Origin of the sequence: Mesorhizobium intechi (assembly GCF_002879535.1) — a bacterium.
Classification (GTDB): Bacteria; Pseudomonadota; Alphaproteobacteria; order Rhizobiales; family Rhizobiaceae; genus Mesorhizobium; species Mesorhizobium intechi.
Window position 1 is genome coordinate 1 of the sequence record NZ_PNOT02000302.1, and the last position, 49,196, is coordinate 49,196.

The following is a 49,196-nucleotide window of genomic DNA, read 5'->3' on the forward strand; positions in this document are numbered from 1 at the left end:
GCCCTGAATGCACTTCGGTCCGCATCTCCTCCTTGCCGCCCTTGAAGGCCTCGTCACATCAGCCGTTCTGGCGCTGACGGCGCTCGGGTTGTCGCTGGTGTTTGGCGTCATGCGCGTCGTCAATGTCGCGCATGGCGAGTTCTTCATGCTGGGCGCCGTGCTCGCCTGGGCGATCTCGACGGCGATATCGGGCCATCCGGCGCTCGGCTTCCTGGCGGCACTGGTGATTGCGCCGCTGATCGTCGGTGCTATTGCGCTGGTGGCCGAGCGACTGGTGCTGCGCCGGCTCAACTACAATCCGGAAGCCACCATCGTCGCCACGATCGGCATGCTCTACATCATCCAGCAGCTGGCGCTGAGTTTCTACGGTCCGGAAGCGCGGCCCGTCGAGCCGCCCTTCAGCTACCGCATTCTTTTGCCGTGGTTCGGCTATTCCGGCTACAAACTGTCGATCATTGCCGCCTCGGCGCTCCTGCTGATCGCCACATGGCTGGTGCTGACGCGCACCAGGATCGGCCTGATCATGCGTGCCACGCAGTATGACAGCGAGACGGCGCAGGCCTTCGGCATTCCGGTCGACCGCGTCTATGGCGGCGTCTTCGCGCTCGGCGCCATGCTGGCGGCCATCGCCGCGGTGCTGATCGTGCCTATCAGCCAGGCGCATTACCTGATGGGACAGGATCCGCTGCTCTTGTCCTTCATCGTCGTCATCATCGGCGGCCTCGGCTCGCTGCGCGGTACCGTCGTCGCCGCCGTGCTGATCGGCCTGTCCGACGGCATCATCTCGATGTTCTTCTCGCCGACCTTGGCCAAGATCATCGCTACGCTCTTGGTCGCCATGGTGCTGGTGTTCCGGCCGCAAGGCCTGTTCGGGACGGCATCGCGATGAGCGAAGCTTCGCCGGCAAAAGCCTATTCCTTGCATCTCGGCGTCATCGCCCTGCTCTTCGTCCTGAGCTTCGTGCTGCCGGACTATTATCACGGCCTGCTCGCGCGCATCATGGTGCTGGCGGTGTTCGCCATGGGGTACAATATGCTGTTCGGCTATGTCGGCCTGCTCAGCCTCGGCCATGCCATGTTCTTCGGCGCCGGGCTTTACGGCGCCGGCCTTGCCATCATCCAGCTCGGCTGGAGCGTGCCACTGGCCTTCCTTGGCGGGATTGCCTGCGGCGCGGTGCTGGCGCTGGTGATCGGCCTGCTGGCGCTGCGCACCACGGGTGTCGCCTTCATGATCGTCACCATGATGTTCGCCCAGGTGTGTTATCTCCTGATCCTCTACTTCGCCGCATGGACCGGCGGCGATCAGGGCCAGGTCGTGCCGCAGCCGGCGCGCGTGCTCAATCTCGGCGCGACCTCGCTGGACCTCACCAACCCGACCGTGCGCTACATGAGCGCTCTTGTGCTGTTCTCGCTGGTCCTCCTGGTCACGCTGGCTGTCGTGCGCTCCCGGTATGGCCGCGTGCTGGTCGCCATCCGCGAGAACGAGGAGCGCACGAAGATGCTGGGCTACGACACATTCTCCAACAAGCTCATTGCCGTCGTCGTCTCGGGAACCGTTTGTGCCGCGTCGGGTGCCGCCTATGCGCTGCTGTTCGGCTATGTCGGCTCGAGCTTCGCCTCGGTGCAGTATTCGATCCTGCCGCTGCTCTGGGTTCTGCTCGGCGGCGCCGCCACGACGCTCGGGCCGCTGATCGGCACGGTCTTCATGTACTATGTCATCGACGTCACCAGCGGCTACACCTCGGCCTACCTGCTGATCGTCGGTATCGCGCTCATCGTTCTGGTGTTGTTTTTCCCGAAGGGCATTCTCGGCTCCATCCGCCAGCGCTGGCTCGGGTGGCTGCCATGACGCCGCTTTTGACCACCAAGGGCCTGTCGCGCCATTTCGGTGGCCTGCGCGCCGTCGACAGTGTCGACTTCACCTTGATGCCTGGAGAGATCCGCGCCGTGATCGGCCCCAACGGGGCGGGGAAGACCACCTTCGTCGGCCTGGTCAGCGGCCGCATCCAGCCCTCTTCGGGAGCGATCGTCTTCGACGGCGCCGACATCACCGGCCAGCCGGCTTATGTCAGGGTGCGCCAGGGCATTGCCTACACGTTCCAGATCACCAGCGTCTTTGCCAATCTCAGCGCTTACGACAATGTCGCCCTGCCGGTGCAGCGCACGCTGAGCGATGGCCGCTCCAAGGGTGCGGTGAAGGCCGGCGTCATGATGGCGCTCGAACGCACGGGCCTCGCCGACCGCGCCCATATGCCGGCCGGGCAATTATCCTATGGCCATCAACGCCTGCTGGAGGTGGCGATGGGCCTGGCGCTGAAGCCACGCCTGCTGATCCTCGACGAGCCGACGCAGGGGCTCGCCGACAGCGAGATCGACAATTTCATCGTGCTGGTGCGCGACATCGCCAGGAGCGCCACGGTGCTTCTGATTGAACACAACATGCCCGTCGTCATGCAACTGGCCGACCGCATCAGCGTCTTCAACGCCGGCAAGATCCTCGCCGAAGGCACGCCCGAGGCCATCCGCGAAAACGCGGCGGTGCAGGAAGCCTATCTGGGGACCGCCCCATGATTGAAACGAGCAAAGCCGAGGCGAGCAAGACGGAAGCGCTGCGGATTTCGGGACTGGACTGCTTCTATGGCGAAGTCCAGGTGCTCTACGGCCTCGACCTCGTGCTCAACAAGGGCGAAGTGCTGTGCCTGTTCGGCCGCAACGGCGCCGGCAAGACGACGACGCTGAAGGCGATCATGGGCCTGGTTCCTTCAAGCGCCGGCTCGATCAAGCTCGCCGGCCGGGAATTGACCGGCCTGCCCGCGCATGAGGTGCCGAAGGCCGGCGTCGCCTATGTGCCGCAGGGCAGGCGGCTGTTCGCCGAGATGACGGTGGCGGAAAACATAGAGATCGGGCTGATGGCGCGCGGCAAGGGCAAGGCCGTGCGGGAAAACGTCCTCGATCTCTTTCCATTGCTGCGCCAGCGGCTGCGGCAGCGCTCGGGCACCCTGTCGGGTGGCGAGCAGCAGATGCTGGCGATGGCGCGAGCGCTCTGCCTCGAGCCGCAGGTGCTGTTGCTCGACGAGCCGACCGAAGGGCTGATGCCGTCGATGATCGCCAAGATCCGCGAGACGGTATCGAAGCTGCGCGAGATGCACGTCTCCACCATTTTGGTGGAGCAGCGGGTCGATGCGGTGCTGTCGGTCGCCGACCGCGTCTCGTTCATCGAGAACGGCCGCAACCGCGAGACGGTGGATGTAGAGGAATTGCGCGCCGACCCGTCGGCGGTCAGGCGCTATGTCGGCGTTGGTTGATCAGCCGAAAAACAGAAAGCCGGCGATCAAGAAGGTCGGGATCAGCACCAGCCCGGACCACAGCATGTAGCCGAAGAAGCCGGGCATCTCGACGCCGCGCTGCCTGGCGATGGCGTAGACCATGAAGTTGGGCGCATTGCCGATATAGGTGTTGGCGCCCATGAACACCGCACCCGCCGAGATCGCGGCGAGCGTCGGGGCGAATTCGGTCATCAGGTGGTGTGGATCGCCGCCGGCAAGCTCGAAGAACACCAGATAGGTCGGCGCATTGTCGAGGAAGGACGACAGCGCTCCGGTCAGCCAGAAATAGGCGAGATCGTTGGGCGTGCCTTGCGCCGAGGTGACGAGCGCGACCAGCGGCGCCAGCGCGCCTTCGTGACCGGCCCTCAGGATGGCGATGACCGGCACGATGCAGATGAAGATGCTGGCAAACAATTTTGCCACTTCGGCGATCGGACCCCAGTTGAAGCCATTTGCCTCGCGGTATTCCTTGCGAGAAACCGCCAGTGACACGAAGGCGAGCACGAGGATGACGGCGTCGCGCACGAGGTTCTGCAGTTCCAGCGTCACGCCTTGAACGGAGAAGGTCACATCAGGCTGCCACCTGGCCGACAGCAGGATGGCGCCGATGACTGCGGCCAGCAGCGGAATGTTGGGCAGGCCGCGAATGCGAACCTTCGAATCCGGCGTCGGGTCCTTGATCTTCGGCGCGCCGGCCTCGCGCCGGTGCAGGATGATGTCGATCGCCAGGAACACGGCCAGCACCAAACCGCCGACGGACAGCGTCTCGCGCCAAAGGTTGGCGGTCGTCCAGAAGAAATCGACCCCGCGCAGGAAGCCGACGAACAGCGGGGGATCACCGAGCGGCGTCAGCGAGCCACCGATGTTGGACACCAGGAAGATGAAGAAGACGACGACATGGGCGTTGAACGGCCTGGCGTCGTTGGCGCGGATGATCGGCCGGATCAGGATCATCGAGGCGCCCGTCGTGCCGATGACCGAGGCGAGCAGCGCGCCGACCAGCAGGAGCCCGGCATTGACCAGCGGCGTGCCATGGATGTTGCCGGCGACCAGGATGCCGCCCGAAATGGTGAACAGCGCGAACAGCAGGATGATGAAGGACATGTATTCGGTGAGCAGCGCGTGCAGCACGGCCCCGGTCGCCGACGGCACCCCGAAGGCGAGCGCCAGAGGCACGACAACCAGCGCCGCCCACAAGGCCGCGATCTTGCCGTAGTGATGCTCCCAGACATGGTGGAACAGCAGGGGACCGGTGGCGATCGACAGCAGCAGGCCGGCGAAGGGCAGCGCCCACCACAATGACATCGAAGCACCGGGCAGCGCGTGTTCCTCGGCCGCGACGGCTGCGTCCGGCAACAGCATGGCCACGGCAAGGGCCGCGCCCGACATCACGCCTGCACCGATCCGCGAAAAGTCCCCCTGCTGCGCCACCGTCCGTTCAGTCCGACAAATGGTCTTCGAGCGTCACGCCGGCATCGCGCAAGCGCCGCAGCATGGCATCGAGCGAGCCGTTGAGATCGATGCCGCGGCAGGCGTCGAGCCGCACGGTGGTCTTGAAACCCTGGCTGACGGCATCGAGCGCCGAAAAGCCGACGCAGAAATCGGTCGCCAGCCCGACCAGGGTGACGGTGTCGATGCCGCGCTCCCTGAGGTAGCCGCCGAGGCCTGTCGGCGTCGTGTGGTCGTTCTCGAAAAACGCCGAATAGCTGTCTATCGCCGGGCGAAACCCCTTGCGGATGACGAGTTCGGCCTTGGTCCAGGCAAGGCCGGAATGGAAGTCCGAGCCGAGGCTGCCCTGGATGCAATGGTCCGGCCACAAGGTCTGCTGGCCGTAGGGCATGTCGATCATGGTGAAGGGCTGCGCGCCCGGATGACTGGAGGCGAAGCTCGAATGCCCTGCCGGATGCCAGTCCTGCGTCAGCACGACATGGTCGGCGTGCCGGATCATGTCGTTGACCAGCGGCACGATCTCGTCGCCGCCGGTCACGGCCAATGCGCCGCCCGGGCAAAAGTCGTTCTGCAGGTCGATCACAACAAGCGCTTGGTCGGCCATTGGGCCTCCTTCTTCTCCGCGTTGGGCTCAGGCTCAGTAGAAAGATGCCGCTGACGCGACCGGAGGCAGAAACTTGACCAGATGGCCGGCCGCGTCAACCTCCGAAGGCGTAACAATCTCGTTGCAATGCAACCCTGGCAAGGACGGCGGTCGAAACTCTGGCTTTGACAATTTCCGCCGGCTTGATATCATTTGCATACGAATGAATTTCCGGTTTGCGGACCGGCAAGATCATGCCTGGGGTAAACGCCCTGGGAGGGCCATTTCGGGGAAGGCCCACTCTCTGGGAAGGCAAAGCGTGATCCGTTACGCGAAACCCACCACGGTAGACGAAGCGCTCGCGCTGCTTGGCGAGGGCGCCTGGCGCATTCTTGCCGGTGGTACGGATTTCTATCCGGCGCAGGGCGCGAAGCCGTTGCGCGACAATGTCCTCGACGTCAACGGCCTTGCTGCGTTGCGCGGCATAGCCGAGACGGATGACCACTTTGTCATCGGCGCGCGCACGACCTGGACCGACCTCATCCGCCACCCCTTGCCGCCGGCTTTCGATGCGCTGAAACAGGCCGCGCGCGAGGTCGGTTCTCCGCAGATCCAGAACGTCGCCTCGGTCGCGGGCAATTTTTGCAATGCCTCGCCGGCCGCCGATGGCGTGCCGGGCCTGCTCGCGCTCGATGCCGAGGTCGAACTGCGTTCGGCGAGATCGACGCGGCATCTGCCGTTGCCGGATTTCATTCTCGACAATCGGCGCACGGCCCTGCAGCCCGGCGAAATGGTGACCGCCATCCGCGTACCGAAGCTGGCCGCCGCCGGCGCATCGGCTTTCGTGAAACTCGGCGCGCGGCGCTACCTCGTCATCTCCATCGCCATGGTGGCGGCGCGCCTTGTCATCGCCAACGGCAGGGTTGCCGAAGCGGCCATTGCCGTCGGGTCGTGCTCGGCTGTCGCCAAGCGGCTTGTCGGCGTCGAGGCGGCATTGCTCGGATTGCCCACGGATGGCGGGCTCGCCGGCGCCATCCAGTCCGCGCCCATAACGGAACTGTCGCCGATCGCCGATGTGCGCGGCAGCGCCGAATACCGGCTCGACGCGGTACGCGAGATTGTTGCCCGGGCCGTGCTGACGGCCGCCGGGCCGATGAACGATCATATGGTGGCGGCATGAGCCAGGTCCTGCCTGAAGTCGGTGAAACTCGGCCGGATTTGGGCGGCGTTCCGGCTGGGCTCGGCCTCAAACGCGCCGACATTGCCTTCGCGGTCAACGGCACCGCCGTCTCGGTCAACGTGCCGCCGCTGCGCCGGCTGTCCCAGGTGCTGCGTGACGAGTTGCGGCTCACCGGCACCAAGGTCGGCTGCGATGCCGGCGATTGCGGCGCCTGCACGGTGCTGGTCGACGGCGATCCCGTCTGCGCCTGCCTGATGCCGGCGGCCTCGGTGGCGGGCGCATCGGTGACGACGGTCGAGGGGCTGGCCAACGGCCGATTGTCGGCGCTGCAGGCTTCTTTCCTCGCGCATGGCGCGGCACAGTGCGGCATCTGCACGCCGGCGCTGCTGGTGGCGGCGACGGCACTGCTGGACGCGACACCGAGACCGACCGAGACCGAGGTGCAGGATGCGCTGGGCGGCATTCTGTGCCGCTGCACCGGCTACCGGAAGATCATCGCGGCGGTGATGGAGGCCTCCTCGCAAGTGACAAGCCTCGATTTCCGCCTGCCGGAGTCCGGCCATGCGATCGGCGCGTCGCCCGTCAGGCTGGACGGCGTGCCAAAGGTGACGGGGGCCGAGAAATTCGGTGGCGATTCCTTCCCTGCCGATGCGCTCGCCGTGCTGGTGGTCCGCTCGCCGCATTATCACGCCGGCTTCGCCTTCGGCGATCTCGACGGCTGGGCAAGGAAGCACCCCGGCATCGTTGGCGTCTTCACCGCGGCCGACATTCCGGGCAAAAACTGTTTTGGCGTCATCGGCCCGTTCGCCGACCAGCCGGCACTGGCCGAAGGGTTTGCGCGGCTTCGCGGCGAGGCGGTGGCGTTGGTCGCCGGCGAGCGCGAGGCGATGTCCGATCTGGACCTCGCCGATTTTCCGATCCGCTGGACTGAGTTGCCGCATGTCTTGCAGCCTTGCGAGGCGCAGGCCGGGGATGCCGGGCTGATCCATCAGGACCGCCCTTCGAACCTGCTGACCTCCGGCTTCGTCGAACGCGGCAACCCCGAGACAGCGCTTGCCGGCGCCGCCGTTACGGTTTCCGGCGCGATCGACACCTCCTATGTCGAGCACGCCTATATCGAGCCGGAGGCCGGCCATGCCTATATGGACGGCGACACGCTGGTCGTGGTCGCCTGCACCCAGGCGCCCTACATGGACCGCGACGAGACGGCGAAGGTGCTTGGTCTGCCCGTCGACAAGGTACGCATCGTGCCGACCGCCACCGGCGGCGGCTTCGGCTCGAAACTCGACGTTTCGCTGCAGCCGCTGATCGGCCTCGTGGCGCTGAAGACCGCCCGGCCAGCCGCCTTGGCCTACAGCCGCAACGAATCGATGATGTCGACCACCAAGCGCCACCCCGCTGAGATGAAGGCGACCATCGGCGCCGATGCCGCCGGCCGTGTCACCGGCATGATCTTTTCAGGTGATTTCAACACCGGTGCCTATGCCAGTTGGGGGCCCACCGTCGCCAACCGCGTGCCGGTACACGCTTCCGGTCCCTATGCAACGCCGAACTACCGCGCCGAGGGCCGCGCCATCCACACCCATGGCCCGATCGCCGGCGCCTTCCGTGGCTTCGGCGTGCCGCAGGCGACGATCATGCAGGAGACGCTTTATGATGAGCTGGCCGGCAAGCTCGGCATCGACCGCCTCGACTTTCGCCTGAGAAACTGCCTTCGGAACGGATCCGAAACGGTTACCGGCCAGAGGTTGGAGTCCGGCGTCGGCATTGCCGAATGCCTCGAGGCCTTGCGGCCACATTGGGCGCGGGCGCAAGCCGACGCGGATGCTTTCAACAATGCCCGCGGCGATCAAAGGCGCGGCGTCGGCGTGGCATCCTGCTGGTACGGCTGCGGCAACACCTCGCTGCCCAATCCGTCCACCATCCGGGTCGGCATCGCGGTTGACGGCTCCGTCATCCTGCACCAGGGCGCCGTCGACATCGGCCAGGGTTCCAACACCGTCATCACGCAGATCTGTGCCGACGCGCTTGGCCTTCCGCTGGAAAGATTCCGGCTGAAGAGCGCCGATACGGCGATCAGCCCCGACGCCGGAAAGACCTCGGCCTCGCGCCAGACTTTCGTGACCGGCAAGGCCGCCGAGAAGGCGGGGCGGGCCCTGCGGGAAGAGATCCTGCGCTTTGCCAATGTCTCCGAGAAAGCAACCCTGCGACTGGACGGTGCGGCGATCGTCATCCGCGAAGGCGAAGCCGCGCGCCGCATCGATCTCGCCTCGCTCGACGCGGATGCCGACGGCTTCGTCTTCCGCGCCGAGGAGACCTACGACCCGCCGACGCTGCCGCTCGACGCCAAGGGCCAAGGCAAACCCTACGCCGTCTATGGCTATGGCGCGCAGATCGCCGAACTCGAGGTCGATCTCAAGCTCGGCACGGTGAAGCTGATCAAGATCACCGCCGCGCATGATGTCGGCAAGGCGATCAACCCGCTGCTGGTCGAGGGCCAGATCGAGGGCGGCATCGCGCAAGGCATCGGCATGGCGCTGATGGAAGAGTACATTCCCGGCCGCACCGAGAACCTGCACGACTATCTCATCCCGACCATCGGCGACGTGCCCCCGATCGAAACCATCCTGGTCGAGGTTCCCGATCCTGAAGGGCCGTTCGGCGCCAAGGGCCTGGGTGAGCATGTGCTGATCCCGACCGCACCCGCGATCCTCAACGCCATCCGCCATGCCACCGGCGTGCTGGTCACCAAGGTTCCGGCGACGCCGACGCGCATCCGCGCCGCCATTCGCGAAAAGGAGGCACGCGCATGAGTGAGCTTGCCGAGCGTTTCGAGACGCACGATCCCGGCGAGAAGCTGGTGGCGGAGAAGATCCGCTGCGATGCGTGCCCGGTCATGTGCTACATAGCCGATGGCCGCACCGGCGCCTGCGACCGCTATGGCAATGCCGGCGGCCGGATCGTGCGCGTCGACCCGCTGACTATCCTCGACCATGCGGCCGAGACCGGCGGGACAGTCGTGCCCTTCGTCGCCGATGGCGAGGCATGGGTCGGCGAACTGGTCAACACCGGCCGCCGCTTCGTCACGGCAATCGGCGCGGGCACGACCTATCCCGACTACAAGCCGGCGCCGTTCATCGTCAGCCAGCAGGTCGAAGGCGTCGATCTCGTTACCGTCGTCACCGAAGGCATTTTTTCGTATTGCGGCGTCAAGGTGAAGATCGACACCGACCGTCATATCGGACCGGAAACGGCGATCGTGCGAGCCCAGGGCGAAGCGATCGGCCATGTCACGACGGGCGAATATGGCTCGCAGATGCTGTCGCTGGGCGGCGTGCACCATCTGACCGGCGGCTCCAAGGCGGAAGGCCGGGCAACCTGCGACGCGCTGCTCAACCTGTGCAACCGCAAGCCGGTGGAACTGACCATCGACGGCGGCGCCACCATCATCGTGGAAGCCGGCAAACCGCCTGTCATCGACGGCAAGCAGGAACACCGCATGCGTGTCGGCTGCGGTTCGGCCACCATCGGCATGTTCGCCACGCAATGGCGCGGGCTGGTCGACGAAGTGGTGGTGGTCGACGACCACATCACCGGCGTCGTCTCCGAGCACCAGGCCGGCAAGGTGCTGGGCTGGCAGGATACGGGCATCAAGATCATCGGCCGCCGCTCGACGCCGGGCCGCTATTTCAAGGTCTCCGAGCCCGGCCTCGGCTGGGGCGGCACCTCGATTTCCGACCCGCTGTCGATCCTCGGTGAGTGGAACGCCAAGAAGGGCGCGCGGCCGGGCCTATCGCTGCTGATGGTTTCGACCACCGGCGAGCAGTTCGCCTACTACGAACTCGACGACGAATTGAAGCCGGTCGAGAAGCCGTTTCCGGAGCGGTTGCAGAAGTCGGTCAATCTGATCGAGGACAATTGCGAGCCGGCGTTGTGCACCGTGCTGTTCATCGGCGGTGCCGGCGGCTCGCTGCGCGCCGGCGTCACCGAAAACCCCGTCAATCTCACCCGTTCGGTGCAAGGCCTGAAGACCTATGTGACGGTCGGCGGCGCACCGGTCTATGTCTGGCCGGGGGGCGGCATCACGCTGATGGTCGATGTCACCAGGGTGCCGGAAGGCGGCTTCGGCTATGTGCCGACGCCGGCGCTGGTGGCGCCGATCGAGTTCACCTTGCGCCGCGACGATTATGTCAGGCTTGGCGGGTACGAGGCCGAGATCCGCAGCGTCGAGGACATCGTCGCCAAGGGCGGCGAATACCTCAACCCGCGCCAAGGCACCGGTGCGCCGTCCTACAATCCATGGCCGCCGCTGGCGCAGTTGCGGCGCGCCGCATCGAACGGAACCGAATGATGGACGGCCCGCAAGCGCATTGGCTGCAGGACGGCAAGCGGCTGCATCTCAACCATGGGCCGATCGACCTGATCATCGAGGCCTTCGGCGAGGCGCAGGAATGCCGCCTGGCGTATGAGCAAGCCGTCGCGCGATTCCAGACGATGCTGATCGAGCTGGTCAGGGAGCTTCCCGAATTGCGGCTCCCGGCATTTTTCCTGGCGCCGCGCGCTTTTGACGGTCCGACGGCGCGCCGGATGGAAGCGGCCGTCATGCCGTTGGCAGAAAGCTTCATAACACCGATGGCGGCCGTTGCAGGATCGGTAGCCGACGAAATGCTCGCTGCATTGCTTGCCGGCCGCAGGCTCGAGCGCGCCTATGTCAACAATGGCGGTGACAGCGCACTTCACATCGGCAAGGGCCGGTCGATCGGCCTGGCGGTCGCCGGGACCGGCAACGGCATGGCCGACCGGATCACGATCCGCGCGGAGGATGGCGTCGGCGGTGTCGCCACCAGCGGCTGGCGCGGCCGTTCCTTCTCGCTTGGCATTGCCGACGCCGTCACCGTGCTGGCGCGGACCGGCGCCGAGGCCGATGCGGCGGCAACGCTCATTGCCAATGCGGTGAACCTGCCCGGCAATCCGGCCATCAAGCGCATTCCCGCATGTGAATTGTCGCCCGACAGCGACCTTGGCGCGCGACTGGTGACGCAAGGCGTCGGCATGCTTGCGCCTGGCGAGGTGGCGCGGGCGCTGGACAATGGCCTTGCCGTCGCCGAAGATTTTCGCCGGCGCGGCCTGGTTGCCGGATCGGCGCTGTTTCTTGGCGGCGAGGCCCGCATCAGTGGTTCGGTGGCGCTTGCCGCACCCAGCAAAAATCCGAGGGAGGAAGTTGCCCATGCCTGAGTTTCCGATCCGCAAGATCGCGGTGCTGAGCGAAGAGATCTTTCACGAAGGCGGTCCGGTCGCGGACGTGCCGCGCCGGCGTGCGGCGGCCATGGCCGTGGTCAGGAACCCGTTCGCCGGGCGCTATGTCGAGGATCTGCAAAGCGCCATGGACGATCTGAAGCCGCTCGGCCTGCTGCTTTCCGACAGGCTGATCGCCGCACTGGGCGGCGACGTCAAACAGATCGACGGCTACGGCAAGGGCGCCATTGTCGGAACGGCGGGCGAACTGGAGCACGGCGCGCTCTGGCACGTGCCGGGCGGCTACGCCATGCGCGAGCGGCTTGGCGACGCCAAGGCGATCGTGCCGTCGGCCAAGAAGGTCGGCGCCTTCGGCTCGAAGCTCGACGTGCCGCTCGGCCATATCAACGCCGCCTATGTGCGCAGCCATTTCGACGCCATGGAAGTCGGCATCAGCGACGGGCCGCGCCCCGACGAGATTCTTTTTTGTCTGGCCATGACCTGCGGACCGCGCATCCACAACCGCATGGGCGGCCTCGCGGCCGACGGCATCAAGGCCTGGGACGGGCTTCGGTGAGCGGCGAGGACAATCTGCTCAAGCTGGTCGAGGTCGAAGAGCCCGAGGAACAGGATTACCTGCTGCAGGAGCAGGTCGGCTTCATCCTGCGCAAGGCGCACCAGCGCCATGTCTCGATCTTCGCCGCGCATATCGGCGACCTGACGCCGCCGCAATTCGCGGCGCTCGCCAAGCTGCGCGACGTCGGCGAGACCTCGCAGAACCAGCTCGGCACGCTGATCGCCATGGATGCGGCGACGGTGAAGGGCGTGATCGACCGGCTGAAGGCGCGCGGCCTGGTCGAGCTCTCCAAGCATGAGGTCGACAAAAGGCGGCTGCTGGTCAATCTGACCGCGGAAGGCCGCGACGCGATCGAACGCCTGATCCCGCTGGCGCGCGAGATCACCAGGGAAACGCTGGCGCCGCTCTCGGCCAAGGAGATCGCCACCTTCATGAAGCTGCTGGCCAAGCTGGCGTAGGTGCCGCCGCGATCCATCGCATCAAATGGCGATCAGAGCGTGAACGCTCCCCTGCACAGTTCCTGCAGCTTCGAGAAGACGCCCTTGCCGCCGGTGATGACCTGCGTGCCACTCTGCAGCACCGTCTTGGGATCCGCCTTCAGGACCGTGCCGCCGGCCTCCTCGATCAGCAGCATGCCGGCCAGGCAGTCCCAGGCGTTCATGTGTTCCTCGACATAGCCAAGCAGCCGGCCCGAGGCCACATAGGCCAGCATCAGGGCGCCGGACGCGTTGCGGAAGAAGACACCGCCTTCGGCGAGGATCTTCTTGATCAGCACCGCGATGTTCTCGGCCTCGGCCCGATTCGAGAATCCAGTCCCCACAGAGCCTTCTTCCAGGCTGGTCGCGGCACTTGCCTTGATCGGCCTGCCGTTGATGAAGGCGCCGCCACCGCGCCTGCCATGGAACGTCTCGCCGGTCGACGGTTCGTGGATGACGCCGACGACCGTCTCCCCGTCCCTTGCGCAAGCGATGACCACGCACCAGGCCGGAATGCCGCGCACGAAATTGGCGGTGCCGTCGATGGGATCGATGACCCAGGCATAGCCGCTCGAGCCAGCGACCGAGGCGTGTTCCTCGCCGACGATGCCGTCCTGCGGATAGGCCTTGGCGATCGCCGCACGGATGAACAGCTCGACCTCGCGGTCGGCTTGCGAAACCAGGTCCTGATGGCCCTTGCTCTCGATGGTCAGGCTTTCCAGATCGCGGAAATATTCGAGGCCGCGTTCGCCGGCCCGGCGCGCCAGATCGATGGCAAACTGCGTGCGGGCGTCAAGATCATGGGTCACGGGAAGGCTCGCTCTCGCTGGAGATGCGCCGCACTTAGCAGAGCATTGCCGCCGGCAAAAGCACCTGGCGGATAAATGTCAGGCCGCTTGCGACAGCGATTTGTGAGCGTCTGCCAGGATCTCGAACGACCGCACCCGCGCCGCGTGATCGAAGATCTGCGCCGTCACCATCAGTTCATCGGCGCCGGTGCGGCGCACGAAAGCGTCGATGCCCTGGCGGACCGTTTCGGGAGAACCGACGACGGCGCAGGACAGCGCCTGGCCGAGCATGGTCTTGGCCATCGGATCGAGATCGCGGTCGTAGTTCTCGACCGGCGGCGGCAACCGACCGGGACGCCCGGTGCGCAGATTGACGAAGGCCTGCTGCAGCGAGGTGAACAGCAGCCGCGCCTCGGCATCGGTGGGCGCGGCAAAGACGTTGAGGCCGAGCATCACATGCGGCCTGTCGAGCTGTTCGGACGGCTGGAAGCGCGAGCGATAGATGTCCAACGCATGATCAAGCTCGGCCGGCGCGAAATGCGAGGCGAAGGCGTAGGGCAGACCGAGCATGGCGGCGAGCTGCGCGCCGTAGAGACTGGAGCCGAGAATCCAGATCGGCACGGCCTGGCCCTCGCCCGGCACGGCCCTGAGCCGCTGGCCTTCCTCGGCCGGCATGAAATAGCCCATCAGTTCGACGACATCCTGCGGGAAATTGTCGGCGCCGGCCTCGAGGTTGCGGCGCAAGGCGCGCGCGGTGTTCATGTCGGTGCCGGGGGCCCGGCCGAGGCCGAGATCGATGCGGCCCGGGAACAGGGCGGCCAACGTGCCGAATTGCTCGGCGATGACCAGCGGCGCATGGTTGGGCAGCATGATGCCGCCGGCGCCGACGCGTATGGTTCTGGTGCCGCCGGCCACATGGGCTATCACCACGGATGTGGCGGCGCTCGCAATGCCCGGCATGTTGTGGTGCTCGGCCAGCCAGTAGCGCTTGTAGCCCAGCCGCTCGGCATGGCGGGCAAGATCGAGCGAGTTGGCCAGCGACTGCGACGCATCACTGCCTTCGACGATCGGCGACAGGTCGAGAACGGACAAATCGGTCATGCGGCGGTCTCCACGATCCTCTTCTCACGCACTCTGGCCTCAAAAGCCGTGCGGTCGGGAATGATGATGCCGAACAGGCCTTGCAGCGTGTCGGCGAGTTCGGCAGCGGTGGCTATCTCCGTCTGCTCGGTGCGGCCGCCAAGGTGATGGATCGACAGCCGGTTCCCGCGCAGCGCGTAACGCCGGTCCGGCGCGGCGCGCGCGGCAATGACGGAGGCGAGGAAATGCGATGTCGGGCTGGTCGAGAGGAAGTAATTGGTGACGGAATAGTCGACCTCGTATTGCGGCTGCAGGTCGAAGCGGTAGAGCGAGCGCCAGTCGCCGCCGATGGCGGCCTGCAAGCGCAAATGATCGCCGGCCTCGACGAGGCGGAACGGCTCGTGCGGGGTTTTCTGTTCCGGACCGGGATCCAGCAGCAGCGGCGCGGTCAGGGTCAGCCCGCCGAAGCCGACATCGGCGATGTAGGTGCGGCCATCGAGCTCGACGCGCAAAAGCATATGGCTGCGCGCGGTGATGGCGTCCTCGCTCTGGCCCCAGAGCACGCGCGCCGCCAGGCCGACGACCTCGAAGCCGAGCGCCTGCAGCGCATGCATGAAGAGGAGGTTGTGCTCGAAGCAGTAGCCGCCGCGCCCGCCACGGACGATCTTGTCCTGCAGCGCGGCAAGGTCGAGCCGGACCGGGCGGCCCAGAAACGGATCGATGTTCTCGAAGGGGACCGCCTGCGGATGCGCGAAATGCAGCGTCTTCAGCGTATCCAGCGACGCGTCGCGCGGACCGGCGTAACCGATGCGCGCGAGATAAGCGTCGAGGTCGAAGGCAGGGGCATCGCTCATAAGGAAGGCACCGGGGGTTGGTCGGCCGGATATAGGCATTCGATCCGGCCGCTGCAAACACGTGCGCCTTCTATGCTGCCGCCTTGCCGTTCTCCTCGACCGGTTCGTCTTCAACCACGGCGGTTTGCTGCGCGGCGAGGAAATTGCCGACATGGCCAAGACCTTCGAAATGGTCGCAGAACACCTTGATGACGACCAGCAGCGGCACTGCCATCAGCGCGCCGACGAAACCCCACAGCCACGACCAGAAGGCAATGGCGATGAAGATCGCCACGGCGTTGATTTCCAGGCGCCTGCCGACCACCATCGGTGTCACGAACTGGCCTTCGACGACATCGCACAAAAGCACGAAGGCCGGAGCCAGGAGCGCGTAGGACATGGCGTCGAAGCTGATCAGCGCCATCACCGCGACCAGCACGATGGTCATCAGCGCGCCGACATAGGGCAGGAAGTTGAACAATGCAGCGGCAACACCCCAGACCAGCGGGTTGGGCATGCCGAGCGCCCACAAGCCAAGGCCGATGACGGTGCCGAGACCCGCATTGATGATGGTGACGGTGAGCAGATAGTGCGAGATTTCGCGCTCGACGTCATAGACGACGCGCAGCGCCCGCTTCTTCTCGGTGAGGCTGGCGAAGGACTGGATGATCTTCTCGTAGAACATCGTGCCCGAGGCGAGCAGGAACAGCGACAGCACGAAGATGATGGTGAGGCTCGTACCGGCCGCCAGGATGTTGCTGGCGGCCGACGACAGGATGCCGGACTGGGCGACGGCCACCTTCTGGACGCCAGGCTCCTGCGATGTCTCGGTCATCTGCTCGATCTGATGCGAGACCTGCATGATCCTTTCCAGCGGACGCCGCAATTGCGCCAGCCGTTCGGTGAGCTGCTGGCCGATCGACGAGGTGTTGTTGAGGAGATCGATGACAGGACCCGAGAGCAAATAGCCGGCACTGGCGAACACGCAGATGGACAAAAGCACCAGGAGCGTCGCCGAAACAACTTCGGGAATGCCGCGCTTGCGCAGCAGCCGCACGATCGGCGTCAATGTCAGCGCCAACAGGAAAGCCAGCATGACCGGCATGAAGAAGGCACGGCCGAAATAGAGCGCATAGACGGTCATGAAGATGAAGATGCCGACCAGCAGCGAGCGCATCAGACGGGTGTCCGCGCGGGCCTCGACGCGCGGATCCGGGCTTTCGGCAACGCCTGCGCCCGTAGCGGCGGGTTCGGCTTTCATCATGGACCCTCAGCGGTACACCGCAACTGGTGCAGTCCGTTGACGAAAACGTCGGCGCGCCAGCAAGGTTCCTTTAGCCGGCAAGGCCGTGGGTTGGCTTATGCGACGGACGCTGCCACCGCGGGCGCGGACTTCGCCGTTTCCTTGCGCACGATCGGCGCCACTTTGGTGCCGTAGAGTTCGATCGCCTTCATGATCTTAGCATGCGGCATGGTGCCGATCGCCATCTGCAGCAGGAAGCGGTCATTGTTGAAGATCCTGTGCTGGGCGACGATCTTCTCGGCCACCTGCTCTGGGCTGCCGACGAACAGGGCGCCGTTGGGACCACGCGACTGGTCGAAATGCGCCCGCGATGTCGGCCCCCAGCCGCGCTCGCGGCCGATGCGGTTCATCACCTCGGCCTGCGGGCCGTAGAAATCGTCGGCCGCCTGTTCGGTGGTGTCGGCGATGAAGCCGTGCACGTTGATGCTGGTGGCGAGACCCGCCGGATCGCTGCCGGCGCGCCGGGCGGCCTCGCGGTATAGGTCGAACAGTGGCGCGAAACGTGCCGGCTCGCCGCCGATGATGGCAAGCGCCAGCGGCAGGCCGAGCGCACCCGCGCGGGCGGCGGACTGCGGCGTCCCACCAATCGCGATCCAGACCGGCAGCCTGTCCTGGAAGGGCCGGGGATAGACGCCGCGATCGTTGATCGGCGCACGCAGATTGCCGGACCAGGTGACCTTGACGCTGTCACGGATGGCGAGCAGCAGATCCAGTTTTTCTGCAAAGAGCTCGTCATAGTCTTCCAGATTGTAGCCGAACAACGGGAAGGATTCGATGAACGAACCGCGCCCGGCCATGATCTCGGCGCGGCCGCCCGAGAGAAGATCAAGCGTGGCGAACTGCTGGAACACGCGCACCGGGTCGTCGGAGGACAATACCGTGACCGCGCTGGTCAGCTTGATGCGCTTCGAGCGCTCGGCGGCGGCGGCGAGCGCCACGACCGGCGCGGAGGCGGCATAATCGGGACGGTGATGCTCGCCGAGACCGAAGACGTCGAGACCGACCTGGTCGGCGAGTTCGACCTCCTCGATCAGGTTGCGCAAGCGCTCATGCGGACCGATGGCGCCCGGGCCGGGCTGCGGGCTGACGTCGGCGAAAGTGTAGAGACCGAGTTCCATTTGATGTCATCCTGGTGTTGGGTTTTGCAGCTAGACGTAGCGAGCGAACTGCCTTGCCGCCAGAGGCGTGGACGGTGAACAGTGCATGTCGGTTTAGGCCGGAAAAGGCGTCTCCCGGTTGCAACATCGCGGAATTTCATGGCTGGCATACCGATTTGGCGCTTGAACTCTCGGCATTCGCGCGTATGTAAGCCTCGCGAATTGACTTCAGGGAAGTGGACTTGGCTATCTACAGGGAAAAAGACATTTTCGAGCGGCGCAATGCCGCGAACGAGGCAAAGAAGGCGCTTCTGGAGCGCTTCAAGTCAAAGCCGGCGGCAGATGATCCTGCGGTGCTGGCGCGACAGGCCGAGCGCAAGGCGATCCTAGAGGCTCGCGCGATCCGCGAGGCTGAAAAGGCCAGGCTGAAGCAGGAAAAGTTGGCACGCGAGGCGGTCGAGAAGGCCGAGCGCGAGGCAGCGGCTGAAGCTGCGCGCATTGCGGCCGAAGAAGCGGCATTGGCTGAAGCGAAGATCAAGGAAGCCGAAGAGAACGAGCGCATCGCCCGTTTGCTGGCCGACGAAGCCGAACGCAAGGCGAAGCGCGACGCACGCTATGCGGCGCGCAAGCAGCGTACCGGCAGAACGCCTCCAGGCTTCTCAGCCCGCTAACGCCTGACGGCCAAGCTTCGAAATTTGCAATCAGGGTCGCCTTGCCGCGGCCCTGAAGGTGTTTGTGCGGCGCTTTTGCTTTTTTGGACGTCCGTCGTCCCCAACCGCTTCTAGGCCGCGAATTTCAGCCCCATAATGCCGCAGACGATCAGCGCGATACAGGCAAGGCGGATCGCGGTGGCGGGCTCGCCGAGCAGCCAGATGCCGAGCAGGGCCGTGCCGACCGTGCCGATACCGGTCCACACCGCATAGGCGGTGCCGACGGGAAGCGCCTTCAGCGCCAGGCCAAGCAAGGCAAGACTGACGATCATCGAGGCGACCGTGAGCACGGTCGGAACCAGCCTGGTAAATCCGTCGGTGTATTTGAGGCCGATCGCCCAGCCGATTTCGAACAGGCCGGCGAAGAACAGAAAAGTCCAAGACATCGGAAGGCTCCATCCAGCACCGGGCCGGAGACAGGAGCCGATCCTCGGATGCCGGTCATGATGGCGGGTCGTCCCGACCGGATTGTAGGAGAGGCGCGGGGTCGTCCCCGCACTGTCGATATAGGTTGTTCAAACGCCCAATCCAACCCGGCGGCATTCTCCGACGCCGCCGGTGGGATTTTGCCGCGCCTGCCGAGGCCTACTTTTCCTTGATGCGCATCGCCTTGACCGGTGGCGCCTTCAGGGCGGGAGCGGGTGCCGGCTTCTTGGCATCCTTCTTCGGCTTGCGGGCTTCCTTGCCTGCCTTCATCGCACCTTTAGCCATGATTCGTTCCTCCAGTTGCGGGGAATGAAGTGAAACAAGAGAAACGCTTTGCCGCAAGAGGGCAGTATCTGTCGCAACCGCCGGCGGACTGCTTTCAACCGGTTTCTAATTTGCTCGTAAACCATGGCCGTCCGTGCCATTCTCATCTTCGCACTGCAGCATCGACCCGCGCCTTCGCCGGGTGATCGTCGGGCAGGCCGGTCAGGACGACAATGCGGATCCACATCGGCTGCGAGATGAGTTTCGACTTCCCGCAGGAAACGCCGCTCATCGCGATGCTCAATGTCCACTATTCGCGCGCCTCCGATCTCGAGCGCCCGGACTTCCTGACCTCCAGCCCGCCAGTTCCGGTTCAGGGTTATCGCGACAGTTTCGGCAATTGGTGCAACCGCTTCGTCGCGCCGCCCGGACGGTTCAGCGTCGGCACGGATGCGGTGATCCGCGACCCCGGCACATTCGAGATGGGCGAGCCGGAGGCGTGGCAGCACGAGGTGCGCGACCTGCCGGCCGAAACGCTGCTGTTCCTGCTGCCCAGCCGGTTTTGCGAGAGCGACCTTTTGGCCAGCGAAGCCTGGCGACTGTTCGGCCATACGCCGCTTGGCATTCCGCGCGTGCAGGCGGTGTGCGATTTCGTCCACAACCACATCGCCTTCAACTACGGCAATGCGCGGCCGACGCGCACCGCTGCGGAAGCCTATCGGGAACAGAGCGGCGTGTGCCGCGATTTCGCGCATCTTGCCGTCACCTTCTGCCGGGCGCTGAACATCCCGACGCGCTACTGCACCGGCTACATCAGCGATATCGGCATGCCGAAGCCGTGGTCGAGCATGGACTTCGCCGCCTGGATGGAAGTCTATCTCGGCGGCCGCTGGCACGTCTTCGACCCGCGCAACAATGCGCCGCGCATCGGCCGCATCCTCATCGCTTCCGGGCGCGACGCCGCGGATGTGCCGCTGACCCATATTTTCGGACCGGGGACACTGGCCGGCTTCAAGGTGTGGACCGACGAGATCGTCGAATAGCCGCCGTCTCCCGCCGGCCGGTCCCAAACAAATCGCGTCTTGAACGACCCGGCAGTTGGCGCGTTATGGTGGAGTTGCAGCCGTCCGGCGGTTAGACTGGGCACGTTGAACGAGGACCAAACCGCATGGCCGGGCACGGCGGCTCCAAAATGGTCATCTACGCGGCGCTCGCCGGCAATCTGGCGATCGCGCTGACCAAATTCGCCGCCGCCTTCTTCACCGGCAGCTCGGCGATGCTGTCGGAAGGCGTGCATTCGCTGGTCGATACCGGCAATGGCGGCCTGCTGCTCTACGGCATGCACCGTGCCGCGCGCCCGGCCGACCGCACGCATCCGCTCGGCCATGGCCGCGAACTCTATTTCTGGAGCTTCATCGTTGCCCTCCTGGTCTTCGCGCTGGGCGCCGGCGTGTCGCTCTACGAGGGCATCATCCACATCATGGCGCCGGAGCCTGTCGCCAACGTCAAGGTCAACTATATCGTCCTTGGCCTGTCCTTCCTCTTCGAAGGCAGCTCCTGGCTGGTGGCGCTGAAGGAATTCCGCCGGGAGAAAGGCAAACAGAGCTGGCTGCAGGCCGTGCAGTCGAGCAAGGACCCCAGCGTCTATACCGTGCTGTTCGAGGACAGCGCGGCGCTTGTCGGCCTGATCGTCGCGTTTGCCGGCATATTGGCGGCGGAGTTGCTGGAGATGCCGGAACTCGACGGCGCCGCCTCGATCGGCATCGCGTTCATTCTCGGCGCCACGGCGATTTTCCTCGCCCGCGAAAGCAAGGGGCTGCTCATCGGCGAGCCGGCGTCGCCCGAAGTGCAGAAAAAGGTGCTGGCGATCGTGCAGCAGGATCCGGCGGTGCAGCGCGCGAACGGCGTCCTGACCGTCCATATGGGGCCGCGGGAGATCGTTGCCGGACTCAGCATCGAATTCGAGGACCATCTGGCGGCACCGGAAATCGAAGCCTGTGTCGAACGCATCGAGGCACGGCTGAAAAAGGACATGCCGGAGATCACGCGGCTGTTCGTCAAGCCGCAGACCGCGGGCACCTGGGAGCAGCGGCGCAAGCTGATCGAAACGGCATCGCACTGATCCTGGACCAGCGCAGGACCGTTGCCCCATCGCATTGCCTTGCTAAGATCACGGCCAAGATCAGGCGACGCATTTCGGAGGATAGACCATGAAGATCGACGGCGGGTGCCATTGCGGCGCCATCACCTATGAGGCGGAGGTCGACCCCGCAAAGACCTCGATCTGCCACTGCACGGATTGCCAGCAACTGACCGGGACGGCCTTTCGTGTCACCGTTCCCGCGCCAGAGGATCGCTACCGGATCACCAAAGGCACACCAAGAATCTATATCAAGACCGGATCGAGCGGCGCCAAGCGCGCCCAGGCCTTTTGCGGCGACTGCGGGGCGCATCTATACGCGACCTCGGTTGGCGACGGCCCGAAGATCTATGGAATCAGGACAGGCACCGCGAGGCAACGCGAGGATCTGGTGCCGACCCAACAGAAATGGCACCGCTCGGCCCTGCACTGGCTTCCCGAATTCGAGGGCATGAGCATCGTCGAAGAACAGTAGCACCGGCCTGTCGACCGAAAGGCGCCCAAGACAAGCAATATGTGCTAGTCTCGCTCGCCATCAATCGGGCGGGTGATAGCGATGTTGGAAACGGACAAGTTGTTTGCCGGCTCGATCCCGGAAAACTACGACCGCTACATGGTGCCGTTGATTTTCGAGCCATTCGCCGCGGACCTTGCACGGCGGGGAGCGTCCTTCTCGCCCAAAGCGGTCCTGGAAGTCGCCGCCGGTACCGGGGTCGTCACCCGTGCCCTGGCGCCGGAACTGTCCCCTCACGCAAGCTATGTCGTGACCGACCTCAACCAGCCGATGCTCGACTACGCCGCTTCGCGACAGGCTCGCGACAGTCGCATCCAATGGCGCCAGGCCGATGCAATGGCGCTGCCATTTGAGGACGCCGCCTTCGATCTCGTTTGCTGCCAGTTCGGCGCGATGTTCTTTCCCAACCGCCCATCCGCCTATCGCGAGGCCAGGCGGGTGCTGAAGCCCGGCGGACATTTCCTGTTCAACGTATGGGACCGCATCGAGGAGAACGTGTTCGCCGATGATGTGACGAACGCGCTGGCAAGGATGTTTCCGAACGATCCGCCGCGCTTTCTGGCCCGCACGCCGCATGGCTACCACGACACGGCGCTGATCCGCGGCGACCTGGAAGCGGCCGGCTTCTCCGGTGTGGCGATCGAGACGAGAGCTGAACAGAGCCGTGCGCCTTCGCCGCGGATTCCGGCCGTTGCCTATTGCCAGGGAACGGTGCTTCGCACCGAAATCGAGGGCCGGGATCCCGGGAAACTCGACGCTGCAACGGACTACGCCGCGTCCGCGATTGCGGCCAGGCATGGCGGCGGCGCGGTTGCCGCGAAAATCCAGGCGCACGTCATCGTGGCCGTGGCCTGACGCGATTCCAGGAAAAGTGGGACGGTTTTTCCGGGAAATGCGCATAGCGCTTTCCCTTGGGCATTGCGTCAAAATCAGGACTGTCCGTTCAGTCGTCGCCTTCGACGACCCGCAGCCTGAGCTGCCCGGTCTTTGAATCGGCAGCGCGCGGTCCGGGCTCGAGTTTCGCCGCGGGCGCCCGTGACGGCGTCTGCGGGCCGGCATCGCCATCGGCCTGCGCGCCGAACTCCAACGCCTCGATCTTCTGGCCGCGCTTGGTCACTTTCGATGTCGAGACGAGGATATCGTCGATGTCCTTGGCCGACTGGCCGAAATGCACCTGCAGCTTGCGCACGCGCTCGTCGACGCGCGCGACATCCTCCATCAGCCGAATGACCTCGCCCTGGATCAGATGCGCCTGTTCGCGCATGCGGGCGTCCTTGAGGATCGCCTGGATGACCTGGATCGACAACATCAGCAGCGACGGCGAGACGATGACGACGCGGGCGCGGTGCGCCTTGTGGACGATCGCCTCGAAATTCTCGTGGATTTCGGCGAACACCGATTCCGACGGCACGAACATGAAGGCTGTGTCCTGGGTCTCGCCCTGGATCAGGTATTTTTCCGAGATGTCGCGGACGTGGATCTCGATGTCGCGGCGGAAGGCCTGGGACGCGACCTTCTGCAAGTCGGCGCCGTCGGCGGCGCGGATGGCGTTCCAGGCTTCCAGCGGAAACTTGGCATCGATGGCCAGCGAGGGCGCTCCGTTCGGCATCTTCACCAGGCAATCGGGCCGGCTGCCATTCGACAGCGTCGCCTGGAATTCATAGGCGCCATGCGGCAGGCCGTCGGCGACGATCGCTTCCATGCGCGACTGGCCGAAGGCGCCGCGCGTCTGCTTGTTGGAGAGGATCGCCTGCAGCTGCACGACCTGGCCAGCAAGCGACTGGATGTTGCCTTGCGCGACATCGATGACGGCCAGCCGCTCCTGCAGTTTGGCCAGGCTCTCATGCGTCGATTTGGTCTGCTCGGTCATGGTCTGGCCAAGGCGGCCGGTCATGGCGTCGAGGCGCTGGCCGATCGACTGCGTCAGCTCCGCCTGGCGCGCGCCGAACACTTCGGCAATAGCGCCCATGCGGCCCTGCATCTCGGCCTGGCTTTGCAATATGCCGGCCATCCGCGCCTCGGCGTCGCGGGCATGGTCGGCGGCTTCCGCGGCAGCGACGGCGCGCGCCTTGGCCGACCGCCACAGCGCGACGACCAGCGCCACGAACAGGCCGAGGAACAGCAAGGCGGCGAAAGCCAGGGCATGGCCCAGCGTGATCGTCGAGGCGCCGAGCCGCGCGACGGGCTGCGAAAGGATGGTGCTCAGATCATTCATGTGGACAGCATAGCCGATTCGGCGGGCCGGCATAGATCAAAACGTGAACGATACCCGAGTCCACCGGTTGACGCTTTTCGCTGGACGTCTTACGTGGGACGCCATGCCGATCAAGCCGCTCATCATTCTTCCCGATCCCATCCTGCGCCAGGTTTCCAAGCCGGTGGAGCGCGTCGATGCGCCTTTGCGCAAACTGGCCGACGACATGCTGGCGACCATGTATGACGCGCCCGGCATCGGGCTGGCGGCAATCCAGATCGGCGAGCCGCTGCGCATGCTGGTGATCGATCTCGCCAAGGAAGACGAAACGCCGGCGCCGCATGTCTTCATCAACCCGGAGATCCTGGAGAGCGCCGAGGCGCGCTCCGTCTACGAGGAGGGCTGCCTGTCGATTCCCGACTACTACGCCGAGGTCGAACGCCCTGCTTCCGTTCGGGTGAAATATCTCGACCGCGACGGCAAATTGCAGGAGATGGAGGCCGAGGGGCTGATGGCGACCTGCCTGCAGCACGAGATCGACCATCTCAACGGCGTGCTGTTCATCGACCACATTTCGAAGCTGAAGCGCGACATGGTGGTGAAGAAGTTCAAGAAGCTCGCCAAGGACAAGGCGCCGGGCAAGCTGGCGGGATAGGGGAAAATGCCCCTCCGCGTCATCTTCATGGGCACGCCGGAGTTTTCGGTGCCGACGTTGCGCGCGATCGCCGCGGCCGGACATGAGATTCCCGCCGTCTACACGCAGCCGCCCCGCGCCGGCGGCCGGCGCGGGCTGGAGCTGACGCCGTCGCCGGTGCAGCGCGAGGCCGAGCGCCTCGGCATCGAGGTGCGAACGCCGACATCCCTCAAGAGGGAGGCCGAGCAGGCCGCCTTCAGCGCCCTGCGGGCCGATATCGCCGTAGTCGTCGCCTATGGGTTGCTGCTGCCGAAAGCGATTCTCGATGCGCCCCGGCTTGGCTGCATCAACGGCCATGCATCGCTCTTGCCGCGCTGGCGCGGTGCCGCCCCCATCCAGCGCGCCATCATGGCTGGTGACCTGGAAAGCGGCATGATGGTGATGCGCATGGAAGAGGGGCTCGACACCGGCCCGGTGGGATTGCTTGAAAAATGCGCCATCGAACCCGATATGACGGCCGGCGATCTGCATGATCGGTTGATGCGCATTGGTGCTGCCCTGATGGGGGAAGCGCTGGCGCGGCTGGAAGGGAATACCCTGACATTTACCGCGCAAGCGGCGGAAGGGGTGACTTATGCCAGAAAAATCGATAAGTCCGAGACGCGGGTGGACTGGACGCGGCCTGCGGCCGAGGTCCACAACCATCTTCGTGGCCTGTCGCCCTTTCCAGGCGCCTGGTCCGAAATTGACATTGGCGGCCGCATGGAACGGCTGAAACTGCTTCGCTCGACGCTGTCCGAGAGCCTGTCGCTTTCGGAAGATCGGGGCGAGTCGGGAGGAATTCTCGATGACCGGCTGACGGTCGCCTGCGGGGCAGGCGCGATCAGGCTGGTCGAAGTTCAACGCGCGGGCGGGAAGCCCGCCGCCGCGTCGGAATTCCTGCGCGGAGCCAAGATCGTAAAAGGAATGAAGTTCTCATGAGCATGATGTCAATACGCGCGGCGACGCCGCGGGATCGCGAGGCCATACGCCTCGTCGAGGAACACGCCTTCGGCCAGCAGGCGGAGGCCGGGCTGGTCGACGCGCTGGTCACCGACGGCGACGCCGTCGTCGAACTGGTGGCGGAAGAAGACGGTCAGGTGGTCGGCCATATCCTGTTTTCCCGGCTGTTCGTCCAGAATGGCGGCAAGAGCTTCGCGGCCGTGGCGCTGGCGCCGCTGGCGGTGGAACCGTCGTTCCATGGCAGCGGCATTGGCGGCGCGCTGATCCGCGAGGCACATATCCGCCTCAGGGATGCCGGCGAGACGCTGGCGGTGGTGCTGGGCGACCCGGCCTATTACGGCCGGTTCGGTTACAGCCATGCGCGGGCCGAGAAGTTCGAAAGCGAATACCAAGGCGAGGCGCTGCAGGCGCTGGCCTGGGGCGACGCTCCGGAGGCCGGCAGGCTGGTCTACGCTTCCGCCTTCACCGCCCTCGCCGCCTAGGCGAGGAGGTACAAGCTGCCGGCATGCCGCGTTTTCGCCTCGACATCGAATATGACGGCAGCCTGTTTGCCGGCTGGCAGCACCAGGCCGACCAGCCTTCGGTGCAGCAGGCGATCGAGCAGGCGATCGAGAAATTCAGCGGCGAGGCGGTGCGGTTGCGCGCCGCCGGCCGCACCGATGCCGGCGTGCATGCGAGCGCCCAGGTGGCGCATGTCGACTTGGCCAAGCCATGGCCTGGCGACAAGGTGCGCGATGCCGTCAACGCCCACCTGCAGGCCGCTGGCGCGCATGTCGCCATCCTGAAGGCGGCGACCGTTCGCGACGATTTCGACGCGCGCTTCTCGGCCACCGGCCGCCACTATCTCTACCGCATCCTCAACCGCCGCGCGCCCGCGGCGCTGGAAAAGGGCAAGGTGTGGTGGGTGCCGAAGCGGCTCGACGCCGGCGCCATGCACGAGGCCGCGAAACTCCTGCTCGGCCGGCATGACTTCACCACCTTCCGTTCGACCCAGTGCCAGGCCAACAGTCCGGTCCGGACGCTGGAACGGCTCGATGTAAGCCGGGCGGGCGACATGATCGAGGTGAGAGCCTCGGCCCGTTCCTTCCTGCACAACCAGGTGCGCTCCATGGTCGGCTCGCTCAAGCGCGTCGGCGATGGCGGCTGGACCGAGGCCGATCTCAAGGCAGCGCTCGAAGCGCGCGACCGCGCCGCCTGCGGGCAAGTGGCGCCGCCCGACGGGCTTTTCCTCATTGGCGTCGATTATCCCTGAACAGAGTCGGCAGGCGCTGTTCATGGCCAGGCGGGCTCTACCCCGGGAACGGCCCGGAAAGGCTCTGGGCCCCGATATCGTCCGGCACGGTGATGCCAAGCAGCATCTGCAGCCCGAACAGCACCAGCAGCGAAGCGATGAACATGCCGACGAAAACGGCGGTGCCGACGGCCGCGCCCTTGCCGATCGCGGCATTGGTCATGCGCCAGGTCAGCGCCATCGACAAGGCGAACAGCAGCAGCGACACCAGGCCCGAGACCTGGTTTGCCGACGACAGGAAGAGCCTTATCAGCGCCGAGGGCAGCATGAGCCAGGCAGTGATGGCTGAGGCCCAGTTGCTGGCGACGACATAGTGGACGAAGCGCCCGCCAATGCCGGCGCGCGGCGCGACCAAGGCGAGCGCGACCAGCGGCAGCACCCAGGAGCCGATGTCGACCGTCGCCAGGCGCAACAGCATGCCGAAACGGCCCACGAAGGCGTCGGGATCGCCGATCTGGTTGGCGATGCCGACCCAGCCCACGATCAATGCCGGCGCGGCAACGACGATGGCAAAGAAGGAATTCCAGAAACCGTCGGCCGACAGGTCGAGCAGGCGCAGCCCGTCGGCCTTGCCGAGCATAAGCCGCCAGGCACCGGTCAACGAAGCTTGGGTTTCATCCGCCGAAAGCATGCTGTTCAGCCCTGTCCGAACCAGTCTTCGATGAAGCGCTGGTAGATCCGCGTCAGTGTTTCGAGATCGGCAAGGGCGACGCGCTCGTCGACCATATGCATGGTCTTGCCGACCAGACCGAACTCGACCACCGGGCAGTAATCCTTGATGAAACGCGCATCCGACGTACCGCCGGAGGTCGACAATGTCGGTCCCTTGCCGACCGTCGCCTTGATCGAGCCGGCAAGCGTGTCGACCAACTTGTCGTCGCGGGTCAGGAAGACATGGCTTGGTCGGTCGCGCCAGACAAGGTCGTAGTCGACCGGCGTCTTCTTGCCCGGCCGATACTTCTTGCGCTTCGCCGCCTGGTCGAGGCGGTTGTGGATTTCAGCCTGGATGGTCTCGGCCGTCCAGGTGTCGTTGAAGCGGATGTTGAAGGTCGCGGTGGCCTTGGCAGGAATCACGTTGGTGGCCGGGTTGCCGACATCGATGGAGGTGACCTCCAGATTGGTCGGCTGGAAATCCTTGGTTCCCTTGTCGAAGACGGGATGCAGCAAGGCATCGACCAGGCTGATCAGCCCGCGCACCGGATTGTCGGCAAGCTGCGGATAGGCGGCATGGCCCTGGCGGCCATTGACGGTGACCGAAGCGGACAGCGAGCCGCGCCGGCCGATCTTGATCATGTCGCCGAGCGCATCCGGGTTGGTCGGCTCGCCAACGACCGAGGCATCCCATTTCTCGCCCCTGGAAGCGGCCCATTCGAGCAACTTGACCGTGCCATTGATGGCTGGTCCTTCCTCGTCCCCGGTAATCAGCAGCGAGACCGAGCCCTTGGGCCCGCCGTGCTTGTCGACATGGCGCGCTATCGCCGCGACGAAGCAGGCGATGCCGCCCTTCATGTCGACGGCGCCACGGCCATACATCTCGCCATTGGCGATCTCGGCGGCGAAAGGCGGATGCGTCCAGGCGGCTTCGTCGCCGACCGGCACGACATCGGTATGGCCGGCGAACATCAGATGCGGGCCGTTGCCGGACCGCCTTGCATAGAGGTTCTCGATGTCGGGCGTGCCGTCTTCCGAAAAGACCGGCCGGTCGACCAGGAAGCCGAGCGGTTTCAGCATCGTTTCCAGCGCGCCCAGCGCTCCGCCTTCGGCTGGTGTCACGGAGGCGCAACGGATAAGGGCGGCGAGGTTTGCGGCGGGGTCGGTCGGCAGCGTCATGGCAAAAGCGATAGTCGAAAGCCGAGGGCCTGTCACGGGCAGACATAGGGGCCAGTGCAATGGCAGACGATGCCGCCGACATTATGGTTTTCATGTCGTATAGTCGGGCCGGTGCGGAGCAAGGGATGGCGGATCGGGAAAAACGGATTGTCATCGCCGGCGCTGGCAGCATCGGCTGCTATGTCGGCGGCTGTCTGGCGCTCGGCGGGCGCAGGGTGATCCTGCTCACCCGGCCGCGCATCGAGGGAGCGCTGCGGCAGGGCGGATTGCGCGTCAGCGACCTTGAAGGCCGCGATCGCCTGGTCATGCCCGACGCGCTCGCAATCACCGACGATGCCGCCGTCGCTCTGCCGCAGGCGGATGTAATCCTGGTGACCGTCAAGAGCGGCGCCACGCAGGAGATGACGGCGCTGATCAAAGTCCATGCCCGGCCCGATGCGGTGGTGGTCAGCCTGCAGAACGGCGTCGACAATGCCGACAGGCTGCGCGCGGGGTCTGGCCTGCGCACCGTGCTGGCCGGCATGGTGCCGTTCAACGTGGTGCAGTCGCCTGACGGCGAGCTGCCGCTGCGCGTCCACCGCGCCAGCGACGGCAAGGTGATGATCGAGGACGGCGGCCCTGCCGGCCTTCTCGACGTCGCCGGCCTTCTCGATGTCGAAGGGCTGGCGGTCGAGACGCATGGCGACATGAAGGCCGTGCTGTGGGGCAAGCTGCTGATGAACCTCAACAACGCGCTGGTGGCATTGTCGGACCTGCCGCTGGCGAGCGAACTCGCCGATCGGCGCTGGCGGCTGATCCTGGCCGGCCAGATCGACGAGGCGCTGCGGGCGATGAAGGCCTCCGGCATCGCGCCGGCGCGGATCGCCGGACTGCGCCCGGCGCTGCTGCCGAAAGTGCTCCGGCTGCCGGACTGGCTGTTCAAACTGTTGGCGCGGCGCATGCTGGCGATCGACCCTCAGGCGCGCTCGTCGATGTGGGACGATCTGCAGCGCGGCCGGCCGACGGAAATCGGCGAGCTGCAAGGCGCGGTGCTCGGCCTCGCCCAGAGAAGGGGGACCCCGGCGCCGCTCTTGGAAAGCGTTACCGCTTTGGTGCGCGCGGCGGAAGCGGCGCGGCTTGGCTCGCCCGGCCTGGCGCCGGAGCAGGTCGTGCCGCCGGATGCCTCTCGATCAAGGTGATCTTCTGCCAAATCTTGCGCGACAGGTTGGACGCCAGGTTCTCGATGTCATTGACGCCGTCGACGACGACATCGTCGTTGACCGACTGGGCGAACAGAGCGGCGATCTTGCCGGTGATCGACAGCATCTCGGAGCAATAGTCGAGGTAGCGCGCGAGATCGGCGGCATTGGTGATGCGGGCCGGGGAATGCGCGGTCGGCTTGAAATCGGCCGAGAGCGTCGCCGGATCCTTGGTCAGCTGGTGCATGTCGATGACGTGGATCAGCGAGCGCAGGCCGTGCAGCTGGCGAAACACCCGCTTGCGCTTTATGCGCTCCTCGGTGCGGATCAGCGCCAGCAGGCCGAGCACGGCAAGGATGATCATGTTGATCGTGGCTTCGATGCCTTGCACCGACTGCACCGCATCGTCGGCCTGGGAAATGTGAATGAGCGGCAGGATGGTGCCGACGAACAGGAAGATCAACGCGCCGGCGAGGACGGCGGCGATGATGAGCCCGCGCAGCCACCAGATCGGCGCTTCGAGCGCCTGGGCCGCCTTGGCCAGATCGCGTGACAGCGACACCAGTTCGGCGGCGACGCCGCGCAGGCCGGCCTGGGGAAACCGTTCTGCAACGCGCTCCTCAAGCCGTTCGGCGGTCTCGATGATCAGTTTCGGATCAAGCGTGCGGTAGCGCATGTCCGATCGGCCCTCAGGGTTGTGCCGGCTCGTTGGTGCGCCGGCCATAGCGGTTGGGCCCAGGCTGCCCTGGAAACAGGCACAACACAACAAAGGCGACGATCGAGACGACCGGCACGAACAGGATCAGCGCGGCAATGCCCGGCTTGTCGAGGTCGTGCAGCCGCTTCACCGCCAGCGCGATGTTCGACCATAGCGAGGCAATGAAGGCGACGAAGAAGATGAACGACCACATATTGCCCTCGGCCGAGCCTTCCGGCACCAGCGTGAAGCGGTAGAGCGGGAAGGCCTGGATGATGGCGACCAGCAGGCCACCAAGAAAATAGGCCGCGCGGCTGACGCGGCCCGATGTCTTGAAGAAAAGCCAGGTGAGATTTGAACTGTCAGGCAAGCGGGTCCGGTCCGTATTGATTGGCACCCCTGGCGCCTTCGAGAATGCCGCATTCCACCAGAAACCAGATCGCGCCGATAAAGGGCACCAGGATGATCAGGCTCCACCAGCCTGACTTGCCCCGATCATGCCAGCGCTTGGCGTAAACGGCGAAGACCGAATAGAGCATGGCCAGCCCATAGAGCAAATAGATAAAGCCGTAGGGCATTTGGTTGAATGTCGTGCCCAGTATGTTGTCGAGGATCATCGCGATGACCGCGCCGACGAAAATGATGCCGACGCAGGCCCAGAACTTGGCGCGATTGATGCGGCCGTCGAAACTTGTGAGCAGATATTTCCAGTCCATGTCACCCCTCCATGTTGAATCAGCGCGACGGATTGTCGCGCCGGCGGAAGGTGCGCCCGCTTCGCGGAAAGATCAATCGCGCAGCAATTCGTTGATCGACGTCTTCGACCGCGTCTTGGCGTCGACGCGCTTGACGATGACGGCGCAATAGAGGCTGGGCCCCGGCTCGTTGTTCGGGAGAGGCTTGCCCGGCAGCGAGCCGGCGACGACCACCGAATTGGGCGGCACCTCGCCGTAGAAGATCTCACCGGTGGCGCGGTCGACGATCTTGGTCGACTGGCCGATGAAGACGCCCATGCCGAGCACCGAGCCTTCGCGCACGATGCAGCCCTCGACAACTTCCGAACGCGCGCCGATGAAGCAATTGTCCTCGATGATGGTGGGGCCGGCCTGCATCGGCTCCAGCACGCCGCCGATGCCGACGCCACCCGACAGATGCACGTTCTTGCCTATCTGGGCGCAGGAGCCAACGGAGGCCCAGGTGTCGACCATGGTGCCCGTGTCGACATAGGCGCCGACATTGACGAAGGATGGCATCAGCACGGCGCCCGGCGCGACATAGGCGGTACGGCGCACGATCGACGACGGCACGGCGCGGAAGCCGGCCTTCTCGAAATCGACGGCGCTCCAGCCATCGAACTTGGACGGCACCTTGTCCCACCAGACGGCCTGGCCGGGGCCACCCTTGATGATCTCCATCGGGTTGAGGCGAAAGGAGAGCAGCACGGCCTTCTTCAGCCACTGGTTGACGTGCCACTTGCCGTCGGCCTGGCGCTCGGCGACGCGCGCCGCGCCGCGGTCGAGCAGATCGAGCGCGGCCTGGATGGCGTCGCGCGTCTCGCCGCGGGTCGCGGGCGAAATCGTATCGCGTTCGTCGAAGGCCTTCTCGATGGTCTTTTCGAGGCTCGCCAGATCGGGCTTCGACATGAATTCGCTCCATTACCAAGCTGTTAAGGGGCTGCGCCTTAACCTGTTTTGAAGTCGCGCGGACCCTGGGCTTGCTCCGCCTGCCTGGGTCTTTGCATGTAGCAGGTTCTTGTCGCAAAACCGCCGGACACGTTTGCGGAACCTGCTTATGTTAAGGCTCAGTGAGGGTCAATCGCACCTGCGTCATGGGACGGCGCAGTCAAGGAAATTTGGACGGGTAATTTGATGACACCTATGGAAAAGGCGGGATGGACGCCGCTGCCGCATTCGGACGAGGATCTGGAGCGGTCGAAAAGCGTGCCGGACACGCCGCAGACGCGGGCCGAGACCTACCGGCTTGCCTGGAACGACCCCGACTTCATGACGCGGCGTGAATTGCGCGCGGTGCGGCTGCAGCTCGAACTGTTGAAGCCGGAAATGATCCTGGCCGAGCGCGGCATCCGTTCGACGGTGATCCTGTTTGGCGGCGCGCGCCTGCCGGAACCCGGCGGCGTGGCCTGGGCGGCCAAGAACGAGACGCAGAAAAAGAACCTCGAGGAAAACAGCAAATATTACGAGGAGGCGCGCAAATTCGCCCGCCTGTGTTCGCAGCAGTCGGCCGCCTCATACTACCGCGAATATGTCGTGGTGACCGGCGGCGGGCCGGGCGTGATGGAAGCGGGGAACCGCGGCGCAGACGATGTCGGCGCGCCGTCTATCGGGCTCAACATCGTGCTGCCGCATGAGCAGGCGCCGAACGTCTATGTGACGCCGGAGCTGTGCTTCAATTTCCACTACTTCGCCATCCGCAAGATGCATTTCGTCATGCGCGCCAAGGCGGTGGCGGTGTTTCCGGGCGGCTTCGGCACGATGGACGAGTTCTTCGAGACGCTGACGCTGATCCAGACCGGACGCATGGAGCGCGTGCCGGTGATCCTGTTCGGCAAATCGTTCTGGAAACAGGCGATCAACCTCGACTTCCTCGCCGAACAAGGCACGATCAGCCCCGGCGACCAGGACATCATCGATTTCGTCGATACCGCCGACGAAGCCTGGGGGATTGTCAGCCGGTTCTACAAATTAGGGGAGTAGCGCGGTAGGCGAAATCGATCTGGAAGGCAGAGGCTGAGAGCGCCCTCGTCTTCCTGCTGCCCTACTGTCCTGCAACTATCGCCGTCAAAAATCCCGCCAGATCGTCGGTAACGAAATCGACATCGTCTTCCTGCGCGGGGTCGCGTTCCCAGATCTCGGCGAAGGTCGGCTCGAAATTGCGCGGCACGACGAGCACGGTGGTCATGCCCAGCGCCTTCGGCACCTCCAGGTTGCGGGCGAGGTCCTCGAACATCACGGCATTGTGGCCGGTGACGGCGTGCAGCTCGGCGAACTTCTCGTAGGTCTGACGCGCGGGCTTGGGATTGAGGCCGGCGGCGACGATATCGAAAATGTCGTCGAAATGGTCGAGGATGCCGAGCTGGCGGGCGGTGCGCTCGGCGTGCCGGCGGTCGCCATTGGTGAAGATGAACTTGCGGCCGGGGAGTTGGCGGATGGCGGTGCCCAGGACAAGGTCGGGCACCAGCCATGAATAGTCGATGTCATGCACCTTCTCGAGGAAATCGTCGGGATCGATGCCATGGCGCGTCATCAGCCCATTCAGCGTCGTGCCATATTCGCGATAAAGTTCCTTCTGCAGCTTGCGCGCCTCCTCGCGCGGCAGCGACAGCAACTCCCCGACATAGGCGGTCATCTTGACGTCGATCTGCGAGAACAGATTCGAATGATGCGGATAGAGCGTGTTGTCGAGGTCGAACACCCAGTCGGTGACATGGGCGAAGCGGGCGGGATCAGGCTGCGTGGTCATGCGCCTCTTATGGCATGAAACGCGGATTCCGAAAGGGACTTTATCCACAACTTCCGCGCGCTTTTAGTGGCAGAAATGGCCGCATGATTCAAATTTTAAGCAACCGGGAAAGGTGGCCTTCAGGGCTTGCTGGCACAGAGACAGTCCTGTGGGGAGCCCGCGATGAACAGCATCATTCTGAAATCCGCCGCTATCGCTTTCGCCTCCGTCGCCGCCTCGCTTCTTCTGACGCTGATCATCGTTCCAGCCTTGGGATTCCCGGTCAATCGGACGATCTGGCTGACCTCGACGCTCTGTCCGCTGGTGCTTGCATGGGTGGCCTGCGCCAGCACCTTCTGGCAGAGCGACAGGTTGAAGAACGCGCACCGCGAATTGGCCCGGGCGCACGCCCAGCTTGCAGCCGCGCACCGCCGCCTGTCGGAGAAGGCCAGCCGCGACGACATGACCGGCATGCTCAACCGGGAGAGTTTCTTTGCCGCGCTGGACGGTTCCCGGCGCAAGTCCGACCGCGGCGCGCTGCTGATCATCGACGCCGACCATTTCAAGAAGATCAATGACAGTTTCGGCCACCTGACCGGGGACGACGCGCTGCTGCTGATCGCCAGCGCCATCGAGCGCGGCGTGCGCAGCGGCGACGTGCTTGGCCGCATCGGCGGCGAGGAATTCGGCGCCTTTCTGGTCGGCGCCACCGAGCAGGAGGCCAAGCGTGTCGCCGAGCGCATTCGCCGCGAGGTCGAGCTGATCCGCTTCCGGCCCGTTGACGAACGGACCATTCCGCTGACCGTCAGCATCGGCGGCACAGTGTGCGGCGAGGACGTCAACGTATCGGAACTGATGCGCGCCGCGGACCGGCGCCTCTACCAGGCCAAGCATGGCGGCCGCAACCTGACAATCCTCGATACGGACATTTCCGAGGCCGCGTGAGCCGGCCTGTCCGGCACCACCGCCTGTTAAGGAATTTCTAACCCTGTTTGCATTCGGTTGTACCGTTTGCCCGCCTTTTCACGCCTTGGGTCCGTGCTTGGCACGATACTGGCGTCTGTGACGATGCGTGTGCCGTTTGGGGAATGTCATGCGCGCATCGACGACCCAATCCGAGAGACCTGGCATGAGTTTCTTCAGAAAAATGTCGCGCCGTACGCTCGTGCAGGCGCTGATCGCCGTGCCTGCACTGTCCTTGTTCCGCAAGCGGCCTGAAGCCGACGCGGCCCGTACCGGTCCTTCACGAGGCGATCCATCGCCAGGCGACCCGGATGAGATCGTCGAGATCAACGGCTGGATCCTGAAGCGGAGCGACCTGGCATGATCTTCGACGGCCATGAGGCGTATCGCGCCGCCAACTTCAAACCCAAGGTCTGCATCCTCGGTTCCGGCCCGGCCGGCACCACCATCGCCCGCAAGCTTGGCGCTGCCGGCATCCCCGTCGTGGTGCTGGAGGCCGGGTCGCGCGAGTACAGCGACGAGTCGCAGGATTTCTACCGTGGCACCACGGCGGGCGATTTCTATTTCGACCTCGACATCACCCGGCTGCGGTACATGGGCGGCAGCTCCAATCATTGGGCCGGCTGGTGCCGTGTGCTCGACAAGCAGGATTTCGAGCCGAAGGCCTGGGCACCCGACACAGGCTGGCCGATCCGCCGCGCCGACATCGAGCCCTATCTGCCCGAGGTGCACGATATCCTCGAACTTCCCGATTTCCGGCCTGATGTGCCGATCTCGGACGACATTCGCTGGGTGCAGCTGATCAAGAGTCCGGCGGTGCGCTTCGGCGAGAAATTCGCCGACGAGCTCGACAAGAGCCGCAACATCGCCGTCGTGCTCAACACCTATGCCACCGAGCTTGCCGGCGACGGCAAACGGGTGACCGGCGCCAAACTATGGTCCAACGGCCAGGACGCCGGGCCGTTCAGCGCCGACTATTTCATCGTCTGCACCGGCGGGCTGGAGAATTCGCGACTGCTTCTGTGGTCGAACCAGCGTTCCAATGGCGGCGTCATCCCGAACGCCACGGCACTTGGCCGCTACTGGATGGAACACCCGACCTTCGAGGGCGGCAATGCCATTCTCGCCGACTATGGCGAGTTCGAGGTCGATGCCGTCAACGAGGCCTTCTTCTCGCCTACGCTTGCGGCGATGGAGCGCCTGCGGATCATGAATTTCGGCATCAGGCTGATCGAGACGCCCTATGCCGGCGTCAAGCATGTGATTGCCGACCTCGCCTGCACGGCGCCCGACATGGCCGAATGGGTCGCCTATCAGCTCAGCCAGAACCTGCGCTGCGCGGCCCAGCTCTACGTCGCCTGGGAACAGGCGCCGCTGGCCTCCAACCAGATCAAGCTGTCCAAGACCGATGTCGACCATGCCGGCGTACCGCGCATCGAGCTGCACTGGAAGAAATCCGAGCTCGAGCGCCGCACGCTCGTCGAGGGCCTGAAGCTGTTCGGCACGACGCTCATCGAGAAGGATCTCGGTCGTGTCCGTCTCATGGACTGGATTGCCAATGGCGAGGATTATCCAACCGACGAGGAGACCGCCGGCCACCATCATATGGGCGGCACGCGCATGGGCACCGACATCACCAGAAGTGTGGTGGACGCCAACTGCAAGGTGCACGGCATGGACAATCTCTATGTCGGCGGCTCCTCGGTGTTCTGCACATCCGGTCAGGCCAACCCGACGACGACGATCACCGCGCTGGCCTGCCGGCTGGGAGATCATCTGAGCAAGGTGGTCGCTGTCTGAGCGGCTGGGGTCTCGCGCCCGCGACCGGCGTGGAAATCCGGTCAGGTCGACGGTTTTTCAAGCGGCGTCAGGTCGGCACGATAGCGCGTCATGGCACGGTTCGTGCGTGCGCCCAAGCGGACGAAGAACGGCAGCATGAGGTCACGCAGGAACAGAGCGACGGGGCCTTTCGCCTGTTTTTGCGAGCCGATCCGCCGGCTGACCTTGACGATGTGCTCGACGCGGTCCTGGCGCAGCGCCTGAAAAGCGGCGAAGGCCTGCCCCGGCAATGGTGTCGCATCCAGGCACGCGGCCAACACGACGGCGTCCTCGATCGCCATCGATGCGCCCTGCCCCGAATGCGGCGCGACGGCATGCGCGGCATCGCCCAGCAGAACCACCCGGGCGGCGTGCCATTTTGGCAGATGCAGCATGTCGAACACGGGGTAGGCGCGCGGGATCTGCGTGACGGTCTCGACGATCTGGCGGATCGTCCGGGGACCGCCGGCATGCAGCTGGCGAACAGTTGCCGCAAGACGCAGGGGATTGGGTCGCGCCAGGGCGGCATCCTCGTCCAGCGGGAAGGACGAGAACCACAACACCGGTCCGTCATCCTGCTTCATGTAGCCGAAGAAGGCTTTCTTGCCGAACACCATATGCATCAGGCCGTCGGTCGGCTCGACAAAGGGCACTTCCGCCACGCCGCCGACCCCGGTCAGTCCGGTATAGACAGGATCCGGGGAGGCCGGCAAACAGACACGGCGGACGCGCGACCACACGCCATCGCAACCGGCCAGCCACACGGCATCGACTGTAACGCCATTGCCGAAGGCAAGGCGCGCACAATCAGGCTGGTCTTCGACCTCGGCCAGCGCATGGCCAAAACGGATGTCGGCGCCAAGCGCCAGTGCCTCATCCAGCAGCGCGCCGAGCAGGTCCGAGCGGCGCAGCGTGACGCTTTCGGCGCCCGCTTGGCGCATCGATTGCTGCTCGTCGAGATGGATGAGCCGGCGTCCGGCGGCGTTCATGATCTCGAAGCCAAGCGTCGGCACGCCCAGCGCGCTTACGCGCTCTGCAAGCCCAAGCGCGCGCAAGGCGTTGATGCCGTTGGGCGCCAGAGTGAGGAAGGCGCCTTCGTTCAGAGCTTCGCGCGAACGCGCCTCGAACAGGCAGACGGCAAGCCCTTGCCGACGAAGCATGACGGCAAGGGCCAGCCCGGCAACGCCGGCGCCAATGATGGCGACCGGCAATGCCGAGGGGGAGGTGACGGTCATCGTCACAGGCCGTGGATGGCGATGCGCACCAGTACCGCGGCAGCGGCCAGCGCCACGAGCAGGATGCCGAGGCCGATGGGGGAACCCCAGCCATACCATTCCATCGCCAGCTTGGCGTATTTGAATTCGTCCTCATGCGAGAGAGGGGTACGTTGTTGAATCGAACTCATTTTTTTCACTCCTTGTCGACGGCCGGCTCTTGCCTTGTCGGCGCCACGGCCGCATATTGCTGAGATGGTCTAAATGTTAGACGGATTGATAGTTAGATGATCGAAATAAATTTGTCAAGCCGCCATCGCGACGAAATGGCGGCCGCGATCGGCCTCGCCGTGATGCAATGGCAGGACGCCACGCAGGCCTATGACGAGGCGGTGGGCACGAGGCTCGGCCTGAACATGGCCGAGCGCCATTGCATCGGGCTGCTCCATGGCGGCCCGCAATCGGCCGGCGCCATCGCGACCGCGACCGGGCTGACGCCGGCCGCCGTGACGGCGCTGATCGACCGGCTGGAGGCGCGCGGGCTGCTGACGCGCACGCGCAGCCTCGAGGACAGGCGCAAGGTGGTGATCGAGGCGACCGAGGCGACGCGGGAGCTGTCGGCGCGCTATTACGGCGCCATCGCCAAGGAGGGTGAGAAGGTGATCGCCAGCTTCAGCGACGCCGAGCTCGCGACCATATCACGCTTCGTCAACGCCGCGCTCGACCTGCAGCGCGCCCAGCTTGCGCGGCTGCAGGCCGAGGGGTCGGACACACCCGGGCGATAGAGGTCCTGTGTTCGCGGCGTTACCGCAAACGTCGGCAGGGAACGCCACTATTTCGGCTGGACCCCATAGACGGCTAGAAATGCCTCCACCGAGGCATCCGCGTGCCGTTCCAGGTCGGGCTTGGAGCGCCGGTTGCTCCCCGTGAACATGGCTTCGTTCATGGGGATCCAAAGAAGCATCCCAAAAAGATGGCTGGCCGCCAGATAGGGATCACTTGTTTTTATCAGTCCCCGACTGGTGAGCCTTTGAAAGCAGGACGCCGTCGAGGCAAGCATGCGCTCAAAACCCTTTTCGTACCAAGCGCGGCCAAGCTGCGGCATTCGATCCGCGTTGGCGATGATCAAGCGTCGCAGCTTCAACAACTCTTCATCCATGAGAACCGCTATCAGGCGTCGGGCAAGCTGCTGCAGGCCGCCTTCCATGAATTTCGCCTCGGAAAGCAGCGTCGTCACGGACTCGATGATGTCATTGACCTGGGCGGCGGTTGACAGAACGACTTCGCCGAACAGCGTCTCCTTGTCGGTGAAATGCTTGTAGACGGTCTGCTTGGAAGCCCCCGCTTTGGTGGCGATTTCCTCCATGCTGGTTCCGTCATAACCCTTGCTGATGAACGCCGCCGTGGCCGCCTGAATGATCTCACGATCCTTGCGAGCCGATCTGGTCTCACCGTCGATTTTCATGGCGTTCTCCCAACCAGTACTAGACGGTACCGTTCTCGCATGCTAGCCGTAAAACGGTACTGGACTGACTAGTACCTGTCAACGAAGGCAAGGCTTAGACCGATGACCAAGATGATCTTCATAAATCTGCCGGTGCGCGATCTGCAGGCAGCGACCAATTTCTATCTCGCGATCGGCGGCACGCTCAATCCGCAGTTCTCGAACGACCAGGCCAGCTCGATCATGTTCTCCGACTCGATCGGGGTGATGTTGCTGACGCACCAGCATTATGGCCAGTTCACGACGCGCCAGATCGGCGACGCCAGGCGCGACAGCCAGATGCTGATCGCACTCACCGCCGGCAGCAAGGACGAGGTCAATGCCACGATCGAGAAAGGCGTGGCGGCAGGCGGCCGCGCCGATCCGAACCCCGCGCAGGACCTCGGCTTCATGTACAACCGCCACATCGAAGACCCCGACGGCTACGTCTGGGAGTTCTTGTGGATGAACCCCGCCGCCATGCAGTAGCCCAGCGGAATCGAAGCGTCCAAAGCGCGTCGCGTTGAGGCAGATCCATGCGACGCGCTTTGATCATGTTCTCAAAACTGGAGTGTGCCCTTTGACGCCCATGAGAGGACCGCGACCAGCAGCCTCGAAACAAGCGCCCGCGGGCGTTGCGGGCGAACCCTGGATCGGAGAGCACCAGCTTGCCGATCATGCCGTGACCTTGTCCCCGGCGGCCGCGCGGCGTTCCCGCCACCAGTCCTGCGCCTGCAATTTCCAGTAGGTGAGCTGCGCGGCGGCGAGGCCGGCGGCGCCGCCGGCCCAGGTCAGTCCGAACGGTGCGAACTGCCGGTAGCGGTCCGAAACGCCCAGAATGCCTTCCGCGACGATTTTGCCGGCAATCGCCGTGGTGTTGAGGCCATGGCCGCCGAACGCAGTGCAGTACCAGACACCCGGCTGCAGCTCGCCAATTTGGGGCATAAGATGCCGGGCATAGGACATCAGCCCCGACCAGGCCAATTCGGTCTTGAGGCTGGCAAGCTGCGGGTATGTGCCGACCATCTCGCGCCGCAATTCGCGCGCCAGGGCACCGGCGGAAGCGGCGCGCGTGGTGATGCGCCCGCCCCACAAGAGGCGATTGCCGTTTTCGACCAGGCGATAATAGTCACCGGCCCGCCTGTTATCGCCGACAGCATCGGTGGTCGCAATCGCTTGCGCGATGAGGCGGGGAGCCGCCTCGGAAACCATCACATAGGTCGCGATGGGCAGGACGGCGCGATAAAGTTGAGCGAAGACCGGGCCGGTATAGCCGCCGGTCGCCAGCACGACATGGGGGGCCGCAAGCGTGCCCTGTCCGGTGCGCAGTATCTTTTTCGGCCCCGACAGGTCGCATTGCACGACCTCCGAACTCTCGTGGATTTTGCCACCCAGGCGCTCGATCTCGTCGGCCAGGCAACGCAGATAGTTGAGCGGATGGATGTGAAAGGCGTTCGGGTCGCGCAGGCCCTGGTGATAGCGGGCGGACTTCAGCACCGCGCGGACGTCTTCCCGGCACAGATATTGAAGCTCATAACCATGGTCGCGTGCCATCTGGTCGGCATAGGCTTTCAGCGCGTCGCCATCGTCATAGCGTAGGACGCTCAGCAACCCGGCACGCGGCGCGGCGGGCGATATTGCGAGCGCCTCGATGGTGTCGCGCACGAATTCGACGCCTTCGATCGACAGCCGGTGCAATCCGCGCGCCGCCTCCTGGCCTACTCGCGCGGCGATGTTCTCGCCACCGGTGGCGAAACCAGGCGTGACGAAACCGCCATTCCGGCCCGAGGCGCCGAACCCGACGAGCTGGGCTTCCAACACGACGACATGCAATCCGGCGCGCGCCAGTTGCAGCGCCGTGGTCAGGCCGGCTAGTCCGCCGCCGACGATGGCTACGTCACATTGCCCCTCGCCTTGCAGCTGAGGCCTTGTCTTGCACTCGGTCAGAGTGCGTGCGTAGTAGTTGTCCGGATAGGCCATCGGCGACTTTGCGGTGAGGGGCGGTGCATTTTGGTGGACGAGGTATCACCGCCTGCCGCCGGGGGCAGCCGGTGGAATGAACTCACTTGGCGCTGTGGTCCTGTCGTACCATTTCATGGTCAGCGCGGCGAGTGTGCCGTCCGTTTTCATCCCGATGATGATGGCTGCGACCTTTGCGGTCCACTCATGATCCTTCTTCTCAGCGATGACGACGAGTGTCTCCCAGAAAGCATGTTCTCCTTCCAGGATTTTCACGGGGTAGCCGTTCTCGATGGCCGCGGCGTTGCGCCGCCATTCAGTCGAGCTAGACCGTCGCCGGGTCCAGCGCCGGCTGGCCTTTGCGGCGGGCGACGATCGCCGCGAAATCCGCATTCTGGAAGGCATCGCGCAAGGCGTCGAAGGACGGCAGCACGAAATAGGCGCGCTGGAACTTGTCGATTTCGTAGCCGGTGCGCATCACCGTTTCGAGGTCGAAAGGCACGTGATGGGCGTCCTTGCCGTCGACGGCGAACTGCAACTCGGTGAAGGACGACATCAGACCGGCGCCAAAGGCCTTCAATGGCTGGCCGGCCTCCTGCATCAAGCCGTATTCGGCCGTGTACCAGTAGAGCCGGGTGATCATCTCGTCGCCGCCGAGCGCGATGATGTCGCCGGCCTTCTTGCCATACATCTGCATGAAGTCGGCGAAGACCGGCTGCGACAGCACCGGCACGTGGCCGAAGAAATCATGGAACATGTCCGGCTCGACGATGTAGTCGAGCTCCTGCCTGGTGCGCAGCCAGTTGGTGACCGGGAAGCGGCGGTTGGCGAGATGGTCGAAGAAGGGAGCGGCGGGGATGAGGCCCGGCACCGCGACGATCTCCCAGCCGGTCAGCTTGCGCAGCTTGGTGCTGACCTCGTCGAAGTCGGGAATGCGGTCGATGAGGCCGAGTTTTTCGACACCGTCGAGATAGGAATGATGGGCGAGCTTGCGAGTCAGCTTGGTTTGGCGATTGCACAATTTGCGCCACACCGCCTGTTCCTCATCGCTGTAGTCATAGCCCTGGGCCACGGTGAAATCGGCACGGCAGACCGAATAGTCGCCGCGCAACCCCTGCGCCGCGCAATCGCGGGCATATTCGGCAACACTCATCGTCGTCATGGTTTTTCTCCTCGCAAATCGGCAATGGCAGACGTGTCAGGAGGGTAACCGCATTTGCCGAGGCAATTTGGTTCTGATCATGGCTCGTCAGGGGTATTCGGGATAACATTCACTCACAATGCCCATTGCAGGAGTGAAAATGCCTCAATTTGACGACTTCGAGATCAAGATGCTCGATCTGCTGCAACGCGACGGGCGCAAGCCCGTCTCCGAACTGGCGCAAGAGATCGGCCTGTCGACGACGCCATGCGCGCGGCGCTTCGAGTCGCTGCAGGATGCCGGCATCATCAAGGGCTTTGCCGCCGTGATCAGCCGCCGCGCGGTCGGCCTGATGGTCGAGGTGTTCATCCAGGTGCGCCTGGTCAGCCACAGCGACGGCTCGCCGGAAAAGTTCATTGCCGCGGTGCAGCGCATGGACGAGGTGTCCTCGTGCTGGACGATGACCGGCGATCACGACTTCCTGCTGCATGTGATGGTGCCTTCAGTCGACGAGCTCAACGCCTTCGTCATGCATCGGCTGATGCGGCTCGACGGCGTGCGCGACGTCCACACCCAGCTCGTGCTGCAGAACATCAAGGGTCCTGGCCACGTGCCGCTCACGCATTTGAGAAAGTAGCGCCTGCCCCAGCGCTTCTGGGGAAAAGCTGCACGCAAACTGCTGAAACGAGCCAAGCGGGCGGCTAGATCGCCGGCCAGCATGGGCGGACCATCTCTCGGAGGTCCGCCATGAAAATCGTCCTGATCAATCCGCCGCACACCGCCATCGGCAGCCGGGTGCCGGACGATCATCTGCCGCCGCTTGGCCTGCTGGCGATCGGCGGCCCGCTGATCGACGCCGGCCATGATTTGCGGCTCGTCGATGCCGAATTCGGACCGATGCCGGTCGACAAGGTGGTGCGCGACGCTCTGCATGATTTCCCGGACTTCGTCCTGATCGGCCATTCCGGCTCGACCTCGGCGCACCCGACCGCCGTGCTGATCGCCATGATGATCAAGGAGCGCGAGCCGGCGACCATTGTCATCTATGGCGGCGTCTTCCCGACCTATCACTGGCGCGACATATTGACTGCGACCGACGTCTTCGACTTCATCGTGCGCGGCGAGGGCGAAGCGACCGTCGTGGCGCTGGTCGAGGCGCTGGAAATGCACCAGCCGCCGGCGAGCGTCGCCGGCATCGCCTTTCGCGACGATCTGCGCCGGCCCTTCGCCACGCAGGCCGCCATGGCCATTGCCGATCTCGACGCCTACCGCGTCGGCTGGGAGCTGATCGACCACCGCCGGTACAGTTACTGGGGCGGCAAACGCGCCGTGGTGATGCAGTTTTCACGCGGCTGTCCGCATCTGTGCAACTATTGCGGCCAGCGCGGTTTCTGGACCCGCTGGCGGCATCGCGATCCAAGCAGGTTCGCGCAGGAGATCGCCCGGCTGCACCGCGAACACGGCGTCGAGCTGGTCAATCTCGCCGACGAGAACCCGACGGTTTCGAAGAAGGCGTGGCGGGCCTTTCTCGAGGCCCTGATCGCCGAGAACGTGCCGGTGCTGATCGTCGGGTCGACCCGCGCCGACGATATTGTGCGCGACGCCGACATCCTGCATCTCTACCGCAAGGCCGGCGTCATCCGCTGGCTGCTCGGCATGGAAAACACCGACGAGCAGACGCTGCAATTGATCCGCAAGGGCGGCAGCACCTCATCCGACCGCGAGGCGATAAGGTTGCTACGGAGGCACGGCATATTGTCGATGGCGACCTGGGTGGCCGGCTTCGAGGATGAGGGGTTTCGCGACCTGTGGCGCGGCTTTCGCCAGCTCATCGCCTATGACCCCGACCAGATCCAGGCGCTTTATGTGACGCCGCACCGCTGGACGCCGTTCTTCCGCATCGCGCGCGACCGCAAGGTCATCCAGAAAGATGCCCGGCTGTGGGACTACAAGCACCAGGTGCTGGAGATGACGCGGCTGAAGCCATGGATGCTGTTCTTCAGCGTCAAGCTCATCGAACTTGCCGTGCAGTCGCGGCCGAAAGCGTTGGCGCGCATCCTGTTCCACCCCGATCCCGAGCAGCGGCATTCGATGCGTTGGTACACGAAAATGGGCCGCCGCGTCTGGTTCCGCGAGGTCTGGGGATTTCTGGCTCGCGATGGCAGGGTGAAGGCCGGCCCGACGCTTGCCGAATTCTGGGGCGCGCCGCAGGACGCCGAGGAGGAATCGATGGCCGTCGCACGCACCCCGCGCAACTCGGCCGAAGCCGCCATAGCGATTTCGCCAGGCGCCTGACCGGCTCGCCGCTCTCTCGCAAAATACGCGACGACTTCGAGATAAAGGTCGTCGCGCGCCTTGCGCGGCCCGCCTGAGCCGCGAGCGACGAAGGCACCGCTCAGGGCACGATCAGCGTGCCGGCGCCGTGTTCGGTGAAGAGTTCGAGCAGCACCGCATGCGGCGTCTTGCCGTTGAGGATGACGACGCCTTCGACGCCGCGCTCGATCGCCTCGATGCAGGTCTCTACCTTGGGGATCATCCCGCCCGAGACCGTGCCGTCCTTGATCAGCGCCCTGGCCTCGGCGACGGTCAATTCGTCGATCAGCTTCTTGTTCTTGTCGAGCACGCCGGGCACGTCGGTCAGGAACAAAAGGCGCGAGGCCTTGCAGGCGCCGGCGATGGCGCCGGCGAAAGTGTCGGCGTTGATGTTGTAGGTATGGCCGTCGCGGCCGGGCGCCACCGGCGCCAGCACCGGGATCATTTCGGAACGGGCCAGGAGGTCGAGCAGCGTGCGGTCGACCTCGACCGGCTCGCCGACGAAGCCGAGATCAAGCACGCGCTCGATGTTGGAATCGGGGTCGATCATGGTCTTGCGCGCCTTTTCGGCGAAGACCATGTTGCCGTCCTTGCCGCAGAGGCCGATTGCCCATTCGCCCTCGGCGTTGATGAGCGCGACGATCTCCTTGTTGATCGAGCCGGCCAGAACCATCTCGACGATCTCGACGGTTTTCTGGTCGGTGACGCGCAGACCGCCCTCGAACTTGGATTCGATACCCATCTTGGTCAGCATGGCGCCGATCTGCGGCCCGCCGCCATGAACCACGATCGGGTTGACGCCGGACTGCTTCAGCAGCGCGATGTCGCGGGCGAAGGCCTTGCCGAGCTCGATGTCGCCCATGGCATGGCCGCCATATTTCACCACGACGGTCTTGTGTTCGTAGCGCTGCATGTAGGGCAAAGCGCGCGACAGCAGGGCGGCCTGCATTTCGGCGGTGGCGGCGATGTCCGTCATCGGGCGGTTCCCCAGATTTCTTGCGTGTCGTTGCCCCAAAACCGCAGGGCACATTTTTGGGCGACATGCATCAGGTAAAGACGGCGGCGTCTTAGCGGGAATTGGCGCGGGGGGCAAATGGCATTGCTGTCATATTCGCCGCGTTCACGGCCTCGTCATCATGACGGCACCATCAGCGGCGCCCGCCGTTTCAGCCAGCCTGAAAGCTTCTCCATCTGCGCGGCGAAGGACAAAAGCGTCTCCTCGTCGCCCGGGCGCCCAGCGGCCTGGATGCCGAGCGGCAGGCCTGCCTCGGTGACATGGACCGGCAGCGCGATCGACGGCTGGCCGCTGACATTGTGGATCGCCGGCCAGTGCGTGAACAGAAGGCTCTTGTCCATCAGCTGACCGAACAAGGGCTTCAGCTTCAGCAGGGGCGTCAGGTGAAGCTTGTCGAGCAGGTTTTCGATCAGCTCGTCGGCGCCTTTCGGATCCATGGCGCCGCAGGCGAGCGGCGGATGCGCGATAACAGGCATCAGCACGGCGTCATAACGCGCGGTGTCCTCGATCATCCGGCGCGAGGCGGCCTGCAGCCGCTGCAGGCCGGCATAGATCTCACCGGCCGAGACCGTTTCGCCCAACCGGCCGAGCACCCGCGTGGCGCGCTCGACGTCGCCGGTGACGGGACGGCCGACGCGCAGCGCTTCTGCCCGCAGCATGCCGGCGACGGCGGAAGCAACCGTCCTGCAGAAATCGGCCATGAAATCGCGGCCGATGAAGGTCAGGTCGATCTCCACGACGGTGTGGCCGCCCTCGCGAGCAAGCGCCACGGCCGTGTCGAGCGCTTCCATCGTCTCGGCCGAGATCGGCAGGCCGAGCGGCGACTTGCGGTAGACGGCGAGGCTGAGCTTGCCGGGATCACGCGCCGCGGCGGCGGCGAACGTGCCCTTCGGCGGCAGTGCCGCATAGGGTGAAAGAGAGTCGGCACCGTGGGTGAGGTCGAGCAGCAGCGCGCTGTCGCGCACCGAGCGGGTGACGGCATGGTCGACCACCATGCCGTACCAGCTCTCGCTGACCAGCGGCGTCAGCGGGATGCGGCCGCGCGAGGTCTTGAGGCCGACAAGGCCCGTGCAGGCGGAAGGCACGCGGATCGAGCCCCCGCCATCGGAGGCATGCGCCACCGGCACCACGCCGGCGGCCACGAGGGCCGCCGCGCCACCCGACGAGCCGCCGCTGGTGTGGCCGGTGTTCCAGGGATTGCGGGTGATGCCGAAGGCCTTGGATTCAGTCATCAGCCGCAGCCCGTGTTCCGGCGATGTCGAGGTGATGATCGGGATTAGCCCGGCGGCGAGGTAGCGGTCGGTCATCACCGAATTGACGTCGGGCACCGAGGCCGGAATGCGGCTCCCGCCATGCGTGGGCACACCCTTGACGGCGATGCCGAGGTCCTTGATGGCAAAGGGTACGCCGGCCAGCGGCAACGAGCGGTCCATGGTTTTCGCCCGCGCCCGCGCGGCCTCGTAGAGCGGCTCGGCGGTGGCATTGATTTCAGGCCTTGTGGCCTCGGCGCGCGCGATCGCCGCCTCGGTCAGCTCGATCGCCGACAACTCGCCCTTGCGCACCAGACCGGCGAGGCCGGTCGCGTCTTCTTCCCACAGGATCCGTTCGACCGACATCGGCGCTTCCCCGTTCCCGCCAAGCTAGCCAGCGGCCAATCGCTTGGCAATCGAAGCCTGCGCCAGCATGCCGGGACTTTAGTTAGATGGAATATTTCCGGCGTTGCAAATACAACGCAATCGCCTAACTTGGCGCGCATGACGCCACAGGACATCACCAAGCTGATCGTCCGGACTTCGATGAAGGATCGGGCCGCGTTCGATCTGCTCTACCGGCAGACGAGCGCGAAACTTTTCGGCGTGTGCCTTCGTGTATTGAACGACCGGGGAGATGCTGAAGAAGCGCTACAGGAAGTCTTCGTCAAGATATGGACAAAGGCGGATCGTTTCGCCGTCTCCGATCTGAGCCCGATCTCCTGGCTGGTGGCAATCGCCCGCAACCACGCGATCGATCGCGTCAGGACGCGGCGCAAGCCTGCCGCCGATATCGATGCCGCGCTCGACGTGGCCGATCCGGCACCGGGACCTGAAGCGATGGTGGTGGCGGGCGACGAATCCGTGCGCATCCATCATTGTCTCGAGGAGTTGGAGAAGGACCGGGCGGCGGCCGTCCGGGGCGCTTATCTCAAGGGCGAAAGCTATGCCGAACTGGCCGAGCGCCACGGCGTGCCGCTGAACACGATGCGTACTTGGCTGCGCCGCAGCCTGATGAAACTGAGAGAATGTCTGGAAAGATGACACTGGCGGAGGACACTGGACCGGAACGTGGAGGCGACGACCTGTTCGCCGCCGAATACGTTCTCGGCGTTCTGTCGGTGGAAGAGCGGCAGATCGCCTCCAGGCGCGTCGACACCGAGACCGATTTCGCGCGGCTCGTCGATGGCTGGGAGGTGCGCCTCTCGCCGTTGGCATCAGCCTATGCGCAGGTCGAGCCGCCGCCTTCGGTGAAGGCTGCTGTCGACCGCCGGCTATTCGCATCGACGGCGGCCACATCGGCCGAGGCACGCGCCGGCCTGTGGTCCAGCCTCGCCTTCTGGCGCGGCCTTGCCGTCGCGGCGGTCGCGGCTCTGGCGCTCTATATTGCCGTGCCCTATGTCAACCGGCCGGCTGAACAGCCGCAGGCGCGGCTTGTCGCCTCGCTGGCGGCCGACGGCAGCGACGTAAGATATCTCGCCGTCTATGATTCCGAGCGGCATGAGGTCAGCCTTTCGCATGTTTCCGGCGTGCTGGCTTCGGGCAAGGACTTCGAACTTTGGATGATCGAGGGCAAGAACGCTCCGGTCTCGATGGGCGTCATCCCGACTGGCGCGACCGCGCATATCGGGGTCTCGCCCGCCACGCAGCAGAAGCTGGCGCAGGGCGCGGTGCTGGCCGTCAGCCTGGAACCGGCCGGCGGCTCGCCGACGGGTCAACCGACCGGACCGGTGGTTGCCGCTGGCGACCTGAAGGGCATCTGACCTGCTGCATCT

54 protein-coding genes and 1 pseudogene are annotated in these 49,196 nt (G+C 64.9%); 30 read left to right on the forward strand and 25 right to left on the reverse strand.

The window, feature by feature from the left end; translation table 11 throughout:
• The first annotated feature begins 7 nt into the window (after positions 1–7).
• The 4 genes from C1D09_RS25870 to C1D09_RS25885 are packed head-to-tail and all read left to right on the forward strand — an operon-like array spanning position 8 to position 3,304.
• A complete protein-coding gene (locus tag C1D09_RS25870; RefSeq protein ID WP_095788473.1) occupies positions 8–889 on the forward strand; it encodes a branched-chain amino acid ABC transporter permease in 882 nt (293 codons plus the stop codon).
• Complete coding sequence (locus tag C1D09_RS25875) at positions 886–1,848, forward strand: branched-chain amino acid ABC transporter permease (protein ID WP_143976913.1); 963 nt, start codon at positions 886–888, stop codon at positions 1,846–1,848. The genes C1D09_RS25870 and C1D09_RS25875 overlap by 4 nt, the downstream gene beginning before the upstream one ends.
• Positions 1,845–2,570, forward strand: a complete 726-nt coding sequence (locus C1D09_RS25880) for an ABC transporter ATP-binding protein (protein WP_143976914.1) — start codon at positions 1,845–1,847, stop codon at positions 2,568–2,570. The genes C1D09_RS25875 and C1D09_RS25880 overlap by 4 nt, the downstream gene beginning before the upstream one ends.
• Positions 2,567–3,304, forward strand: a complete 738-nt coding sequence (locus C1D09_RS25885) for an ABC transporter ATP-binding protein (RefSeq protein ID WP_143976915.1) — start codon at positions 2,567–2,569, stop codon at positions 3,302–3,304. Before C1D09_RS25880 ends, C1D09_RS25885 begins: the two co-directional genes overlap by 4 nt.
• On the opposite strand, the gene C1D09_RS25890 is transcribed toward C1D09_RS25885, so the two are convergent.
• Positions 3,305–4,714, reverse strand: a complete 1,410-nt coding sequence (locus C1D09_RS25890; RefSeq protein ID WP_143976916.1) for a sodium:proton antiporter — start codon at positions 4,712–4,714, stop codon at positions 3,305–3,307.
• 49 nt (positions 4,715–4,763) lie between these two features.
• The gene (gene pncA / locus C1D09_RS25895; RefSeq protein WP_143976917.1) at positions 4,764–5,378 is read right to left on the reverse strand and encodes a bifunctional nicotinamidase/pyrazinamidase; all 615 of its coding nucleotides are present in this window, start codon (positions 5,376–5,378) and stop codon (positions 4,764–4,766) included.
• Between the two features lie 298 nt (positions 5,379–5,676).
• Here pncA and C1D09_RS25900 point away from each other — a divergent pair, with 298 nt between their 5' ends.
• The 6 genes from C1D09_RS25900 to C1D09_RS25925 are packed head-to-tail and all read left to right on the forward strand — an operon-like array spanning position 5,677 to position 12,807.
• Positions 5,677–6,537: an FAD binding domain-containing protein gene (locus C1D09_RS25900; protein ID WP_143976918.1), complete on the forward strand. Its 861-nt coding sequence runs from the start codon at positions 5,677–5,679 to the stop codon at positions 6,535–6,537.
• On the forward strand, positions 6,534–9,350 hold the full coding sequence (locus C1D09_RS25905) for a molybdopterin-dependent oxidoreductase (RefSeq protein WP_143976919.1): 2,817 nt from the start codon (positions 6,534–6,536) through the stop codon (positions 9,348–9,350). The genes C1D09_RS25900 and C1D09_RS25905 overlap by 4 nt, the downstream gene beginning before the upstream one ends.
• Positions 9,347–10,888, forward strand: coding sequence for a 6-hydroxynicotinate reductase (locus C1D09_RS25910; RefSeq protein WP_143976920.1), 1,542 nt, complete (start codon positions 9,347–9,349; stop codon positions 10,886–10,888). Before C1D09_RS25905 ends, C1D09_RS25910 begins: the two co-directional genes overlap by 4 nt.
• A complete protein-coding gene (locus C1D09_RS25915) occupies positions 10,888–11,772 on the forward strand; it encodes a UPF0280 family protein (protein WP_143976921.1) in 885 nt (294 codons plus the stop codon). The genes C1D09_RS25910 and C1D09_RS25915 overlap by 1 nt, the downstream gene beginning before the upstream one ends.
• Entirely contained in the window at positions 11,765–12,349 is a 585-nt protein-coding gene (locus tag C1D09_RS25920; RefSeq protein ID WP_095793936.1) for an amino acid synthesis family protein, read from the forward strand. The genes C1D09_RS25915 and C1D09_RS25920 overlap by 8 nt, the downstream gene beginning before the upstream one ends.
• Entirely contained in the window at positions 12,346–12,807 is a 462-nt protein-coding gene (locus C1D09_RS25925; RefSeq protein WP_010912774.1) for a MarR family winged helix-turn-helix transcriptional regulator, read from the forward strand. Before C1D09_RS25920 ends, C1D09_RS25925 begins: the two co-directional genes overlap by 4 nt.
• Before the next feature lie 32 nt (positions 12,808–12,839).
• On the opposite strand, the gene C1D09_RS25930 is transcribed toward C1D09_RS25925, so the two are convergent.
• The 5 genes from C1D09_RS25930 to C1D09_RS25950 form a co-directional block, all read right to left on the reverse strand.
• The gene (locus C1D09_RS25930; protein ID WP_143976922.1) at positions 12,840–13,634 is read right to left on the reverse strand and encodes an inositol monophosphatase family protein; all 795 of its coding nucleotides are present in this window, start codon (positions 13,632–13,634) and stop codon (positions 12,840–12,842) included.
• A 78-nt stretch (positions 13,635–13,712) separates the two neighbouring features.
• Entirely contained in the window at positions 13,713–14,714 is a 1,002-nt protein-coding gene (locus tag C1D09_RS25935) for an LLM class flavin-dependent oxidoreductase (protein WP_143976923.1), read from the reverse strand.
• Entirely contained in the window at positions 14,711–15,547 is an 837-nt protein-coding gene (locus C1D09_RS25940; protein WP_143976924.1) for an arylamine N-acetyltransferase family protein, read from the reverse strand. The genes C1D09_RS25935 and C1D09_RS25940 overlap by 4 nt, the downstream gene beginning before the upstream one ends.
• Positions 15,548–15,617: 70 nt before the next feature.
• On the reverse strand, positions 15,618–16,787 hold the full coding sequence (locus C1D09_RS25945) for an AI-2E family transporter (RefSeq protein WP_143976925.1): 1,170 nt from the start codon (positions 16,785–16,787) through the stop codon (positions 15,618–15,620).
• Positions 16,788–16,885: 98 nt separating this feature from the next.
• The gene (locus C1D09_RS25950; RefSeq protein ID WP_143976926.1) at positions 16,886–17,947 is read right to left on the reverse strand and encodes an LLM class flavin-dependent oxidoreductase; all 1,062 of its coding nucleotides are present in this window, start codon (positions 17,945–17,947) and stop codon (positions 16,886–16,888) included.
• A gap of 221 nt (positions 17,948–18,168) precedes the next feature.
• Between C1D09_RS25950 and C1D09_RS25955 the strand changes: the two genes are divergently transcribed.
• Positions 18,169–18,597, forward strand: coding sequence for a DUF6481 family protein (locus tag C1D09_RS25955; RefSeq protein ID WP_143976927.1), 429 nt, complete (start codon positions 18,169–18,171; stop codon positions 18,595–18,597).
• A 110-nt stretch (positions 18,598–18,707) separates the two neighbouring features.
• Here C1D09_RS25955 and sugE read toward each other — a convergent pair whose 3' ends face one another.
• Together sugE and C1D09_RS34120 are read right to left on the reverse strand one after the other, a co-directional pair.
• Positions 18,708–19,022, reverse strand: a complete 315-nt coding sequence (sugE, locus tag C1D09_RS25960) for a quaternary ammonium compound efflux SMR transporter SugE (RefSeq protein WP_143976928.1) — start codon at positions 19,020–19,022, stop codon at positions 18,708–18,710.
• A 199-nt stretch (positions 19,023–19,221) separates the two neighbouring features.
• A complete protein-coding gene (locus C1D09_RS34120) occupies positions 19,222–19,347 on the reverse strand; it encodes a hypothetical protein (RefSeq protein WP_013891842.1) in 126 nt (41 codons plus the stop codon).
• 212 nt (positions 19,348–19,559) lie between these two features.
• Here C1D09_RS34120 and C1D09_RS25970 point away from each other — a divergent pair, with 212 nt between their 5' ends.
• The 4 genes from C1D09_RS25970 (at position 19,560) to C1D09_RS25985 (ending at position 22,835) form a co-directional block, all read left to right on the forward strand.
• On the forward strand, positions 19,560–20,369 hold the full coding sequence (locus C1D09_RS25970; protein ID WP_143976929.1) for a transglutaminase-like domain-containing protein: 810 nt from the start codon (positions 19,560–19,562) through the stop codon (positions 20,367–20,369).
• A gap of 125 nt (positions 20,370–20,494) precedes the next feature.
• Positions 20,495–21,448: a cation diffusion facilitator family transporter gene (locus C1D09_RS25975; protein ID WP_143976930.1), complete on the forward strand. Its 954-nt coding sequence runs from the start codon at positions 20,495–20,497 to the stop codon at positions 21,446–21,448.
• An 88-nt stretch (positions 21,449–21,536) separates the two neighbouring features.
• Positions 21,537–21,941: a GFA family protein gene (locus C1D09_RS25980; protein WP_143976931.1), complete on the forward strand. Its 405-nt coding sequence runs from the start codon at positions 21,537–21,539 to the stop codon at positions 21,939–21,941.
• 81 nt (positions 21,942–22,022) lie between these two features.
• Entirely contained in the window at positions 22,023–22,835 is an 813-nt protein-coding gene (locus C1D09_RS25985) for a class I SAM-dependent methyltransferase (protein ID WP_143976932.1), read from the forward strand.
• A gap of 88 nt (positions 22,836–22,923) precedes the next feature.
• On the opposite strand, the gene C1D09_RS25990 is transcribed toward C1D09_RS25985, so the two are convergent.
• Positions 22,924–24,195, reverse strand: coding sequence for a DNA recombination protein RmuC (locus C1D09_RS25990; RefSeq protein ID WP_143976933.1), 1,272 nt, complete (start codon positions 24,193–24,195; stop codon positions 22,924–22,926).
• A gap of 103 nt (positions 24,196–24,298) precedes the next feature.
• Here C1D09_RS25990 and def point away from each other — a divergent pair, with 103 nt between their 5' ends.
• Genes def through truA form a run of 4 tightly spaced genes read left to right on the forward strand, consistent with a single transcriptional unit; the run spans position 24,299 to position 27,062 of the window.
• Complete coding sequence (gene def, locus C1D09_RS25995) at positions 24,299–24,829, forward strand: peptide deformylase (RefSeq protein WP_143976934.1); 531 nt, start codon at positions 24,299–24,301, stop codon at positions 24,827–24,829.
• 6 nt (positions 24,830–24,835) lie between these two features.
• Positions 24,836–25,789: a methionyl-tRNA formyltransferase gene (gene fmt / locus C1D09_RS26000; RefSeq protein ID WP_143976935.1), complete on the forward strand. Its 954-nt coding sequence runs from the start codon at positions 24,836–24,838 to the stop codon at positions 25,787–25,789.
• Positions 25,786–26,292, forward strand: a complete 507-nt coding sequence (locus tag C1D09_RS26005; protein ID WP_143976936.1) for a GNAT family N-acetyltransferase — start codon at positions 25,786–25,788, stop codon at positions 26,290–26,292. The genes fmt and C1D09_RS26005 overlap by 4 nt, the downstream gene beginning before the upstream one ends.
• A gap of 23 nt (positions 26,293–26,315) precedes the next feature.
• Positions 26,316–27,062, forward strand: coding sequence for a tRNA pseudouridine(38-40) synthase TruA (gene truA, locus C1D09_RS26010; protein WP_143976937.1), 747 nt, complete (start codon positions 26,316–26,318; stop codon positions 27,060–27,062).
• A 37-nt stretch (positions 27,063–27,099) separates the two neighbouring features.
• On the opposite strand, the gene C1D09_RS26015 is transcribed toward truA, so the two are convergent.
• Together C1D09_RS26015 and dapE are read right to left on the reverse strand one after the other, a co-directional pair.
• Positions 27,100–27,732, reverse strand: coding sequence for a transporter (locus C1D09_RS26015; protein ID WP_143976938.1), 633 nt, complete (start codon positions 27,730–27,732; stop codon positions 27,100–27,102).
• A 5-nt stretch (positions 27,733–27,737) separates the two neighbouring features.
• Positions 27,738–28,931: a succinyl-diaminopimelate desuccinylase gene (gene dapE / locus C1D09_RS26020; protein ID WP_143976939.1), complete on the reverse strand. Its 1,194-nt coding sequence runs from the start codon at positions 28,929–28,931 to the stop codon at positions 27,738–27,740.
• Positions 28,932–29,056: 125 nt separating this feature from the next.
• Here dapE and C1D09_RS26025 point away from each other — a divergent pair, with 125 nt between their 5' ends.
• Entirely contained in the window at positions 29,057–30,109 is a 1,053-nt protein-coding gene (locus C1D09_RS26025; protein WP_143976940.1) for a 2-dehydropantoate 2-reductase, read from the forward strand.
• Here C1D09_RS26025 and C1D09_RS26030 read toward each other — a convergent pair.
• From C1D09_RS26030 to dapD, 4 genes are all read right to left on the reverse strand, one after another.
• Positions 30,012–30,785: a hypothetical protein gene (locus C1D09_RS26030; protein WP_143976941.1), complete on the reverse strand. Its 774-nt coding sequence runs from the start codon at positions 30,783–30,785 to the stop codon at positions 30,012–30,014. The genes C1D09_RS26025 and C1D09_RS26030 overlap by 98 nt on opposite strands.
• A 13-nt stretch (positions 30,786–30,798) precedes the next feature.
• Entirely contained in the window at positions 30,799–31,176 is a 378-nt protein-coding gene (locus C1D09_RS26035) for a DUF805 domain-containing protein (RefSeq protein ID WP_167514755.1), read from the reverse strand.
• On the reverse strand, positions 31,169–31,522 hold the full coding sequence (locus tag C1D09_RS26040) for a DUF805 domain-containing protein (protein ID WP_019862459.1): 354 nt from the start codon (positions 31,520–31,522) through the stop codon (positions 31,169–31,171). The genes C1D09_RS26035 and C1D09_RS26040 overlap by 8 nt, the downstream gene beginning before the upstream one ends.
• Before the next feature lie 72 nt (positions 31,523–31,594).
• On the reverse strand, positions 31,595–32,449 hold the full coding sequence (dapD, locus tag C1D09_RS26045) for a 2,3,4,5-tetrahydropyridine-2,6-dicarboxylate N-succinyltransferase (protein WP_143976942.1): 855 nt from the start codon (positions 32,447–32,449) through the stop codon (positions 31,595–31,597).
• 225 nt (positions 32,450–32,674) lie between these two features.
• On the opposite strand from dapD, the gene C1D09_RS26050 reads away from it, so the two are divergent.
• Positions 32,675–33,520, forward strand: a complete 846-nt coding sequence (locus tag C1D09_RS26050) for an LOG family protein (RefSeq protein ID WP_143976943.1) — start codon at positions 32,675–32,677, stop codon at positions 33,518–33,520.
• A 61-nt stretch (positions 33,521–33,581) separates the two neighbouring features.
• Here C1D09_RS26050 and C1D09_RS26055 read toward each other — a convergent pair whose 3' ends face one another.
• Entirely contained in the window at positions 33,582–34,286 is a 705-nt protein-coding gene (locus C1D09_RS26055; RefSeq protein ID WP_143976944.1) for a pyrimidine 5'-nucleotidase, read from the reverse strand.
• 162 nt (positions 34,287–34,448) lie between these two features.
• On the opposite strand from C1D09_RS26055, the gene C1D09_RS26060 reads away from it, so the two are divergent.
• The 3 genes from C1D09_RS26060 to C1D09_RS26070 all read left to right on the forward strand — a co-directional run bounded on the left by C1D09_RS26060 (position 34,449) and on the right by C1D09_RS26070 (position 37,028).
• A complete protein-coding gene (locus C1D09_RS26060) occupies positions 34,449–35,210 on the forward strand; it encodes a GGDEF domain-containing protein (protein ID WP_143976945.1) in 762 nt (253 codons plus the stop codon).
• A gap of 184 nt (positions 35,211–35,394) precedes the next feature.
• Positions 35,395–35,592, forward strand: coding sequence for a hypothetical protein (locus tag C1D09_RS26065; RefSeq protein WP_143976946.1), 198 nt, complete (start codon positions 35,395–35,397; stop codon positions 35,590–35,592).
• A complete protein-coding gene (locus C1D09_RS26070) occupies positions 35,589–37,028 on the forward strand; it encodes a GMC oxidoreductase (protein ID WP_143976947.1) in 1,440 nt (479 codons plus the stop codon). Before C1D09_RS26065 ends, C1D09_RS26070 begins: the two co-directional genes overlap by 4 nt.
• A gap of 41 nt (positions 37,029–37,069) precedes the next feature.
• Here C1D09_RS26070 and C1D09_RS26075 read toward each other — a convergent pair whose 3' ends face one another.
• Positions 37,070–38,281, reverse strand: coding sequence for an FAD-dependent oxidoreductase (locus tag C1D09_RS26075; RefSeq protein WP_143976948.1), 1,212 nt, complete (start codon positions 38,279–38,281; stop codon positions 37,070–37,072).
• 2 nt (positions 38,282–38,283) lie between these two features.
• Positions 38,284–38,451 (reverse strand): hypothetical protein, encoded by a 168-nt coding sequence (locus C1D09_RS33310; RefSeq protein ID WP_167514756.1) that lies wholly within the window; start codon positions 38,449–38,451, stop codon positions 38,284–38,286.
• Positions 38,452–38,547: 96 nt separating this feature from the next.
• On the opposite strand from C1D09_RS33310, the gene C1D09_RS26080 reads away from it, so the two are divergent.
• Positions 38,548–39,045: a MarR family winged helix-turn-helix transcriptional regulator gene (locus tag C1D09_RS26080; protein ID WP_143976949.1), complete on the forward strand. Its 498-nt coding sequence runs from the start codon at positions 38,548–38,550 to the stop codon at positions 39,043–39,045.
• A 47-nt stretch (positions 39,046–39,092) separates the two neighbouring features.
• On the opposite strand, the gene C1D09_RS26085 is transcribed toward C1D09_RS26080, so the two are convergent.
• On the reverse strand, positions 39,093–39,725 hold the full coding sequence (locus C1D09_RS26085; RefSeq protein ID WP_143976950.1) for a TetR/AcrR family transcriptional regulator: 633 nt from the start codon (positions 39,723–39,725) through the stop codon (positions 39,093–39,095).
• 102 nt (positions 39,726–39,827) lie between these two features.
• Between C1D09_RS26085 and C1D09_RS26090 the strand changes: the two genes are divergently transcribed.
• Positions 39,828–40,232 (forward strand): VOC family protein, encoded by a 405-nt coding sequence (locus C1D09_RS26090; protein WP_143976951.1) that lies wholly within the window; start codon positions 39,828–39,830, stop codon positions 40,230–40,232.
• Positions 40,233–40,418: 186 nt separating this feature from the next.
• Here the strand turns inward: C1D09_RS26090 and C1D09_RS26095 are convergent, their stop codons facing one another.
• The 3 genes and pseudogenes from C1D09_RS26095 to phhA form a co-directional block, all read right to left on the reverse strand.
• A complete protein-coding gene (locus C1D09_RS26095) occupies positions 40,419–41,723 on the reverse strand; it encodes an NAD(P)/FAD-dependent oxidoreductase (RefSeq protein WP_143976952.1) in 1,305 nt (434 codons plus the stop codon).
• A 45-nt stretch (positions 41,724–41,768) separates the two neighbouring features.
• A pseudogene (locus tag C1D09_RS26100) lies at positions 41,769–41,999 on the reverse strand (hypothetical protein); the annotation flags it as partial.
• A gap of 28 nt (positions 42,000–42,027) precedes the next feature.
• Positions 42,028–42,864 (reverse strand): phenylalanine 4-monooxygenase, encoded by an 837-nt coding sequence (phhA, locus tag C1D09_RS26105; RefSeq protein ID WP_143976953.1) that lies wholly within the window; start codon positions 42,862–42,864, stop codon positions 42,028–42,030.
• Positions 42,865–43,003: 139 nt separating this feature from the next.
• Between phhA and C1D09_RS26110 the strand changes: the two genes are divergently transcribed.
• Both C1D09_RS26110 and bchE read left to right on the forward strand, forming a co-directional pair.
• A complete protein-coding gene (locus C1D09_RS26110) occupies positions 43,004–43,480 on the forward strand; it encodes an Lrp/AsnC family transcriptional regulator (protein ID WP_143976954.1) in 477 nt (158 codons plus the stop codon).
• A gap of 110 nt (positions 43,481–43,590) precedes the next feature.
• Positions 43,591–45,138 carry a magnesium-protoporphyrin IX monomethyl ester anaerobic oxidative cyclase gene (bchE, locus tag C1D09_RS26115; protein ID WP_143976955.1) on the forward strand — a complete coding sequence of 516 codons (1,548 nt, stop codon included), beginning with the start codon at positions 43,591–43,593 and terminating at the stop codon, positions 45,136–45,138.
• Positions 45,139–45,238: 100 nt separating this feature from the next.
• Here the strand turns inward: bchE and argB are convergent, their stop codons facing one another.
• Both argB and C1D09_RS26125 read right to left on the reverse strand, forming a co-directional pair.
• Positions 45,239–46,132: an acetylglutamate kinase gene (gene argB, locus C1D09_RS26120; RefSeq protein ID WP_038651183.1), complete on the reverse strand. Its 894-nt coding sequence runs from the start codon at positions 46,130–46,132 to the stop codon at positions 45,239–45,241.
• A gap of 158 nt (positions 46,133–46,290) precedes the next feature.
• A complete protein-coding gene (locus C1D09_RS26125; RefSeq protein ID WP_143976956.1) occupies positions 46,291–47,787 on the reverse strand; it encodes an amidase in 1,497 nt (498 codons plus the stop codon).
• Between the two features lie 138 nt (positions 47,788–47,925).
• Here C1D09_RS26125 and C1D09_RS26130 point away from each other — a divergent pair, with 138 nt between their 5' ends.
• Together C1D09_RS26130 and C1D09_RS26135 are read left to right on the forward strand one after the other, a co-directional pair.
• The gene (locus tag C1D09_RS26130; RefSeq protein ID WP_143976957.1) at positions 47,926–48,465 is read left to right on the forward strand and encodes a sigma-70 family RNA polymerase sigma factor; all 540 of its coding nucleotides are present in this window, start codon (positions 47,926–47,928) and stop codon (positions 48,463–48,465) included.
• Complete coding sequence (locus C1D09_RS26135; protein ID WP_143976959.1) at positions 48,462–49,184, forward strand: anti-sigma factor; 723 nt, start codon at positions 48,462–48,464, stop codon at positions 49,182–49,184. Before C1D09_RS26130 ends, C1D09_RS26135 begins: the two co-directional genes overlap by 4 nt.
• The last annotated feature ends 12 nt before the right edge of the window (positions 49,185–49,196 follow it).

Excerpts from the sequence above, each read along its gene's own strand:
- C1D09_RS25915 (WP_143976921.1), top strand. The coding sequence starts at position 10,888 with ATGGACGGCCCGCAAGCGCATTGGCTGCAGGACGGCAAGCGGCTGCAT.
- sugE (WP_143976928.1), bottom strand. The coding sequence starts at position 19,022 with ATGTCTTGGACTTTTCTGTTCTTCGCCGGCCTGTTCGAAATCGGCTGG.
- C1D09_RS26075 (WP_143976948.1), bottom strand. The coding sequence starts at position 38,281 with ATGACCGTCACCTCCCCCTCGGCATTGCCGGTCGCCATCATTGGCGCC.
- C1D09_RS26095 (WP_143976952.1), bottom strand. The coding sequence starts at position 41,723 with ATGGCCTATCCGGACAACTACTACGCACGCACTCTGACCGAGTGCAAG.
- C1D09_RS26005 (WP_143976936.1), top strand. The coding sequence starts at position 25,786 with ATGAGCATGATGTCAATACGCGCGGCGACGCCGCGGGATCGCGAGGCC.
- C1D09_RS26110 (WP_143976954.1), top strand. The coding sequence starts at position 43,004 with ATGCCTCAATTTGACGACTTCGAGATCAAGATGCTCGATCTGCTGCAA.
- C1D09_RS26085 (WP_143976950.1), bottom strand. The coding sequence starts at position 39,725 with ATGAAAATCGACGGTGAGACCAGATCGGCTCGCAAGGATCGTGAGATC.
- C1D09_RS25890 (WP_143976916.1), bottom strand. The coding sequence starts at position 4,714 with ATGTCGGGCGCGGCCCTTGCCGTGGCCATGCTGTTGCCGGACGCAGCC.
- C1D09_RS26040 (WP_019862459.1), bottom strand. The coding sequence starts at position 31,522 with ATGGACTGGAAATATCTGCTCACAAGTTTCGACGGCCGCATCAATCGC.
- phhA (WP_143976953.1), bottom strand. The coding sequence starts at position 42,864 with ATGACGACGATGAGTGTTGCCGAATATGCCCGCGATTGCGCGGCGCAG.
- dapE (WP_143976939.1), bottom strand. The coding sequence starts at position 28,931 with ATGACGCTGCCGACCGACCCCGCCGCAAACCTCGCCGCCCTTATCCGT.
- C1D09_RS25875 (WP_143976913.1), top strand. The coding sequence starts at position 886 with ATGAGCGAAGCTTCGCCGGCAAAAGCCTATTCCTTGCATCTCGGCGTC.
- C1D09_RS26015 (WP_143976938.1), bottom strand. The coding sequence starts at position 27,732 with ATGCTTTCGGCGGATGAAACCCAAGCTTCGTTGACCGGTGCCTGGCGG.
- C1D09_RS26055 (WP_143976944.1), bottom strand. The coding sequence starts at position 34,286 with ATGACCACGCAGCCTGATCCCGCCCGCTTCGCCCATGTCACCGACTGG.
- C1D09_RS26125 (WP_143976956.1), bottom strand. The coding sequence starts at position 47,787 with ATGTCGGTCGAACGGATCCTGTGGGAAGAAGACGCGACCGGCCTCGCC.
- C1D09_RS25910 (WP_143976920.1), top strand. The coding sequence starts at position 9,347 with ATGAGTGAGCTTGCCGAGCGTTTCGAGACGCACGATCCCGGCGAGAAG.
- fmt (WP_143976935.1), top strand. The coding sequence starts at position 24,836 with ATGCCCCTCCGCGTCATCTTCATGGGCACGCCGGAGTTTTCGGTGCCG.
- C1D09_RS25880 (WP_143976914.1), top strand. The coding sequence starts at position 1,845 with ATGACGCCGCTTTTGACCACCAAGGGCCTGTCGCGCCATTTCGGTGGC.
- C1D09_RS25990 (WP_143976933.1), bottom strand. The coding sequence starts at position 24,195 with ATGAATGATCTGAGCACCATCCTTTCGCAGCCCGTCGCGCGGCTCGGC.
- C1D09_RS33310 (WP_167514756.1), bottom strand. The coding sequence starts at position 38,451 with ATGAGTTCGATTCAACAACGTACCCCTCTCTCGCATGAGGACGAATTC.
- C1D09_RS26135 (WP_143976959.1), top strand. The coding sequence starts at position 48,462 with ATGACACTGGCGGAGGACACTGGACCGGAACGTGGAGGCGACGACCTG.
- C1D09_RS34120 (WP_013891842.1), bottom strand. The coding sequence starts at position 19,347 with ATGGCTAAAGGTGCGATGAAGGCAGGCAAGGAAGCCCGCAAGCCGAAG.
- C1D09_RS25980 (WP_143976931.1), top strand. The coding sequence starts at position 21,537 with ATGAAGATCGACGGCGGGTGCCATTGCGGCGCCATCACCTATGAGGCG.
- C1D09_RS26060 (WP_143976945.1), top strand. The coding sequence starts at position 34,449 with ATGAACAGCATCATTCTGAAATCCGCCGCTATCGCTTTCGCCTCCGTC.
- C1D09_RS26080 (WP_143976949.1), top strand. The coding sequence starts at position 38,548 with ATGATCGAAATAAATTTGTCAAGCCGCCATCGCGACGAAATGGCGGCC.
- pncA (WP_143976917.1), bottom strand. The coding sequence starts at position 5,378 with ATGGCCGACCAAGCGCTTGTTGTGATCGACCTGCAGAACGACTTTTGC.
- C1D09_RS26130 (WP_143976957.1), top strand. The coding sequence starts at position 47,926 with ATGACGCCACAGGACATCACCAAGCTGATCGTCCGGACTTCGATGAAG.
- C1D09_RS25870 (WP_095788473.1), top strand. The coding sequence starts at position 8 with ATGCACTTCGGTCCGCATCTCCTCCTTGCCGCCCTTGAAGGCCTCGTC.
- C1D09_RS26065 (WP_143976946.1), top strand. The coding sequence starts at position 35,395 with ATGAGTTTCTTCAGAAAAATGTCGCGCCGTACGCTCGTGCAGGCGCTG.
- argB (WP_038651183.1), bottom strand. The coding sequence starts at position 46,132 with ATGACGGACATCGCCGCCACCGCCGAAATGCAGGCCGCCCTGCTGTCG.
- C1D09_RS25885 (WP_143976915.1), top strand. The coding sequence starts at position 2,567 with ATGATTGAAACGAGCAAAGCCGAGGCGAGCAAGACGGAAGCGCTGCGG.
- C1D09_RS25970 (WP_143976929.1), top strand. The coding sequence starts at position 19,560 with ATGCGGATCCACATCGGCTGCGAGATGAGTTTCGACTTCCCGCAGGAA.
- C1D09_RS26070 (WP_143976947.1), top strand. The coding sequence starts at position 35,589 with ATGATCTTCGACGGCCATGAGGCGTATCGCGCCGCCAACTTCAAACCC.
- C1D09_RS26030 (WP_143976941.1), bottom strand. The coding sequence starts at position 30,785 with ATGCGCTACCGCACGCTTGATCCGAAACTGATCATCGAGACCGCCGAA.
- C1D09_RS26090 (WP_143976951.1), top strand. The coding sequence starts at position 39,828 with ATGACCAAGATGATCTTCATAAATCTGCCGGTGCGCGATCTGCAGGCA.
- C1D09_RS25940 (WP_143976924.1), bottom strand. The coding sequence starts at position 15,547 with ATGAGCGATGCCCCTGCCTTCGACCTCGACGCTTATCTCGCGCGCATC.
- truA (WP_143976937.1), top strand. The coding sequence starts at position 26,316 with ATGCCGCGTTTTCGCCTCGACATCGAATATGACGGCAGCCTGTTTGCC.
- C1D09_RS25905 (WP_143976919.1), top strand. The coding sequence starts at position 6,534 with ATGAGCCAGGTCCTGCCTGAAGTCGGTGAAACTCGGCCGGATTTGGGC.
- C1D09_RS25920 (WP_095793936.1), top strand. The coding sequence starts at position 11,765 with ATGCCTGAGTTTCCGATCCGCAAGATCGCGGTGCTGAGCGAAGAGATC.
- C1D09_RS26025 (WP_143976940.1), top strand. The coding sequence starts at position 29,057 with ATGGCGGATCGGGAAAAACGGATTGTCATCGCCGGCGCTGGCAGCATC.
- C1D09_RS25975 (WP_143976930.1), top strand. The coding sequence starts at position 20,495 with ATGGCCGGGCACGGCGGCTCCAAAATGGTCATCTACGCGGCGCTCGCC.
- C1D09_RS25950 (WP_143976926.1), bottom strand. The coding sequence starts at position 17,947 with ATGGAACTCGGTCTCTACACTTTCGCCGACGTCAGCCCGCAGCCCGGC.
- def (WP_143976934.1), top strand. The coding sequence starts at position 24,299 with ATGCCGATCAAGCCGCTCATCATTCTTCCCGATCCCATCCTGCGCCAG.
- C1D09_RS25945 (WP_143976925.1), bottom strand. The coding sequence starts at position 16,787 with ATGAAAGCCGAACCCGCCGCTACGGGCGCAGGCGTTGCCGAAAGCCCG.
- C1D09_RS26050 (WP_143976943.1), top strand. The coding sequence starts at position 32,675 with ATGACACCTATGGAAAAGGCGGGATGGACGCCGCTGCCGCATTCGGAC.
- bchE (WP_143976955.1), top strand. The coding sequence starts at position 43,591 with ATGAAAATCGTCCTGATCAATCCGCCGCACACCGCCATCGGCAGCCGG.
- dapD (WP_143976942.1), bottom strand. The coding sequence starts at position 32,449 with ATGTCGAAGCCCGATCTGGCGAGCCTCGAAAAGACCATCGAGAAGGCC.
- C1D09_RS25935 (WP_143976923.1), bottom strand. The coding sequence starts at position 14,714 with ATGACCGATTTGTCCGTTCTCGACCTGTCGCCGATCGTCGAAGGCAGT.
- C1D09_RS25985 (WP_143976932.1), top strand. The coding sequence starts at position 22,023 with ATGTTGGAAACGGACAAGTTGTTTGCCGGCTCGATCCCGGAAAACTAC.